Consider the following 57,671-nt stretch of genomic DNA (forward strand, 5'->3'; position numbering starts at 1 on the left):
CAGCACCGGACTTGCTTTAAGAAACAGCAGACCGCCTCCAGCTTTCACTTTCCCCTGCTGTTTAACAGAATTTTCTCCTGAGGTATAAGGAATCAGCCAAAACAGCCCAAATGCTCCCAGATAGGTCAAAGCATCAATCAGCAGCAGCCGCTCCAGAGGGACAGTGGATATGATGGCCGCTGCAAGCGCCCCCGCTGCCACGCTTGAAAGCTGGCCCTGAATCTCCATGGCGCCATTGAGCCTTCTATAGTGGGAAGGGTCGAAAATTTCCTGGTTGAATGCAAAGATGGCGGGATAAAACAATGTATAATAAAGGCTTCCAGCCCCGTACAGAATGATTAGATGAACTGTTTCATAATCGAGTCCAAAATAGCCGGCTGCGGAAAAAGCAGCGATTATGATAAAGCCTGCTCCTTCCCCGAACAAAAGTATCCTTTTGCGGGAAAAGCGGTCAATCAGCTGGCCAAAAAACGGTGTTACAGCAAAATTGATGATGGTCATGGCTATGGCCGCATAACCGAAAACCTTCCCGCCGTTTTCACCGGATGCAAGCAGCCAGGGAATCGCAATCATGGTAATCCCAGACCCGATGGAAGACAGAATATTGGCAGCAACAATAAAGCAGAAGCGACGATCGCGGTACAATCCATTCATGCTTTTTCCTTACTTGCCTTTCATCTGGACATAGCCATTTACATAAAGTTTCAGTTCATCCATCAGCTGATCGACGAGAGCTGCCGGCTCCTCGTTCAGCCCGTCATTATCGTAATCAAAGCAGTGAGGATCAAGCACAAGCTGTTTTGGGATCACATTTGCATAGACCCCTCTTCCAACAGTCCTCATATTATTCAGGGCATTAATGCCCCCTTTTCCTCCGCCGGATACAGCGAGCAGTGCAACCGGCTTATGTGCGAACTGATCACTGCTCAGAAAATCAAGGGCGTTTTTCAGCACGCCGCTCATGGCGCTGTGGTATTCAGGCGAAGCAAGAACGATCCCGTCTGCCTCTGCAGCCCTCTGGCGCAGCTCCTTTACAGCCGTCAGCTCGTACTGGTGCTGCTCCCCGCTGTAAAGGGGAATCTCACCCAGGCTTAAATCAATCAGGTCTGCTCCGTACTTTTTCGCAATATACCGGGCAGCGATTCCTGTTCTGCCCTTTTTTCGTGGACTTCCGCTAAATACTGCAATTTTCATGCTAGTTCTCTCTCCTTTTCTGTAGCTTCTCTATGTTCTTATTATAGGGAGAGACTGCACCGCGGAAATCGTCGCTTTGTTTTAATGTTACATACACATTTAGTCTAACTGAAAATTCAGGCACCTACAACTTTGGATGGAGCCGTATTAAACAAGCTTCTCCCTCACAGCCAGCAGTGCTGCCTGCGTCCGGTCCGAGATCTCGAGCTTTGACAGCAGATTGGATACATGTGTCTTGACCGTTTTCTCTGTGATAAAAAGGGAGGCAGCGATTTCTTTGTTGCTTTTCCCTTTCGCTATCTCCTTCAATACATCGAGTTCCCTTTTTGTCAGTTCATCTATGGGGCTTTTCTTCTTATCCTTATTGGACAGATGTGACAGCAGGTGGGAGGTTGCCTTTGGATGCAGCTGATTTTCCCCTTGCGTAACCTGGACGATCGCCCTGACAAGCTCATCCGGTTCAATATCCTTCAGCTGGTATCCGGAAGCCCCTGCCTCAAGTGCCGGAATGACATGGTCCTGATCGGAAAAGCTGGTTAGCATCAGAACCTTTGTTTCCGGGTATTTCTGTTTGATCATTCTTGTTGCCTCTATCCCATTCATATTCGGCATATCCAGGTCCATGAGGACTATATCCGGCTTTAGTCTCCCTGTCTGCTCGACTGCCTCCAGCCCGTCCTTTGCCTCCCCGGCAATTTCAATCTCCTTCTGCGTCTTAAGGAAAAAAATCAGACCCCTTCTGACAACATGGTGGTCATCAGCCACCAGCACGCGCACTTTCATCATAATCCCCCTTAAATTGGTATGCTAATCTGTATTTCTGTCCCTTTGCCTGGCGCAGTTTTGATAGAGAAACTGCCGCTAAGCATTTCTGTCCTTGCCTTCATACTGTTCAGTCCCATAGTAGGCAGGCCTTTTCCTTTATGATAGTAGAATCCGCAGCCTGCATCCTTTATGATCATTGTGACTCTGCTGCTGTCTTTCTCCACAAAAAGCCGCACCATATCCTTGCCTGAGTGCTTCTTGCAGTTTCCGAAGGCTTCCTGCCCCATTCTCCACAATGCTTCTTCAATTTTCCCCGGGAGGGCAATGATTCCTTTTACTTCTGCCTCTACCTGTAGGCCGAGCATCTGGCCATAATTCTTCAGGGCGCTGACAAGCCCGTTCTCAAGGCCGCGCGGGCGAAGCTGCCAGATCAGTGCCCTCATCTCGCTGAGCGCCTCCTGGGCAAGATCTTGTATGTAAGAAAATGTTTCCTTCACTTCAGCCCCTTCGGCCATTTCCATCCCGCCCCTTGCCGTTAAATTCACAGAAAACAGCAGCTGATTGACAGAGTCATGCAAGTCTCTTGCAAGCCTGTTCCTCTCAGCCGTAAGAGCCAATTCCTGCTCCCTCTGGGTCAGGGCAATCCGTTTAAGGGCCGTGCCTATTTGAAACGCAACTGATTCCAACAATGCCAGCTCCCCATCAGAGAATCTGGTTTTATGAGGGGAGCCGATATTAAGAATGCCGAACCTCTCTTCCCCTGCCCTCAAGGGGACACTGGCATGGTGGGTCAGCCCATTCGTATCTCCGCGCCCCTCTTCAATCGCTTCTTCAATCCGCTTGCAGCCGATAATATTGGTCGCCTTATTCAGCTTGCCATTATTGAATCTGTCAACGCACCAGCAGCCTCCCTGGCACATTGGCGCATAGTGATTTAAGGACAAGGCCTGCGGAAGCCGCTCTTTTGCGGCAAGATGATATCCTCCTTCCCCATCAATCAGAAAGATCCAGCCTGTTTCCAGATTTGTCACTTCAAGCAGCTTCTTCAGCACTTCCGGCAAAACTGACTTTATATCCGTCCCCTCATTGAGAAGCTCTGCGATTCCTTTTAATATTTTCACTTCAGAAAGCCGGTCTTCCATGGTCATAGTCGTGCCTCCCATTTTTACTCTCTTTATTATAAAGCTTTGTGAACAGTTCGGCCTTCGCATTTTGGATGAGGAGCGTCTGCGGCTAAAGTTGCAGCTTCTTTATTAAAAATGCGCAGAAGAAAAGGCGGATTCTGCTCTGCAGAACGGCCGCCTTTTCTTTGGTCAGGCCTTCTTGGCCTCTTCAAGCTTTTTCATTTTTTCATCAATCAGATTCATGAACTCGTTTTCAAGCTTTGCCAGCTTTTCCCTGCTCTCTTCCAGTCCTGTGCTGTTGACTCCGAAATAGAATTTGATCTTCGGCTCTGTTCCGGAAGGACGCAGGCAGATCCATGAACCGTCCTCAAAAAGATACTTGATGACATTGGACTTCGGCAGGCCGATTGGTTCTTCCTCGCCTGTGGCCGGCTTTGCAAGGCCTGTCAGATAATCCTCCATCCTCAGGACCTTCCATTCACCCAGGCTTTCAATCGGATCTCTTCGGAAGGAAGCCAGCGTTTCCTGGATCAGCTCGGCCCCCTGCTTCCCTTTAAGGGTGAGAGATCTGAGCCCTTCCAGATAATAGCCATATTCCTTGTAGATAGCCATCAGTGCATCGTACAGCGACATACCCTTTTTCTTGTAGAAAGCGCATGCTTCTGTCGCCAGAAGGGCAGCCTGGACGGCATCTTTATCACGGGCAAAATCGCCGATCAGATAGCCATAGCTCTCTTCGTAGCCGAACAGGAATTTGTAGCTGTTTTCTTTATAGAAAGCATTGATTTTCTCAGCGATGAATTTAAAGCCCGTAAGCACATCCATGACCTCTACATCATGGGACTCGGCAATTTTTGCACCCAGTTCCGATGTAACAATCGTTTTCAGCATCGCTCCATTGGAAGGAAGCGTTCCCTTTGCTTTCTTCTCGTTCAGAATATAGTGAAGCAGAATGGCGCCGGTCTGATTCCCGGTCAGAACGGTATATTCCCCTCTGTCATCCTTGACTGCGATTCCAAGCCTGTCTGCGTCAGGATCTGTTGCGATCAGAAGATCTGCCCCAACCTCATTGCCGAGCTTGATTGCGAGTTCAAATGCGGCATGCTCTTCCGGGTTCGGGCTTTTGACAGTTGAGAAGCCCGGGTCTGGAACAGCCTGCTCCTCAACCGTATAAACATGCCTGTAATCCATTGCTGCCAGTATGTCCTGCACTGGCTTACCGGCGGTGCCATGCAGCGGGGTAAATACTACTTTTATGTCTGTTTCACTGCCGAGGGCCGGATTTTCAGAAATGGTTTTGAGCTTTTCCTGATAAGCCTGGTCCACTTCCTCCCCGATCATCGTAATGAGCCCCTGCTCCAGCAGAGTTTCTTCTTCAGCCGCCTCTATCAGCAGCTCATTTTCAATTTCATTGACTTTTTCTATGACGATGTCTGCGCTTTCAGGAGGCAGCTGTGCGCCATCCTCGCCGTATACCTTATAGCCATTATATTCAGGCGGGTTATGGCTTGCGGTGATCACAACACCGGCAAATGCCTGCAGATAGCGGACCGCAAAGGATAACTCAGGCGTTGGCCTCAAACCATTGAATACATAAGCACGGATTCCGCGCGTTGCCAGCGTTTTAGCCGTCTCCATTGCAAATTCCTTTGACATATAGCGCGAATCGTACGCGATTGCCGCGCCTCTTTTTTTAGCTTCTGCCCCGTATGTTTCAATATAGGCAGCAAGTCCGGCTGCTGCCTTCCTGACCGTATAGATGTTCATTCTGTTCGTGCCGGGGCCGATTTCTCCCCTCATGCCGCCTGTGCCGAATTCCAGATCTTTATAGAAGGCATCCTCCATCCTGCTGTCATCCAAGCGAAGCTCTGCCAGCTCCTGCTGCAGGCTGCTGTCCATATTTGCATATCCAAGCCATTTTTCCGCTTTTTGTTTCCAGTCCATCTCTTTACCTCCCGGCTGCCTCTCAACAGGCTGATTGCAGTAAAGCATCTGGCGCTCGTTCTGCTTATGTGTTATGTACTTGTTCATCCCTTCACAGGGACTGTTTATTTTATACATTCTGCTGCGGCCCGCGAATTTCCTCCTGAAACCTTTCGAGCTTTCACGACAATTTTCCGCAATTATATTATATAGAAAAAGGCCTGCCAGTGAAAGGCAGGCTGCTGATGTTATTTTTTGTAATGAATCTTATAGATATCATGGCGCCGGTCCTTCAGCTGGCGGACTGTCCCGTCCTGGCGCTGGCGCCTGAGGATTTCAAGGTCCACATCCCCGATCAGCACCATTTCGATATTGGGATTGGTCTCTCCGACGATGCCATCCCTTGCAAACTCAAAGTCTGACGGCGCAAAAATGCCTGACTGCGCATATTGGATATCCATATTCTCCGTTTGCGGCAAGTTCCCGACCGTTCCCGAAATGACCGTATAGATTTGATTTTCGACCGCTCTTGCCTGTGCACAGTACTTGACACGCAGATAGCCTTGGCGGTCTTCTGTACAAAACGGGGTAAAAATAATCTTTGCGCCTTTATCTGCTGCGATCCTGGCAAGCTCAGGGAATTCAATATCATAGCAGATCTGGATCGCAATCCTTCCGCAGTCTGTATCGAATACCTTCACTTCATCCCCGCGGCTGATCCCCCACCATTTACGCTCATTCGGGGTGATATGGAGCTTATATTGCTTTTCAATCGTGCCATCTCTCCGGAAAAGATAGGCAATATTGTAGATTTCATCATCATCCTCTTTGACGAAATGGGAGCCGCCGATGATATTGACATTATATCTGACAGCCAGATCGGTAAACAGCTCGATATATTCTTCTGTGTACTCTGTAACCCTCCGCACTGCAAGGCTGGGTGACTTTTCATCAAGGAATGACATCAGCTGCGTGGTGAATATCTCAGGGAAAACCGCAAAATCGGCCCCTGCATCTGAGGCGACGTCTGTAAAATATTCCACCTGGTTTGCAAAATCATCAAATGAACTGATTTGCCTCATCATGTACTGAACCACACAAATCCTTACTGGATAGCTTGTTTTATAGAATCTTTTCGTTGTTGGCAGGTAGTCGACATTATTCCATTCCATCAGGGTCGCATATTTGTTGGACTGGACATCATCCGGCAGATAATTAGGATTGATCCGCATGAGAGTGAACTCATTCAGGAGCTGGAATGAGAGGACCGGATCATAAATTTTATGGCGGGATACCTCGCTTACATACTCGCGCGGGCTCATTTCCCCGGCATATTTATGATAGTTCGGGATCCTGCCGCCAATGATGATGCTTTTCAGGTTCATCTGCCGCACCAGTTCTTTCCGTGCCTCATACAGGCGGTAGCCGATTTTCATGCGCCGGAAATCCGGGTGCACCATTACTTCAATGCCGTATAAATTATACCCATCCTGATTATGGTTCGTAATATAGCCATTATCCGTCACATCGCTCCACGAATGCCTGTCATCATATTCATCGAAATTGATGATCAGGCTGGAACAGGACCCGATGATATCGCCATCATATTCTGCGACAAACTGGCCCTCCGGGAAGACTTCCAGATGGCTCTCCAGATGCTCCCGCTTCCACGGATCCATCCCGGGAAAGCATAGCTCCTGCAGGGCTATGATTTTATCAATATCTTCAGCCCTTGTATTGCGTATGATCATTTTCTTCTCAAATTTACTCAAATCCAATTTTGACATACTGTCTGCATCTCCTCTTATTCGCGCTGCATGTTAATGGCATTTACACTATGAGGGCCTTTTCTCCCAAGGCTCCGTCACGCCCGCTGTGAATAAGGAGGCTTTCAGGCTGATTGCCTTCAGCACCCCCTCAGAAATTTCCTCATGGGTAAGCCATCTGGCCTTTTCCCCTTCAAAACGGAATCCAAGAATAATCCTCATCCACTTGAGAGAGGAAGTTTCCAGGCCTTTGAAAGGCTCCCTCGAAGCATGGCTGCCTTTAATCTCATACAGCTCTGTAAACTTGTCATCTTTCGCTATGTACTGCAAAAGCCACTGGAAGCTGTCCGAAGCATCGCTTCTCATCCAAACGGCGGCCAAATCGAACGTCCCCCGGTCCAGAACAGCTTGGATCAAGCCTTCCTGGAACTGGACGGGACTGTAATAGTCTGCTTGTATAAAAGATACGTCTCCAGGTACAGAAATTTCTTCCATCATTTTTAAAAAATGGTCATGGCTTCTGCCCATTGCACTGACATGGAATCCTTCTTTGCAGAGCGATTCAATCACTCTTTTTAACATACCCGTTCCGCCAATGACTAACGCATGTTTTTTCATATTAATACTCCTTTTACAGATAGGATAATATTAGGACTGATGCTCGCCCCTGTATCAATGGTAGAATGAAAGAAGGAATTTCCGGCTGCCGTTAACAGCTTATGCCTGCACATCTTCACTCATGCTGTCCTGAACACTGCAAAAATGTGAAGATTAGGTGTCTTTAATTCAAGGGAATTTACAAGTCCGGAGAATCTCTTTATAATTTCACCATAAACCAATTAAAGGAGAAGCATATGGATAAGCCAAAACAAGATCCGAGGGAAAACCTTTTATTCCTTTCCTGGGCAGCCTCCATCCTGGCGATGTTCGGAAGCCTCTATTTTTCTGAAGTCCGCCATTATGAGCCCTGCGCACTCTGCTGGTACCAGCGCATCGCCATGTACCCCCTCGCCGTCATACTCGGGATCGCTGTGATTAAAAAAGACTTTAAAATCAGCTTTTATACAATGATCCTCTCCGCTGCCGGTGCATGCATATCTATTTATCATTATTCTATACAGAAGGTCTCATTCCTTGGCGAAAATGCCCTTTCCTGCGGCAGGGTCCCATGCACAGGGCAATATATCAACTGGCTGGGATTCATTACGATTCCCCTGCTTGCGCTTACAGCTTTTATCATTATCTTTATAACAAGCTTGATCATCTGGAAAAAAACAAAGGAGGCAGTGTGATTTGAAGAAAGTCATTATATTTTTAGTTATAATCATAGCACTATTTGCAGGTGTGGCAGTGCTCACCAGTATGCAGAATAAAGAAAAGGTATCCGGCAATAACCCATACGGAACAGAGAATCTGAAGTCTGAAACAATCGACCAGCTCGATGATCCGAACTACCAGAACATTATTCTCCCGGATGAACTGGAGAAAAAGCTTGAAGCAGGAGAAGACGCAACCGTCTACTTCTTCAGCCCTACATGCCCGCACTGCCAAAGGACAACCCCTGTTGTCGCCCCGCTGGCAGATGAAATGGGAGTCGACCTTGTACAATTCAACCTGTGGGAATTCGAAAACGGCTGGGACAACTACAACATAAACGAAACACCAACAATCGTCCAATACAAAGACGGCAAAGAAACAAACAGAATCACAGGCTCACAAGACAAAGAAGTATTCGAAGAATGGTTTAACGAGAATTCTAAATAAGAAAAAACGGGAAGGATCGCTCCTTCCCGTTTTTACGTTGTATATCAAAAAGACCTTAAAATTTTTTGTTAATAAACAAGCCCCTACTCGTAACATCGCAGGTTAATCCGGCCGGAATGTCTGCAGTTACAGACATTCCCGAATCAGAGCTGCATTACGGAAGGAGCTGGTTGTTATGCAGGATGTCCAACAATTAGCGGGTTTATACCTCTTAAGACTTTATTTATCTAGTGCTCCTGAAAAAGAGATTGAAACGAATCTTTAGTCCCGATTATTGGTTTTGCAGAAATGTACCAAAGTTTAAAAAGACCTGGTGGTTGGAGTGGAGGGCACGCAGACTCCTGCGGGAAATAGCGGCAAAGCTGAGACCCCGCAGGAGCTTGCTCTGAGGAGGCTGAGCGCCGCCCCACGGAAAGCGAAGTGCCCGGAACGGAAACCAACAGCTCCATATTAAATAAAACACTATAAAAAAACAGGAAGAAGCACCCCCGCTCCTTCCCGTTCTTCAACTCACTACTTCTGCCCCATTTTAAACCAAAAGCTCATTCGCCGCTTTCGTATACACACTAAACATATCACCCTTCAGCTCTTTTGCATCAATAAAAGAGCTGAAGCCGAAAGGAAAGAATAATCCGAAATCTTTCAGGATATGTACATTCTTCTGAAAGATGCCCTCATATCGGTTTTCCGGATCAGAAGATTCCAGGATAGAAATCAGCGTCTGCAGGCTGGCGATCACCTGAAATGCTTCCTTCAAAGTCCCGAAATATTCAAAATGCCTGGTAGAAGTATGCAGCACCTTCAGCTTTTCAAACTCTTTAATATCCTCATCTGAAAAATAAGCAGGAAAAATAGATGTATAAAAATAATCTACCAGTTCCCTGATCCTCTCTTCCTGGTTAGGAGTCGATGCAAAAACTACTTTCACTGAAAACCCACCTTTGTAATCCTTGTAATCATTTCGTAACATATAATCCTAGAATAACATATCAGCCGAATCTCTAAGGGTGGTAATTATACCCATAGAGACGGCATTTTTTTACATAGCCTAGGAAATCGCGAATAAAGAAACCGCTTTTTTTACATAAAAATATGTCTTTTGGCTTACCCGCTTACAATTATACAATATTGGAGCATACTGGGGAGATATGAATCGGCTGCCGGCATCCATTGCATGGAAACATTTTTCATGTATGATTTATATGTGAATTAACGGCTTACTATTATAGGAAAATACTGGCTGAAGGAGGGCTTTGTATCATTATGAAGAAAAAAGGTGAATGGTTTGAAATTATAATCCCCAGCCACTGGGAGGGCATGACGCTTGAGGAGCTTCTCCGCAGCCGCTGGAAGGCCCCTAAAAAGCAAATCCATTTGATGAGAATGGAAAAAAGCATATTAGTGGACGGCTCAGCTCCTGCCTGGACATCACCGCTTATTGAAGGCAGCAGGCTGGGGCTAAAGCTTTTTGCTGAAGAAGATTTCGGCGTAAAGCCTGCATACCATGAAATTGACGTGCTGTATGAGGATGATCATATGCTGATTCTCAACAAGCCTGCCGGCATGGATACTCACCCCAATGAGCCGATGCAGGAAGACACGCTTGCCAACGCAGCTGCCTTTCATCTCCTGGCCAAAGGGGAGTACCGCCAGGTCAAGCACATCCACCGCCTTGATAAAGATACAACCGGTGCTGTATTGTTCGCCAAGCATGCACTTGCAGGAGGCATGCTTGATCAGCTTCTTAAGGAAAGAAAAATCAAGCGGACCTATATCGCCATGGCGGACGGGGTCATTAAACAAAAAAAAGGGGTGATCCGCAAGCCTATTGGGCGGGACAGGCATCACCCTACAAGAAGGCGGGTTTCCCCAGGCGGTCAGGATGCGGTCACTCATTATGAAGTTGCTGCAATATTTCCAAGAGAGCAGCAGACCCTTGTATCCTGCCGGCTGGAAACAGGAAGGACCCATCAGATCAGGGTCCACTTCAGTGATATGGGCCACCCATTGACCGGGGACAGATTGTATGGCGGCAGCCCGGCCTTTCCGCGGCAGGCCCTTCATGCTGCCAAGCTGGAGGTTCCGCATCCCTTTACAGAGGAAGCAGTGGTCTGTTACGCACCTGTAACTGACTGCCCGGAAATGTTCAGAGGCTTTCAGCCGGAGGAGCTTTAAATCTTTCTGCAGAAGCAAATGAAGGATTCATGCTGAGCCACCTGAGACCCTCTTTACTGCAAAAAGCCTTACAGAGGGTTCTAGTCCAGCTGACTAAGACCCTCTTTACTGCAAAAAGCCTTACAGAGGGTTCTAGTCCAGCTGACTAAGACCCTCTGGACTTTTAAAAGCCACACAGAGGGCTCTAGTCCAGCTGACTAAGACCCTCTGGACTCTTAATAGCCACACAGAGGGCTCTAGTCCAGCTGACTAAGGCCCTCTAGACTCTTAATTGCCTTACAGAGGGTTCTAGTCCAGCTGACTAAGGCCCTCTAGACTCTTAATTGCCTTACAGAGGGCTCTAGTCCAGCTGACTAAGACCCTCTGAACTCTTAATATCCCTGCAGAGGGTTCCTGTCATGCCGACTATCACCCTCCATCCCCTAAAACTCAAACAGATGACTCCAGCTGAATAAACTCAGACCCTCTATCCACCTAAAAAACCAAACAAAAGATTCCACTACACCCTAGTGAAACAAATAGATAATCAAACACAAAAAAGCCCCTAAAAAGGGGCTTTCTTGTATTAGTCTGCTTTACGCATACCTTTCATGATCAAGCTTAGTACAAATACCAGAACAACAGCACCGATAATGGCAGGGATAATAGCAAAGTCAGCTACGACAGGACCCCAGTCGCCAAGAATCAATGTACCTAACCAAGCTCCAACGAAACCTGCGATAATATTACCGATTACGCCGCCCGGAATGTCTCTTCCTACGATCATGCCGGCAATCCACCCGATGATTCCACCAATAATTAATGCCCAAAGAAAACTTAACATAATTTCTCACTCCTAATTAGTTTTTTGTTTTGCAGAATTAAGTTTATAAAAGCATCAGCTGTTGCCAGCTGGCTCTAACAGATTGACTGGCGCAAAGCCTTCTTCATCTCCGGCCTTTACCGCCACTTTTACACGGACCGGATCACGGTCCAGCACTTCAAGTTCGGTTCCTTTTTCTACAAGCAGCGCATCCTTTTCTTCTTCCAGCTGTTTGATTCCATCATAATCATTGATCTGGATGAAATCGTAGAGACTGTCATAGGCTTCTGGGGTCGCAGCGAGGTAAAAATCCTCCTCCGCTTTAACAGTATCCCCTTTTTCGACCATTTCTTGCTTAACAGTTTCTTTGCCTTCCTCTAATGCACCTTTAATCTTATCAATCGTATCAGGCGCATTTTCTTTAACATCATCAGCAGCCTCTTCGGTCTTCTCTTTGGCAGATTGAGCAACTTCCTCAGCTGACTGTTCCAGTTCATCAGCCGCCTGATTCAGTTCCTGCTCAGCTTCCTGCCCGTTGCTGCAGCCTATAAGAAATATTAAGATGGCAATAATCGGTACCGAATAGAGTTTTTTCAATCATCACCCTCCTTTTCGGTTTGTTGTTTGCTGCTTGTACAAATAAATTACCCCAGCTTCAAAATCTAAAACATGCGTCTTCTTTCCTTTATTTGCTAGGGTGAATTTTTACACAGCGGGAAAACAAGAAAGTTGGTCTTGTCTCTGCGCCAAAATGTTCTAGAAAAACCGAAAGCGGCTGCTCCCGCTGCAGCCGCCCATTTTATATAAACGGCTTCCGCCGATATTGTAATTATCTTCTTCCCCTGGAAAAATTGTCCAAAACTGATTTTCTGCAAAGATTTTTTCTAAAACAAGCCCAATTTTCCATCAGCAGAATTTGTGCCTAACAAAAAAGAATCCTGTTCAACAGGATTCTTCTGCACGCTTTATTCTTCAAGCAGGAAATCGGCCTTCTCCCCTCCGTAAAAGTACAGCCGGTGGAGCGGCCTGGTCATTCCCACATATAGAAGCTTAATATCGATTTCTGAAGATGCATCATATTTTTCATGTATCGAAACAATGAATACTGCATCAAATTCCAGTCCTTTGGATAGATAGGAAGGGACAATTACGATTTCATCCTTCGGAATGCTTTCCCGTTCTGCAAGCAGACGGACTTTTTCATCAGTCTCTTCCTTGAAATAATCGAATAAAGTCTGGCAGTCCTTCATTGTTTTACCGATGACAGCAAAGTTCTTTAGCTGTTCTTCCCGCAGCTCCTTTACCTTTTCTGCAATTTGCCGCGCGAGCACGGCTCCTTCTTCTCTTTCTATAAAAGACGGGCTCTCACCATGCCTGACAACAGGTTCCACCTGCGGAAAGGAGTAGGGCAGGAGCTTCAGCAGGCGGTTTGCTTTTTCCATGATTTCTATTGTCGTCCGATAGCTTTTCTGCAGCTCAGTATAGGTAGCACGCGGGAATATCTCGGTGACGACCGGTTCCCAAGCCTTTAGCCCCCGATAAGAGTGGATTCCCTGAGCGAGATCTCCCACCAGCGTAAACATATCTGTATCACAGGCCTTTTTTAAAGCATATATCTCCATATAGCTGTAATCCTGGGCTTCATCTATGACAATATTTTTTGCCTTTAAATCTTTATCAACCCCGTAAAGCTCTGTCTGCAGATACAGAAGGGCAGCCAGATCTTCCCGTTCAACCTTCTTCTTGGAGAGAATGGAAAGTGAGTAGCTGCATAATTCTTCTGCTTCGCCTTTTGTCAGTTCATTCCCTGAAAAACGGACGATCCTTGACGGATCCTCGAAAAGCTCACGATAGTAATCCAGCGCCTTCTTTTTCGGAAACTGCTTCATATAGTCGGGCACAGCCCTTCTGATGCTCTTTTGGACCTCCTCCAGCCGCCCGGCTTTTTGATCAAGGGCATGCGAGACATATTCCCTTCTTTTATCCTGATCCTTGCCGCGGTATATGGCCCTGTCAATCCGGTCATCATAGTAGGCTTCAATTTTGGCGAGGATATTCTTTTTCTTCCTTTTCAAATCGCCTTGAAGGATGCTCTTAAGCTTTTCAAGCCTCCGGAAATAGGGAAGATAATGATAATCTTCATGAAAAAGCCTGATGAATTTCTTTCTGCTGAACAGGCGGAACTTATCCGCCATAAAGTCGTCAGAAGGATAAAAGGTATAAGAGATACTCTTTAAGTACTGATCTAAAACGGTCTTGAACACCCGGGATCCCTTGATTTCTGAAACTCTGAGCCCGAATCCTTCTTCTTTTTCTTCAAGAAGCTGGATGAGCTTCCTGTCCTCTGCAATGGAGAAATTTCCGGATAGGCACTGCAGGACATACTCGGGAAACGTTGTCTGCCTGACTCTTTCCACACCTAGCTCAGGCAATGCTTCTGATATGTAGTCTATGAACAGCTGGCTCGGAGCCAGGATCATCAGCTGCTCCGGCAGGAAATTCTCTTTGTACTGATAGATGAAATAACTGATTCGGTGGAGGGCGATGGTTGTCTTTCCGCTTCCCGCTGCTCCCTGGACGATGATGGGCTTGTTCAGATCAGCCCTGATGATGCGGTTTTGCTCTTCCTGGATCGTTGAAATAATTTCAGTCAGCCGGCTGCTGGAGCTTTTGGCGAGGGAATCCTGAAGCAGTTCGTCGGTAGTGGTTAGATCGATGTCCCGGATTTCCTCCAGAATGCCATCCTCAATCATTAGCTGTCTTTTTAATGTCAGCTGGCCATCATAATTTTCACCGTAGGCCTCATATTCGACCCTTCCAAGCCTGCCTTCATAATAGAGATTGGCAATCGGGGACCTCCAGTCCACGATAATCTGCTCCTGGTTTTCCCTGGAATAGAGCGAGGTTTTTCCAATATACAGACTCTCCTTCTCTTCCTGGCCTTTATGCTGGTAATCAAGCCGGGCAAAATAAGGCTTTGGATGGGCATTTCGAAGGCTTGACAGCTCATCTTTGGACATTTCAAAAAAACGGGCGTTTGTCAAAATGGAGGAATAGCTTAAGCTTGATTCGAGCCAGTCCGTGTCCTGAAAGGCTTCTTTCATATTTTCCTTGAACTGGTCTTTGCTGGATTCAGCTGTTTTAATGACAGCCTCCATATATTTTCTGGTAAAATCGAGCCGTTCACTTTCCTTCTGATAATCGGGATGCTGGTCTGATGTCATATGTTTCTCCTTTCATTCCAATTCAGCCGCTTGAGAAAGAAGTTTATATGGGCTTGTAAGGAGCAGAAAGTTATATTATCAGAAAAGTCAACCACTTACAACACCTTTCTGTTTCAGCTGGAAAAAATGTAAATTCTCAGGATACTACCATATAAATTCTCAGCCAGTATAGTATTTATATTAAGTTTTTGTAAATTTTGAGCGAAATGCTACCTTATTCGACAAATTTCATATAAAATATTTTCGTTTGGGGGATTTTTTGCTGGAGCTGAGGCAGGGAATCGCCACAAATTTTGGATGAAAGAGCTTCTTTAGCGGGATAGCGGGTATACTATGTAACTAACCGGAACAGCAATTTGCCATCCGCTTAAGCAGCTTTTGGTTCTAGGCATTTAACAAATGGGGGTTTAAATATGGTTTTCAAGAAGAAGGACAAGTTTGCAATTTTGTTGAGCAGCATCTCTTCCAACGTAAAAGAGGGAGCTCACTATTTTGCCGATTACAAATTGAAAAACGTCAGTGATCTGAAGATTTTTTCCGAAACGATGAAAGAGTATGAAACAAAAGGCGACACATTTGTCCACGAGGTCATCAAAGAACTTAATAATGCTTTTATCACTCCGATCGAGCGTGAAGATATCCTCCACCTTGCGATGAGCATGGATGATGTCCTTGATGGGATTGAACATTGTGCTGCCTTGTTTGAGATGTACTCGATTACACAGGCAGACGATTATATGCTTAAATTTGTTGATGCCATCCGCAGCTGTTCATTGGAAATCGAAAAGGCCGTAGAGCTGCTTTCAACCAAAAAGCTTCTTGATATCAGAGAGCATGCCATCAAAATCAAGGATTACGAATCAAAATGTGACGGGGTCCTGCGCCAGTCCATCAAGCACTTATTTTCAGTTGAAAAAGATCCGATCCGCATCATTCAATATAAAGAAATTTATGAAAACCTGGAAGACATCGCTGACAGCTGCCAGAATGTCGCCAACACTCTAGAAACCATCATCATGAAGAATGCGTAAGGAGCTTTCATAAATGGATTCCATATTCATCATAACCATACTGATTGTCATAGGGGCATTGGCCTTCGACTTTATTAACGGCTTCCATGATACAGCCAACGCCATTGCTACAGCCGTCTCAACGAAAGCACTGAAGCCAAGGCATGCCATTATTCTTGCCGCCACGATGAACTTTGTCGGGGCTATGACCTTTACAGGAGTAGCCAAGACCATTACAAAAGATATTGTTGATCCCTTCACTCTGCAGAACGGATCAATTGTCATCCTGGCAGCATTAATTGCTGCGATCTTTTGGAATTTGCTCACTTGGTATTACGGAATTCCGAGCAGTTCATCTCATGCGATTATCGGCTCCATTGCAGGCGCTGCGATAGCAGCAGCAGGATTCCAGGCCCTTAATTACGGGGGCTTCATGAAAATCATCCAGGCGCTGATTTTCTCTCCGCTCATCGCATTTGTTGTTGGATTCATCGTATATAGCATTTTTAAAATTGTTTTTAAACACAATAACCTGACAAAAACAAACAGGAATTTCCGCCTGTTCCAGATTTTCACTGCTGCCCTGCAGTCATACACACATGGTACGAACGATGCCCAGAAAGCAATGGGGATCATTACAATGGCGCTCATTGCCAATAACTATGTCACAACTGATGATATCCCGTTCTGGGTCCAGTTCTCCTGTGCCTTGGCAATGGGGCTTGGTACTTCTGTCGGCGGCTGGAAAATCATCAAGACTGTCGGCGGCAAGATCATGAAAATTCGCCCTATCAACGGTGTTGCAGCTGATTTGACCGGCGCAGCCATCATCTTCGGTGCAACGGCAATACACCTGCCGGTCAGTACAACCCATGTCATTTCTTCTTCCATTCTTGGAGTGGGATCAGCCCACCGCCTAAAAGGCGTTAAATGGGGCACGGCACAGCGGATGCTGATCACCTGGGTCATCACCCTGCCGATTTCCGCTACGATTGCAGGTCTTGTGTACTTATTGCTGAATGCAATTTTCTAAACAAACAGCAAAAAAGCTATTGGAGCCAATCTCCAATAGCTTTTTTTTCATCCCAGATGCTTTTTCTGGAAGCGGGCTATGTTCTCATATTCGCCTTCAAGTGCTCTGGATAGGCGGATGAAGACCGGCAGCAGCTCCTGGTAAACAGCTGCATTCTCTGGATTCGGCTTATGGCTGAAGGTATCCCCCACCATGCCTGACACAATGCTCAGATCCTCGATTTCACCGACGGCATACAAGCCCAGGATGGCAGCGCCCAGGCAGGAGCTTTCATAGCTCTCAGGCACGACGACCTCCTGATTGAAAATATCAGCCATCATCTGCCTCCACAGCTCAGATCTTGCAAATCCGCCTGTCGCCTGGATTTTCTTCGGCTCCCCGATCAGTTCCTCCAGGGCCAGCAGGACGGTGAACAGATTATAAATAACCCCCTCAAGAACAGAGCGGATCATATGCTCTTTTTTATGGTGAAGACTGAGTCCGAAAAACGAACCTCTTGCATTGCTGTTCCATAACGGTGCTCTTTCGCCTGTCATATATGGATGGAAGATAAGGCCGTCCGCGCCGGGGCGGACCGCAGCCGCAATCTTTGTCAGCACATCATAGGCATCCATTCCCAGCCTCTTGGCAGTCTCCACCTCGGAGGCAGCAAGTTCGTCCCGGACCCAGCGGAAAATCATACCGCCATTATTGACCGGTCCTCCTATCACCCAATGCTTTTCAGTGAGCGCATAGCAGAAAATCCTTCCTTTCGGATCTGTTACAGGCCTATCGGTCACAGCCCGGATGGCCCCGCTTGTTCCGATTGTAACAGCTACGACGCCTGGATCGATCGCGTTGACTCCAAGATTTGATAGTACCCCGTCGCTCGCTCCCGCTACAAAAGGCACCGAGGCATCAAGTCCTGTCAGCTTCTGATATTCCTCTTTCAGGCCTTTCAGAGTATAGGTTGTCGGGACCGGCTCTGAAAGCTTATCCCCCTGAATTCCGGCTACCTCCAGCGCTTCAGCATCCCACGACAGATCTTTTAGATTGAACATGCCTGTTGCAGACGCAATGGAATAATCGACAATATACTCGCCAAAGAATTTGAAGAATACATATTCCTTGATTGAGATAAATTTCGCCGCCTGATTATAGATTTCTTTCTCCTCATTTTTCATCCAGAGCAGTTTGGATAATGGTGACATAGGATGGATAGGTGTACCTGTCCTCAAGTAGATTTCATGGCCGTTCAGGTCGCGTTTGATTTTCTCGGCCCATCCGGCGCTCCTGTTATCCGCCCATGTGATGCTTTTGGTCAGGGGTATCCCATCCCCATCCACAGCAATGAGGCTGTGCATGGCAGAACTGAAGCTCACGCACAGCAGGTCGGCTGAACTGATGCCCCCTTCTTCCATGCAGGCTTTTAGGGTGCCGGCCACAGCTGCCAGGATGATATCCGGATCCTGCTCTGCAGCCGAGGGGCTTGGCGTATGTAAAGGATAGCCGATGGAATGCTTGGCAGCCACCTTGCCTTCTTTATTAAAAAGGACAGACTTTGTGCTCGTCGTCCCGATGTCCACTCCTAGCATATATTTTTCAGCTGTCATATGAACCTCTCCAATCTTTTAAAGCTCTCTTTTTAAGTTTACAACGAATCAAAAATAACATACACCGATATGGATTCCCTCCCGGGGCAGCAGGTCCGGAAAGCAGAAGAAGGAAGCGCTCCCGCTCCCTTTTTCCTTTATATTTATCTGCCTCTGTTTAAGAAATGAAGAATCCGATTATAAATACAACCAGGAATCCGACAATGGCAATCAAGCTTTCCATGACAGTCCAGGACTTCAGCGTGTCCTTAACATCAAGGCCGAAGTAGCGGTTAACAAGCCAGAACCCTGAGTCGTTGACATGCGAGAAAATGGTTGCGCCTGCCGCGATAGAGATTACAATCAATCCAAGGACCGGCCCTTCCAGTCCCATGATTTCAATAAGCGGGGCAATAAGGCCTGCCGCTGTTACCATCGCTACCGTTGCCGAACCCTGGGCCACACGCACAAATGTAGCAATCAGGAATGCGAGCAGGATCGGCGGCAGTGATGAAGAAGCCATCATATCCCCAAGAACCTGTCCAACGCCTGAATCAATCAGAACCTGTTTGAAGACACCGCCGGCACCGGTTACAAGGATGATGATCCCGGCTGGCTCAAGAGATTTTGTCGCAATATCCTGTACCTCCTGACGGGAGTAGCCGCGCTTCGTCCCAAGGAAATAGAATGCCAGCAGTGTAGCCAGCGTCAGAGCAACAAATGGATGTCCCATGAAAGTGAATACGGCACGCAAGCCGTTCCCTTCATCAAGTACAACACCGGACACTGTATTAATTAAAATCAGTACAAGCGGGATGAAGATGATGCTTGCAATCATTCCAAAGCTTGGAAGTTCCCTATCATATTCTTTTTCTTCAATATTCATATATTCCGGAATGGTGACATGAATCCTTTTGGCAATAAATTTACCGAACAGCGGACCAGCGATGATCATGGAAGGTATACCTGCTAAAATACCAAACAGGATCACCCAGCCCAAGTCTGCACCAATCAGGTCAGCTACCGCGATTGGGCCCGGAGTAGGCGGAATGAAGCTGTGTGTGACAGCCAATCCGGCCAGCAGCGGTATCCCGTAGTATAGAAGGGATTTACCAGTTTTCTTGGCAAGCCCGTAGACAATCGGCACAAGGATAATGAAGCCGACATCAAAGAATACTGGTATGGCTACAATGAAGCCCGTGATGCCCAGGGCCCACTGTGCTTTATCTTCCCCGAATTTCTTGATCATCGTCTGTGCCAGGCGCTCAGCACCGCCGGAAACCTCGAGCATCCGGCCGAACATAGCCCCGAGCCCGACTACGACAGCCACAAACCCGAGGGTTCCCCCCATGCCATTCTGGACAGATTCGATGACGCCTCCAAGCGGCATTCCTGCAGCAATCCCTACAAGCAGGCTGACAAGGAGCAATGCGACGAAAGCATGGAGCTTGGTTTTCATTACAAGAAACAGAAGCAGGAAGATTCCTGCCATTGCTACTAAAATAAGCATTGAACCAGACATTTTTGTTCCTCCCCTATTAAACGCTTACATTTTGATTTCAAATAATTTGGCAGAATACGAAATAATTTTCTTCTTTATCTATTAACCAACGAAAAAAAATTCTTTCGCCTTATGTTTTTATTATATAAAATATTTTTCTAATTGCAACCGTTTTCAAAGAAATTTTTTTCTTTTATAATAGTACTATAGAAAAATTTGATAGGGAGTGCATCAATGGAAACTCTTTATTGCTTTGCCCGCATTAAAACCCATTATTCCAAATTCAGTGATAAAGAAAAAAGAATTGCTGACTATATTTTGGACAACCCCGAAAAAATAGTCCACAGCTCCATCAATCAGCTGGCAGATGATTTAGGGATTGCAGATTCAACGGTTTTCCGCTTCTGCAAAAGGATTGGCTTCAAAGGCTATCAGGCGCTGAAAATAGCCCTTGCCTCTGAGATTGTCGCACCGATAAAGGATATCCATGAGACGATCCAGGAGGAGGATGACATTCTTACGGTCTCGGAAAAAGTGTTCCGCTCAAACATCAATACATTGGAGGATACCCTGAAGCTGATAAGAGGAGGCGCTTTTGAAATGGCTGTGGAAGCAATCCTGCAGGCGGAAAAGGTTGAGTTTTTCGGAAGCGGGGGCTCAGGAATCATTGCCCAGGATGCCTACCACAAATTCATCCGGACCGGACTTACCGTTCATGCCAACAGTGATTCCCATTTGCAGCTCATGTCAGCTTCCCAGCTTTCCGATAAGGATACGGCCGTGTTCATTTCCCATTCAGGGGCAACGAAGGATATGATCGGAGTGCTGAAGGTGGCCAAGGAAAACGGCGCCAGGACGATCAGCATCACCAACTTTGCCAAAACCCCGCTGACCCAGCAGGCCGACATCGCCCTTTACACGGTTGCTGAAGAAACAGACTACCGCTCAGAGGCCCTGTCATCCCGCATTGCCCAGCTGAGCATCATTGACGCCTTATATGTAAACGTCATGATCGCCCGCAAAGATGAAGGAAAGCAGGCACTTCGGAAAATGAGAAATGCCATCTCTTCAAAACGGATTTAACCCCGAAAATGAAAACGCTTTATATGCTGCGTATTTCAGGTACGGCTGTGAACAGCAAAATTCACAGCATAACCAGCAAAAAAAAGACTGCAGACATTCAATTTTCATTGAATTTATCTGCAGTCTTCAGATCCTGCTTAGGCAGGATCATTTTTTATTATTCGCCGCTTTTTACGACCGCATGGCCGCCGAATTCATTCCTGAGTGCTGCCACTACCTTACCGTGGAATGTATCATCCTCAAGTGAGCGATAGCGCATGAACTGGGACATCGCAATAACCGGGGCAGACGCCTGGAAGTCAAGTGCTGCCTCTACTGTCCATTTGCCTTCGCCTGAAGAATTCATGACACCTCTGATGCCTTCAAGCTTAGGATCTTTGCTGAACGCATTCTCCAGAAGCTCAGACAGCCATGAACGGATGACAGAACCATTATTCCATACACGCGATACTTCTTTGTAGTCATAGTCGAAATTGCTTTTTTCAAGAATTTCAAAGCCTTCGGCAAAAGCTTGCATCATTCCGTACTCAATGCCATTGTGGACCATTTTCAGGAAGTGGCCGCTGCCGCGCTTTCCAGAGTAAAGATAGCCGTTTGGAACAGAAATATCAGCAAACAGCTGCTCAACCTGGCTGAAAGCTTCTTTGTCGCCGCCAATCATCGTGCAGACGCCATGGCGTGCACCTTCCTGGCCGCCGCTTGTTCCGCAGTCGATATAATGGATGCCCTTCTCTGCCAGCTCATCTCCGCGGCGCAGAGTTTCCTTGTAGTTGGAGTTTCCGCCGTCAATGATGATATCTCCTTCTGTCAGCACGGCTGCTGCACTGCTCAGAACCTTTTCTGTGATGTCGCCAGCAGGCACCATCATCCAGATGACCTTAGGAGAAGGGAGCTTTGCTGCAAGCTCTTCTATCGAAGCTGCCGTCGCGACGCCTTCTGCCGAAATCTTTTCCATTGCTTCTGTATTTACATCATTAGCCACCACTTCATGGCCTTTGTCTCTCATATTAAGGGCAAGATTATATCCCATTTTGCCCAGTCCGATTATACCTAGCTTCACGTTTCTTCCTCCTATGTACAGCATAAGCCTTTGATTAAAATCCTTTTCAACTATAACATTTTATCTCCAAAAATCAATCACTACAACCTCTGCCCAATTACCTTATTCATGCCCTATTTCTGCTGGATTATTTTATAGCCCTTTTAAATCTGCTGAATGCACAGCCCGCTCCAGCTGAGATGCCATTTTTTCTTTATTATCCTCTGGCGGTATATTTCCCTTTTCTCTTCATTCTCCAGGAAAAAACTGGTCGGCCTGACCACTCCGCTGACGGCATCTTCCACTCCCCAGGGGGCACCCAATTTAAGGCGGCCCTGATCCAGGGTAACAGCAAGCGCAGTTGCTGTTTCAGGAAATTTGGAAACAGCATCAATAGAAGAAGCGTAAGGAGGCATCCCGTTCCGGACAGCCATCCTTGCCTGATTTTTCACGGACCATGGAACACCGGGCAGCAGCCTCCCCAGCAGCTGTTCAGCCTCCTTTTCAGAAGCTTCACCAGTATTTTCTTTATCGAAATATATGACATCGATATCCGGGAGAGGCGTTCTCTCCCGGATATCATGCAAAACATCCCATATCTTAGAGCGGACAAACCCGGCACAAATCCACCAGTCCGGCAGCCCGGCAGCTTCAGCCGCTTTCAGGATGTCCATCATCCAGCCGTCCTCCTGAATGGCCTTTACTATATCTTCTTCACTGTTTAATTCCATACACTCACTCCCCGGCAGCATGTCCCTTCAGACAGTTTTCCTTTCAATCAGGGCTGCTTCTGCCTCCATCTGTTTTACCTGTCCGCTCGTGAGCTTTTCGAGGAACAGCCTGAAAGCTGTTTTGCCCATTTCGTTTACAGGCAGATCCATCGTTGTAATCTGCAAAGCCCTGGAAATCGGATGATTATCAAAGCTTAAAACAGCAAGATCACCTGGTATCCTGAGTCCCAGCTTGCTCCATTCCGCAATGATGCCGGCTGCCACCTGATCGCTGCTGACGAGCAGCGCGTCCGGCCGCTCTGCCATCCCATAAAGCTGCCTGGCCACCCTTTCGCCATCCTCAATGCCCAGGCATCTGTCAAAAATCCAATCTTCTGTAACGGCGATACTCTGTTCTGCCAATCCTTCAGAGAATGCCTGATAACGGAGCATGCTGTTTGTTCCGGTTCTCCTGGCAATGCAATAGCCGATTCTCCTATATCCTTTAGACAGCAGATGATCGAGCCCCTGCCGAAACGCCTTATAATGGTCGATATACACAGCACTGACAGCAGGATGGTCCAGCTTTTCACATATAACTGCAGGCATGCTGAGGCAGTACTCCTCCATTTTGCTCCAGCTGCTTTTCCGGGAAAGAATGATCATCCCATCAACCATCCTCATTTTCATCTTTGCGAGTGCCTCTATTTCTTTATCAGGATCATAGGCAGTCTGAAAAAGGTGAAGCCCATAATCCTGCTTTAAAGCTTCCTCTCCAATCCCTTCCAGCAGGGAAGAAAAATAAGGGTGATTCACATATGGCAGCATAACTCCTACCGTCCTGGTCTTCCCTCTTGACAGATGGACTGCATTGATATTCTGGATATAATCGAGTTTTTCAATGGCCTGCATGACGGCCAGCCGCTTTTCTTCAGCCACATAAGGATGCTTATTAAGCACCCTGGAAACTGTTGACACAGACACGTTTGCCAGTTTGGCAATTTCTCTGATATTCGCCATCCCCTGACCTCCTTGCTTATCAGCATTATAGCATGCTGCATTTTCACTTGCGCTGGAACGCATTTCATACTTTATGCTCCTCTTATGGTTTGAGAAATTCAGGAAGGAGGACGCCGGATGCTAGGGATTTTATGCCTGCTGTTCCTATGCGCTTCAGTAGTGTCAGCTGCTGCCTATAGCTTAAGCCTGAGAAAAGGCAGCAGCAAGGATCATGAAAAATAACATGAGCAGCATAACAGAAATGAACCATCCCTGGCTGCAGGGGATGGTTTATACACTAAAAGCTTCCCGGCATAGAAGAAATTTTCCAGCCCGCCTTTGTTTTTTCAAATTCAATATGAAAGGTTTCGTATAAAAGTGTATCACCGAGCGGGGCCTTTAAATCAAACTCTTTCACGTCACCGGCATCCTTCATCTGAAGGATTTCTGCATGCTGATAGCCCATGATGGACCCCCCGTCTGCATTAGGCTGCACGAGTCTTCCATTGTGGACCTTGATGCCTGAATGAGTGATATAAGCTGAAATGGCTTCGTTTGTAAAGGAAGATGAAAAATACTGGATCAGCTTTGATTCTGAATCGAGATCACTGCCCATAAAGCGATAGTCCAATTCATTGATCGTTATGGATTCCATTTCTTCTATATTGCCGCCGCTTTGAACATGCCAGCGCTTTTGTGCCGCTTCATTGATGGCAGCAGCCAGCATTTCTTCCTCCAGATTTTCGAGCTTCTGTACAGGAGAGCCCCTCTTCAGGCTGGAGATTATTTCATCCTTTTTGGATACTGCCAAGCTGTAAAGATCAAAAGCAGGACTGCCCGGGGGATAGGGGTTTTTCCAACCTTTCCTGACCATATATATAAAACGGTCATCCTCAAAAAGCTTCAGCATATCTTTTTCATCAATGGGTTCTCCCGCATCTTTAGGATAAATCACAATATCAAACAGCTGCCCTTTTTCCTCCCCCTCGGGCTTGATGCTAGCAGATAAACGGTATTCATTGCTTGGTCCGGGAGATCCCTCGACAGCCAAATAAGGAAACAATTCAAGCGGGATAGCGAGCGTCAGGTCGGGTTCGGGAATATATAAAGCAGTATCCTGTCCCTCCCTGTCTTCAAGCATGGCTATAATTTCGTCTTTCAGCTCTGAAAACTTGCTGTAACCCGGCATAATCATGTTTAGGTTCATGCCCTTTTCAATTGATTGGATTGCTTCTTCGGGCTTTCCTTCCTTCACCTGTGCTTCAGCCAGGAAATACCAGTACATTGCTGCATCAGGGACTTCAGCTGTCCTTGCTTTATAATATTGTGATACTTCAGGGAAGTAAGCTGGATACAGCTCTTTATCAGAAGCAAAGCGGCTGCCGTTCCATGACAGCATATCAACCTGATACACATCAGCAAGATCGCGTGCCCAGACGGCCAATGAATAGAAAGATCCTTCTTCAGGGCGGACCATTTCCAGCTCGTGATAGTTTTCCTGGCCAATCTTTTTCAGGGAGCCTTCAGCAAAGGAAAAAATATTGAGCGTGCTTCCTGCTGAAGCGCCGATGCTCCAGCCCAGCAATAGTTCATCCGCTCCATCCCCTGTCACGTCGGCGGCCGCACCCCAGCCAACATCAAATCCAATCCCTTTTATATCTTCCTGCAAAGTCCATTCTTTTTGCACTTTTTTGAGAACAAGAGTCCCTGGTTTGCCGGGGTCTCCTTTGAGCTTGTAGAAAACTGCCGCTTCCGGTGACCCATCTCCATCAAAATCCGCTTCCAGTATGCTGCTTCCTCCAACCGGCCTGTCAGGAACCGCTAAAATTGCATCTGCAGGGAGGAACCGCTTGGCGACAGGCTCAAGATTTTCTTTTTCCTGAATCTTTTCTGCCGGGGGCCTTGGCGCCTGTATAAGGCTGACCGGCTCAGGAAGAAACGTGCACCCTCCAAGCAGCAAAAAGCCCAGCAGTATGGTTATAAGTTTGAGTTTTCTCATTTTCCCCTCCACTCTCCCTCAAGGGCTAGAAGGAAATACATTCTTCCATCCTTACAAAGGCAGCCTGATATATGCGGCAGTTCCCTTTCCTCTCTCACTGGCCAGCTCAAACTGCCCTTGATGTGCCGCTATGATTTCCTGGCAGATTGCAAGTCCAAGTCCGGTTCCAGCTCCATGAATTTTTCCTTTATAAAACTTTTCCTTAACTGCTTCCAGCTCATCGTCAGGTATCCCCGCCCCTGTATCACTGACGATAATGACTGCTTCCTTTTCCCTCCGCTTCAGGGCGACTGATATGGCGCCCTCTGCAGGTGTGAACTTCAAGCTGTTATCAAGAACATTCAGGAGCACCTGCTTCAGCCGATCTCTGTCTGCATTTAAAAAAAGGGGTTCTTCCGTTATTTCACTGGATAAAAGGATATACTGGCGATTCGCCCGCGGTCTAAGCTGATTGACTGTCTGCTGGACCATTTTCTGCAGCAGGATACGCTCAAAAACAAAGCCCGCCTTCCCTGATGAAAGGCTTGATAGATCAAGCAGTTCACCGAGCAGATGGCTAAGCCTTTCACTTTCGTCTGTAATGATATCCAATCCTTCGGTGAACACCTTATCATCCGTCATGCTCCGGAGTGTAAGGGCCCATCCTTTGACAGAGGTCAAAGGTGTCCTCAGCTCATGGGAAACAGAGGCAATAAATTCATTCTTCAGCTTCTCATGCTTTTCGGCTTCCTCGGCCATATAATTCAATGTATCGGCAAGCAGGCCAACTTCATCATCCCGCTCCTTCTTGATCCTCACTGAAAACTTTCCGGATGCCATCAGTTCTGCAGCCTCTGTTATACGGCTTACAGGCTTAATAATCGTATTCGCCAGAAAATAGCTTATAATCCCGGCAATCAGGATGACGGCGAGTCCGATCATAATTAATGCTGATGCATTTTGCAGGAAAACTTCATTAAGCTGTTCGAGTGAAGTTGTCAGCCTGATGGCACCTACCGGCTCTCCGGAAACGAGGATCGGCCTTGCTACAGAGAGAAGCTTTTCTCCAGCTTCGGTCCCCGTCCAATAGCCTGTAGTACCGGAAAGGGCAGATTCTATATCCTGAAAACCCTTCAGGCTTTCTCCTTCCGACAGGCTGCTCCCTGACAGCAGTGCTCCATCCTTGCCGACGATCTGCACCTTAGCATCAAGGAGGAAATTGTACTGCTGCAGGAGCTGATCTGCAGAATCCTTGAGCGGCCTAGTCTGGAAATATTGCTCATAATAAACGGAGAACATGCTCCCCTGATCCCTGAGCGCCTGCTTGACACCCCCCATATAATAAAGCCGCAGGGCTGACAGGATGACGGCCTCGAAAAGGGCCACTGTGATGATGATCATCACAAGGTAGCTTCCTGCAAGACGTTTTCCGATCCCATTTTTCATGACTTATGCCCGCTTTCCTGAAAGCAATAGCCATACCCCCAAACCGTTTTAAGAAACAAAGGGCTTGATGGTTCATCTTCTATTTTTTCCCGCAGCCTCCTGATATGGACATCCACTGTTTTCGGATCACCGAAATAATTCAATCCCCACACTTCGTCAAGAAGCTCATCCCTAGTGACTGGCTCATTCCGCTTTTGCAGGAAAAACTTCATCAGCTGGAATTCTCTTGCCGTCAATTTTACAAGCCTGCCCGACTTATACAGGCGCTGGGTTTTGACTTCAAGCAGGTAAGGGCCCAGCTCTAAGGCTGCAGGACGGACCGGGGAAGTATTCCTTGATGTCCGCCTCAGAACAGAGCGGATCCTTGCGGCAAGCTCAAGCGGGTTGAAGGGCTTGACAATATAGTCATCTGCCCCGATTTCAAGACCCATGATTTTGTCCATATCCTGCCCTCTTGCAGATAGGATAATGATGGGCAGATCCGGGTGCCGCTCCCTGAGCCTTGCACATATTTCAAAACCATCCATATCAGGAAGCATCACATCCAGCACCACGAGTGAAGGGTTTTTATCCTCCGCAAGCTGCAACGCCGTTTTCCCATCTCCCGCTTCAAGCACCTCGAAGTTGGATCTTTCAAGATTAAATAGAATAAGCTTCCGGATCGGCAATTCATCCTCGACAACCAAGATTTTTCCTTCTATCATTCTAGTGACCTCGCACATTCAAATTGATTTCATAATTTTATTTTACAACGGGTACTGATTTTGGAAAATATTTTCATTTATATTTCCAGAAAAAAATGCCGTCCTGCCCCCTCGCTGCCTTCTGGTTAGAATGGAAGTTTTCCAGTACACTAGGATTAGAAAATCATCAGGGAGGTGCACACGATGCCTGACTGGTCATATCATCCGATATTCAAACCGATTCTGAAAAGGCTCCCGGGCGGAGCGGGACGGGAATTTATCCATAAAGGGATGAACACTCTTTCATCGCTGCCGGGCGGCAGGCACATCATTGAATTTCTTGGCCATATGTCTCCGGCACCTGAACTTCAAAAGACGATGCTTGGATACAGCTTTCAATCGCCTGTCGGCTTAAGCGGGAAAGTGGACCCCCTTCTTTCCGGTACAAAGGCTTTTACCGGGCTCGGCTTCGGTTTTCTGGAAGCCGGCCCTGTTTCTATGGAAGTGCAGCTTTCCAGCGGGACCGCTGTCAAGCATCAAGATGGATCGATTTCCTATCCTGTCCCGCTGGAGTCCATTGGAGTGGATAGGACGATCTCCCAGCTTGAAAAAATGAAAGCTGCCCATCAGCCGCTGTTCATCAGAATAGATTCACCTGCTTCCAGCATGGATTTGGCAGCAGCTGAAATTATCGAGCTGGCTGGACGCCTTTGCCCATATGCTTCGGCAATGATCATTGAAAGCGGTTGGAGGTTTAAGCAGGATCACTATAGAAAGATTGCCGGTATTCTTAAAGGCAAACCTGTCCTCCTGGGCACTTCCCCCGCTGCCTTCCGGAAGCAGCAAACCGTTATTGCCGCTTTGGCAGATGAAGACCTGATTCAGGGGATTGTATTAGATGAAGAGGCGTCTTTTTCAGGCGGCAGGCAGACCTTCCCATTGAGCGCTCCAGAAGCTTTCACGGATTGTTTATCGACTATAAGAAACGCATATCCAGCTGGCTTTCCTGCAATTATCTCCGGGGGAGTCCTTGAGCCGGAGGATGCCATTTCATTATATACAGCAGGAGCAGACTTGATTATGCTGTCGGGAGGATATGTTTCCTCAGGGCCCGGGCTTCCAAAGAGGATCAATGAAGCGGCTGCAGACCTCGAGGTTCATGCAGGAAGGGGGGATTTTGGAGGCTGGATGCTGTATTGGCTGTTTGGTCTTTTCATCCTGATTGGCGGGCTGATCGCCCTTTTTTTCAGCCTGACATCTGTCATTCTTCCCTATGATGAACATTTCCTTGGCATCAGCCGGGAAGACCTTATACTGATGAACCCGCTGCTCATCAAATTTATGCTGCACGACCGGATGACACTCGCCGGGACCATGATCTCCGGCGGAATCCTCTATATGGAGCTTGCCCGCCACGGTGCCAGGAACGGTCTCCACTGGGCACGGAAGGCCATCAATGCTGGCGCGGTGACTGGTTTTCTCGGAATCCTGCTGTTTATCGGATACGGCTACTTTGATTGGCTTCACGGACTTTTTTGGCTTATTCTGCTTCCCTTCTTTTTATTGGGGCTCCGGAACTCAAAGGAAGCCAATCAAAGGCCTCGTTCTATTAATAAAAAAAACACAGTAGCCTGGCGCAAAAGCCTCTGGGGGCAGCTGTGTTTTGTCATCCTTGGTTTTTCTTTTGTTATTGGGGGGATATCCATTTCCGCCATAGGTGCAACCGGTGTTTTCGTTCAGACTGATATCGGATATATCTGCATGACCCCTGAACAGATGAACAATCTCAATGAAAAGCTCATCCCGCTGATTGCCCATGACCGTGCCGGTTTTGGCAGCGCTTTGTTCAGTGTTGGCCTGCTGGTGCTGATGACCGCCCTATGGGGCTTCCGGCAAGGTGAGAAGTGGGTGTGGAGGATGCTCCTCATCGGAGGGATTCCTGCCTTTGCGGCAGGCATTCTTACCCATTTTTATATCGGCTATACCACCTTTTATCATCTCCTCCCTGCCTATTTTGCTTTTGGGCTTTATATAGCAGGGCTTGTGCTTACACGCAGATTTTTCCTGGATCAGGCTGCTGACTGAGGCAGCCTTTTAAAGAACGGGACTTATGATCAGCCGCTTTGAAGCAGCCTGACAGTCAGCTTTCTGATCAGGTCAGGCAGAATGCCAAAGGTATATGGCTTGTAGACTCTTTCTGTCCATTTATGTCCTCCCTTTCCATAGACTCCGATATTCAGGGAAGGAATATTCAGTGTTTTCATTTCTCCCAGCGGGACGGGAAAGAGCTTGTCCATTGCCGGGAAATTCTGCTTTAACAAGCCAATTTCATTATCTGACCCGCTGTATGAAAGAAAGCTGGCATCAGACAGGTAAGGGAAATACTTTCTCAGTTTAAATTCCTCGCCTGTCAGCATCTCCTCCTCTCTAAGCACTTCTTCTAGACAGCTCAGGATGATTCCACCCTCAATGTGATTCGCAGGAAGGAATGGAGGTGCAAAGAACAGGATTGCTCTCGGCTTTTTCTCGGGATCAAGCCGGTGAAGTGCCTCGACAGCTGCGAATGCAAGCATCCGCTCATCATTTTCATATTCTCCCGCTTCTTTAATGCTATCCCTCACAGCTTTCACAGGATCGAGCCCTAGTCCATCAAGATAATGGACCATTTCCGAAAAGGTGATGACCTCCATTCCCCAGTCATGACCTCCCCTGGGAAGGCTATTGGTGCGCCGATAAAGCTCATAGCTCTCCGACAGCCTCCTCTCAGCGTCAGTGCACGCTTCCATTGCAATCATCTTCAATTCCTTCATCAGCTCTACAGGCGATTTATTATAGATAAAATAATTGAAATACAGCTTGCAGCTTACGGCTGTCTGGACATCATAGCTTTTTTTGTCATCTTTCATATATAAGCAGCTCGGCGGCAGGATTAATTCATCTTCTACCTTTTCCGCAAGATTGAAGTTCTGGCTGATCCTTAGATTGAGCTCTGATGCTACAATCGTCGGGTCAAGCCCTGCAAGGCTTTCGCCTGCATGCGCTTCTCTCCCTGCAATATAAAAACACGGCAGCAGCTTGCCGGCAGTTCCTGCATAGATATACTTTCTGCTGTCTCCGTCGAACAGAGGGGAGATGAAGTCATTATTGATGCTGGCCCGGTATTGAAGCCCGTGCTCTGCTTTGAGCCGGAGCAGTTCCCCCAGTGCAGCCCGAATGCCTGTGTGCTGGCCTTCTTCATCCGCATTGAAGAGGACCACCAGATTCCCGTCAAGCTCCTCTGGATGCTCTGAAAAATAAAGGAGATTTGCCAGGTGGACAGCAATTCCGCTTTGCATATCAAGCGCCCCTCGGCCAAAAAGCCATTCACCTGATCTTGAATCACTACAAAGCTCCATATCTGCTTCATATTGCGCAAAGAAAGCCTGCAGCCCGTCCGGATCATGGGCAATAGGCTTTAATGTGCCATAGTCTTCAATCCCTACCGTATCTAAATGGGCATGATAGAGGATTGTCTGCTTTCCCTTTCCTTTAATAAAAGCAAATACATTTTTCCTGGAAAAAGGGTCCGCTTCAATCTTCTGCTCCCAGCAAAAACTTGGGCGGGTTTTGAAATATGGAAAGGTGCCGATGATCTCCTTAATAAATTCTGCCTTCTTTCTTTCACCGTCTGTATTGGTATAGCTATCCCGCTTGATGAGCTCTGCTGTCAGCTTTTCCGCCTGTTCAAAGATTGTCAGTCCCTGCAATTCTGCATACATGCAAAATTCCCCCATTCAGTAATTGAAATAAGTGTAAAGTCTGCAGGTTACAATAATCAACCCATTTTCAAATTATTTAATTTTTTTCCCGGTACCAGTTTTAAGCTGAAGTTTATGTGAAACCGAATGCATTCAGGCATTTTACAGAATAATAATGATTAGCACTTGAATTTCATTATAAAAACGAATATTATATTATTTGTGCTTTTTAAATGTTCGTATTTCCGGAGGTTTTTTATGTTTAAACTTAAAGATTATCAAACCAATGTGAAAACAGAGGTTCTAGCAGGCATCACAACGTTTTTGACGATGGTTTATATTGTAGTCGTCAATCCTGTCATCCTTTCAGATGCAGGTGTTCCTTTTGAGCAAGTATTCACAGCGACCATCATTGCTGCTGTTGCCGGGACATTGTGGATGGCCCTGTTCGCCAATTACCCGATAGCCATCGCCCCTGGAATGGGCTTGAATGCGTATTTCGCCTATTCAGTTGTGGGCACTCATGGAAATATTGATTATATGACGGCATTTGCAGCCGTTTTCGTTGCCGGGATCATCTTTATCATCCTGTCATTGACACCTTTCCGGAAGAAGCTGATTGAAGCGATTCCTGAAAATCTGAAGCATGGCATCACGGCCGGGATCGGCTTGTTCATTGCCTTCATCGGACTGCGGCTTACAGGCATCATTACAAGCCATCCGACCAATCTTGTAGCACTTGGGGACCTTCATCAGCCATCTGCCGTGCTTGCGCTTATCGGCCTGGCCGTCACACTCGTCCTTATGGTATTGAATGTAAATGGCGCAATGTTTTTCGGAATGATCGCTACCGGACTGATTGCCTTTTTCACCGGCCAGCTCAGCTTTGAGCAAGGATTTGTTTCACTGCCTTCACTTCCTGATGGCCTGATCATTGCCAATCCGCTGTCAGCATTTGCGGAAGTCTTCCAGCATAGTCTGTATGCAGTCGTCTTCTCTTTCCTGCTTGTTACGATCTTCGATACAACAGGAACAATGATCGGCGTGGCCCAGCAGGCCGGGCTCATGAAAGGCAATACCATGCCGCGGGCGAGGGAGGCGCTTCTTTCTGACAGCATCGCTACCACGATCGGTGCAATGTTCGGTACAAGCCCGACCTCCGCATATATTGAATCTTCTTCAGGAGTAGCCGCAGGCGGCCGGACCGGCCTGACCTCCCTGACTGTAGCTGGTCTGTTTGTCCTTGCAGCCTTTTTCGGTCCGCTCGTAAGCGCGGTATCCGGACTTTCGGCCATCACTGCACCAGCACTGATCATTGTCGGCAGCCTGATGATGGGGAGCATTTCGCATATTAAATGGAATGAGCTGGATGAAGCATTCCCTGCCTTCCTGATCATCCTGAGCATGCCGCTGACATCAAGCATCGCAACAGGCATCGCACTTGGCTTCATCTCCTACCCGCTGATGAAAATCGTAAAAGGAAAATGGCGCGACGTCCACCCGCTTGTTTACCTTTTTGCCGTATTGTTCTTTTATCAGCTGGCGTTTTTGCCGCATTGATAGAAATGCGGAGGCGACTGTTCAGGTGCGACAAGCATAAGACGCTTTGGAATTGAAGGCGTTCTTTGCCTTCGGTTCCAAAGTGGCTTATGACTCGAGCACCTAGGAGCCGGAGCTGGACCAATCGAAATGCGGAAAAGCCTTGCTCAGCCCCGACAAGCATAAGACGCGCCAGAATAAAAGGCGTTCTTTGCCTTTAATTCTGGCGTGGCTTATGACTCGAGGGGCTAGGCTTTGGAGCTGGACCAATCGAAATGACAAAAAGAGCAGCTGCAATATGCAGCTGCTCTTTCTTTTATATCAGTACTTCAACCTTGGCATCTTTTTTCAGATCTTCAACCTGTTTGACCAGTACTTCCTGTTTCTTTTGGTCGTTAAGCTGTTCCTGGATTTTTGTTTTTATTTCTTCGTATTCCGGAACTGATTGCCCTTCAGGTGTTGATGCTTTCACTTGATCATAATATGCTTTTACTTCTTCTTCTGTAGCGGCATCTGCTTTAATTTCTTTATCGATATACTTATTTGATACGATAGAATCGCTGATTTGCCCCTTCAGCTCTTCTTCAGTCAATCCCGCATCCTTTAGGGCAGCGGCAAATTTCTTGTCATCGCCTTCGTATTGTTTCTTTATTTCATCCAGCTGGCCCTGCACCTCTTCTTCTGAGGCCTTGTAGCCTTTTTCAGCGGCTTCCTGCATGATTAAGCTTTGTCCGACCAGACTGTCTATTGTCTGCTGCTTAATTTGTTCTGAGGCTTCCTTGGTAGTTGGATCCTGTCCGCTCATCTGGTAGCTCATTTGAGCATTCTGGAGCATACCGTTAAAATCCTTGCCCAGAATTTTATCATCATTGACAACAGCAACGGTTTCTTTTTCATCGACTTTTTGCTTGTCCAGTTTTTCCTGCATTTCCTTCATGCTGGCCTCCTGGCTCTTCTCTTCCTGCTTGCTTGCATTCTTATCTTCTGATTGAGCATTGTCCTCGTTCCCGCCGCAAGCAGTTAAAACGGCAGCGGTCAAGACTGCCAGCATCGTCCATTTAATCTTCTTCATGATCCGTCCCCTTTCGCCCTCCTGATAAGGGCTATTTCTATAATTTTCTTATATAGTGGGCATTATAGCTGATATTTTCGCGAAAAGATACCAATCACCCATTACCAACTTTTGGAACATAGGCAGCAGCGCCCGACAAATATAGGAGTACGGGCTGTATCTTCCTGTTATTTTCCTCCCTCTTCTACTGAAAATTACTGCCTTGTCAGCAGCTGCAGGAGCAGGATTGAACAGAAGCCTTCCAGTCTCAGCTTTCAATTTATGACCCTTAAGGTGACGTTCTAAATGTACAATTCGCACATACTTTTCTTTATAGGACAGGACAAGATAAGGTGATGTGAGAGATGGTACATAAAATGACTGCTATCATAATGGGAAGCTTTCTAATGGGGATTGGCATCAATGGCTTCATCATTCCTCATCATCTGCTGGATGGCGGTTTTATCGGGCTTGGCCTGATTCTGCACTATTATTATGATTTCCCCCCGGGCCTGTCTTTGGTATGCCTCAGCATCCCTGTTTATACAGCGGCCTGGTTTTATCACCGCAAGTATTTCTTTTACAGTTTGTCCGGTCTGCTGGCTTCCTCTATTTTTATTGACCTCTTTGAACCTATCAAAGGAACCATGCCGCTGGGGATACTGCCAAGCGCTGTTATTGGAGGAATACTGGTCGGCTGCGGAATCGGACTCATGCTCCGGTATGACACAAGCACATGCGGCTCTGATCTGCTTGCACAGCTTCTCTCAAAAGCATTTTCTGTCAATGTGGGTCTGATCATCTTTATGATGGATGCGCTGATTATTTCATCAGGAATAAAAGCAGTCGGATGGACGCATTTTTTCTATTCGTTCCTGACCATCATCAGTGTGGCAATCCTGACGATCATGATGAATCGGGGCCGGCATTCAGCAGCAGGGGCATAGCCCCGGCAAACTGGCTGAAGGAGCCTGTATCAGGCTTCTTCAGCCAGTTTGCATACATAGACCAAGGATTCAGACCGGGCAGTCAGCGCCCTTTTGTCCCAGCCTCCATAGACCTGGATTATCTCCAGGCGGCAGCTTTCAAGCAGACGTTCCATTTCCTGCGGATATGTATATCTCAGAAAAATATTCTTTACTGTCTCTTCCAGATCGCTCCTTCGGATTGTCTGGTAATGCTGGATCTGTGTTAACTTGTCGTATTTGCTTATCGTAGAAACCTTTATTTGCTCCCCGCTTTTTCCAGTGATGGTTTTCCAATATTCCTCTCCTTCAGGCTGAAGCAATTTTTCTGCAGAAGGAAAACGGGTATCGAAGATAAACAGCCCGCTTTTGTCCAGATGGTTTACAACGGCTTCCAGCAGTCTGTTCTGGTCTTGATTGGTCAAAAAATGCTGAAAGGAATTGCCGGACATGTAAACTAGCCCAGACTTCAAATCCAGATCCACCGATCTTACATCCCCGCAGATCCATTTGATGGGAAGCCCTTTCGCTTTTTCAGCCGCCCTGCCGAGCATGCCTTTATGTATATCGACGCCTGTCACTTCAAAACCCTTTTCAGCCAGCGGGATAGCGAGCCTCCCTGTCCCGCATGCCAGGTCGATGACCGGCCCCCTTTTACCTTCCAAAAGCTCCAGCAGCAGATGCAGCTCCCCTGTCCAGCTGTTCTCAATATCATATAAAACAGGATCTTCATATTCTTCAAAGTTATCCATTTTCACGTCCGAACTCCTTTTTTTCCTTAATTGTAATGGGGCATGCGTTCTTCTGCCACTCATTTCGTTTTTATACAGAAAAAGCCGAGGGAGCCCCCCGGCCTTTCCAATCAAGCTTCTGCTTCAATTTTATTAGCAGCATCATTATAAGCTGCAGTATCAATGTCCCCAGTCAAACGGCTTGTGAGAATGCCGGATGTCATGCTTCCGGATACATTGACCGCTGTCCGCCCCATATCAATGAGGGGCTCGATGGAAATGAGCAGGCCTGCAAGCCCTACCGGCAGATTGAGTGCTGAAAGGACAAGCAGTGCCGCAAAGGTAGCTCCGCCGCCTACGCCTGCTACGCCAAAAGAACTGATGGCGACGATGGCGATGACAGACAGCAGGAATGACGGTGATAGAGGGTCGATCCCTACTGTAGGCGCAATCATGACTGCCAGCATCGCCGGATAAATTCCGGCACATCCGTTTTGGCCGATAGTAAGGCCGAATGAACCTGAGAAGTTGGCTATCCCTTCAGATACCCCGAGTGACCGCTGAGTTTTAATATTCAGCGGCAGTGCTCCAGCACTCGTCCTGGATGTGAAGGCAAAAGCCAGGACAGGGAAAGCTTTTTTCATGTAAGTGACAGGATTCAGGCCTGCCAATATCAGCAGCAGCAGGTGAATCAGGAACATAACAATGAGAGCTGCATAGGAAGCAACGACAAATTTGCCAAGATTCAGGATGCTATCAAGATCGCTGGTCGCCGCGGTCTTTGCCATGATGGCCAGAACCCCGTATGGCGTAAGGCGGAGAATCAATGTAACGACCCTCATGATAATGCTGTAAAAAGAATCTACTATTCTCGCAAAAAGCTCCGCATGCTCAGGTGATTTCCGTTTTACGCCAAGATAGGCAATCCCCAGGAAGGCGGCAAATATAACAACAGAAATGGTGGACGTAGGCCGCGCACCTGTGAAATCCAGAAATGGATTGGCAGGCAGAAGATCCAGTATTTGCTGCGGGAAAGTGCGGTCCTGAATTTCCCCGTACCGCTGCTCAAGCTGTTCAGCCCGTGCAGATTCCGCTTCTCCCTGTGTAATCTGCACTGCCTCCAGATCAAAGCCAAGCGCGGCAGTGATGCCGACAGCAGCCGCAATTGCCGTGGTCCCAACCAGGATCCCAAGGATCAGGGTGCTGATTTTTCCAATATTATTGGTCAGCTTCAGTTTCGTAAAAGCAGCCAGGATTGAAATAAAGACGAGCGGCATGACAATCATTTGCAGAAATCTGACATATCCTCCCCCGGCAAGATTGAACCACTCAGCCGACTCGGCGATTACTTCCGAACCGGATCCGTAAATGAACTGCAGGGCAAAGCCGAATATAATCCCCGCTCCAAGTGCAGTGAATACACGCTTGGAGAACGATATATGTTTTTTCTGCATCACATATAGCCCATAAATCAATAAAAGCATAATGGCAATATTCACTATAATATATACCGCAGACATACTATCCCTCCTAATATTTTCTATAAACACACTTTATTTCATATATTCCCATCTGTCAAATCGGGATTGCCTGGATATCCTCCTTTCTTGCAATATATTTTAAAGCACTTCTTATATATGAGCTCTTGCGCAAATATATGCGCACTGCAGCTTGGTTAAGATTGCTTCTATCTAAGAGGACTACTATATAATAATGAGGCTGGGACAGCAAACAAGCACCCTCAATCTGCAGGCAGAACCTGCAGCCGGGGTGCTTGTTTGTCTGTTCTTATTTTTCAGGAATGAGAATCTGCCCAACCTTGCCGATTTTGAGGAGAGTCTGCATGATTGCCCTGGACAGCTGGCTCGGCTTGTAAGGCTTGACCAAATAATCATTCGCACCAAGCGAAAAGCCTTTTTCTTTTTCATCAAGAGCCGTGGAAACAATGATAGGTATGTTCTTAAGCCTGTCATTTTCCTTTATCTGCTCCATGATCCTCCAGCCATCCACCTGTTCTTCCTCCAGCATGATATCAAGCACGATCGCATCAGGTGTATGGAGGGCAAGAAAATCCAGGGCTTCCTGTCCCCTTTTATAATGAACTACCTGGAAACCGCTGTCAGACAGCTCCTGGATAATCAGCTCCGCCAGGCTTTGGTCATCTTCCACTACCATAACGCGGTAGCCTTCTGCAGAGGCTTTCGGCACTGATATAGCCCCTGGTTCCTCAGCAGTTTCAATCAGAGGAAATGAGAGTGTGAAGATGCTTCCTTTTCCATAACTTGAGGCAACGGAAATGCTGCCGCTGTGCGCCTTCATGATTTCCTGGACAATCGAGAGCCCGAGCCCTGTACCGCCGATCCTTCTCCTGTCGGAATTATCCACACGGTAGAATTTGGTGAACAGTTTATCCAGCGCATCCTCCGGTATACCGAGGCCCTTATCTTCCACTTCTGCCAGAACAGACTTATCTTCCTGATAGAGCCTGATGATTATATCCCCGCCGCCTGGAGAATATTTGACAGCATTGGAGATCAGATTGGTGAATACCTGCTCCACCTTGCTCTTATCTCCCAGGATCACATCATTTCCTATAGAACGGTCATCAATTTTTATCTTGTGGATATCTGTATTGATCTGCTGTTTTTCTATAACCTGCTCAATGATTGGCAGGAGCCTGAGATATTTCTTCTCATATGTCTGTTTTCCGGCTTCCATCCGCTGGACATCAAGGAAATCATTGATGAGGGAAGTCAGCCTCCTGGCTTCATTATAAATGGTCGTCAAATATTTTTTCTGCTTATCAGGCTTCAGCTCTCTGTTCAGCATCAGTTCGGTGAAGCCGAGGATGCTCGCGAGCGGTGTGCGCAGCTCATGGCTGACAGTGCTCACAAACTCAGACTTCATTTGATCGACTTCAAATTCTTTTGTTATGTCGCGATGCACCAGCACGGTGCCGATCCTTTCATCTTCCTGCCCGAGGCCTTCGCAGTACATTTTGATGACCTGCCCCGTTTGCTTCATTTGATAGATGATGCTCTCCATCTCACAGCTGTCACTATGAACCGCATTTTGAAGGAAAGCCAAAAATTCATCAGGCTGCTCAACCTTATTTGCCATTTCGGCCGACCAAATTTCCCATGGGAGATTTTCCAGCCTTCCGGCAGCACCCGGGCAGGTGAACATCTCTTCCAGCTGGCGGTTCGCCTGCAGGATGGCCCCTGAGCGGCTCACCATCTGGATGCCCTCCTGGACTGTATTCAGGATATCTTTGTTAAGCTTCCGTTCTTCCTCTGACTGGCTGTATAAGCTGATATTGTCCAGACTGATTCCTACCTGCCTGGATAATGCTTCATATTCATCCATCTGCTTCTCCGAGAATGGAGATCCGAAGCGGCTGAACAGCATCACTGCTATAACCTCGTCCTTGGAGGAAATGACTGGCAGATATAAATCATAGCTGTAGGACACTTCCTCATGATAACCCTTTTCTCCAGCCAGCAGCTCCCTTTTTATGGCAAAGGATTTTTTTGACTGGATCAGCCTTTCGTGAAGCCCGTTTTCAATGTGGTCCATAAACTGCTCCACACCTGATGCTGAAATGGCGTAAGCCGCTGCTGCCTTTGTGTTCAGGAGTCCGATCATCCCTCTATCGGCACTGATGATTCCGCACATATTGACCACAATGCTGTCAAGGATGCTCTGAAGGTCCAGGGAGCTGGAAATTCCATTCGTCAAGTCATTCCTCCGCTTCAGCTTCAGCTCGTTCTCGCGCAAAGCTTCGAGCATCTCCTCCAGCTCAGTCTGCTGGGCCTGGAGCTCATCCTGCTGGGCGAGCAGCTCTTCATTCTGGGCAGTCAGGTCCTGTTCTTTGTCCTGCACACTCCAGACCATTTTCTGGAATGCGACCGATAATGCGCCGAGTTCATCCTCTCTGCTGGATTCGACGGTTATCACTGCTTCGCGCCCTGCCGCAATCTCATTGGCAGCAGCTGCAAAGTCAGCAAGCGGCTGTCCGACTCTACGGAACATTACCCGGGTAATCCGTGCCAAAAGGACAAGGATGACAAAGCTGAATAAGACAAAGCCCATCTGGATATAAGATTGCTTCTCCATCAGGCCTTCCGCTTCTTCATTAAGCTGGTCATTTATTCCCTGCAGATATTTAAGCGAATCATCCTGGAAAGTATTTACCCTCGCAGTCGCTCCGGTGCTTGCCAATCTCTTGACCTCTTCTATTCTCCCGGTTTCAAAATAGTTTACCGTAGCAGGCAGTTTTTCAATAAAATAGTAATCAATAAACTCCCTTACTTCTCTCGCATATGCCTTATCATCCTGGGAGGCAGCAAGTTCATCCAGCTGCTTCCCCATCTTTCTCAGCTCCGGCTGCTTTGACTGTGCGCTGATCCTCATATCATCGTTGTCAAATGCCAAATAGCCTCTTACATCGAAGAATACACGATTGAAGGTACTATCGATTTCCTGGACGAGCGCTTCCTTTTTAACGAGTTCAGCCCGCTTTTCATTATAAGAATCGCTGAGGTTCTGCTGCAGGATGACCAGCACAATCGTTCCGGCAATGAAAAAGAAAATAAAGACACCCATTAACCCGGCAAACTGCCTCGATAGGCTCTTTTTAAAATAATCATTGATTTTCATTCAGTATTTCCTCTACCTTTTCAAGGAGCTCCAGCGGGCTGAACGGCTTGGCCATAAAATAATCGGCCCCTGCTTCCAGCACCCTGTCCTGCTCAAACTGCTGGCTTTTTGCTGACAGCATGAGAATCTTGACATGATTTTTTTCACTATTGGCCCTTATCTTTTCGATGACCTCAAGCCCCGTGTATACAGGCATCATATAATCAATGATCAGGAGGCTGTAATCTCCTGACTGAAATAAATCCAGCGCCTCCTGTCCATCTGCTGCCTCATCCACTTCGAAATCGCCGTCTTCCAGCGTATCCACAATCAGCATTCTCAATATATCTTCATCTTCTGCCAGTAAAATTCTGTTCATTTCGCTCCTCCTCCAGCAGCTGCTTTACTGAATGCATCTTTCATGATCCAGTAGGACTGCTTTAGCCTTTCATGGTATTGCGGCTCCTCCCAGCTTTTCCAGGAATATTTGAAAGAATCTTCTTCCTTTATTACTCCATCAGTCATTGCCGGAGCGGTGCCTGCCAATTTTCCATTTTCTGTGACGGCTGCACCTATTGTGATAGACTCGATGATGCTGCTTCCGGATAGGCCGGATTGCCAAAGGTCTCCCTGTATTTCCCGGCTGCTTGGATCCTTTACATTCAGGAGCAGCCACGGAATCCTCAGCTCCAGCGTTTTCCTGTCATCACTTATACTTATATCGGTCAGGGAGTTGAAATCTTCACTTTCCGGATTGGCATTGCCGAACATAAGTTTCCCTGTTTCATAAGAAGAAAACGGAAGGGTTTTTCCGGTAGATGGAATCGTCAGTTCTTTATTCAAAGCCAATCTGATCGGATGGAAAATCCCATTATCCTTTTGAGCTGCATATGGTCTTTCCGGGAGCATATTCAGCAGCTCTCCGTACTGATAATAGAAAGTGTCATAATAGCTGTCTACCATCATATTCGATGTATCTTCCCCTGTAAGATTAATAGAATAATCGACCCCGAAATCGGCAGCAGCTTCAGCTTCGTTTCCAAGCGGGACAGTTCTCTGCCCCTGATCCTTGATAGTATCAAGCAGCAGATGCGTGCTGTCCCTTCCCCAATCCAGAGGCCTGCTGTAGTCGAGGCGGAGATAAAGGTATTCTTCATTTGATGCCGCATATAAAGCCTTTATTGCATCTTCTTTTTGGCTGCTTTTAAAGAGGGGCTCTGCACCAAGCTTATCCCAATCGCCTGTAAGACCATCCGGATAGATGCCAGCTTCATATTTGCCGGGCTCAAACGCCAGCAGCCCAAAGTGCTGCTCGTTCGTCTGCATATTGGACCAGAACGGCCGCCTGTCAGGATTGTCATAATCCATCGTATTCCAAGTACGCTTGAACCACTCATCCTGCCAAGTAAATACAAGGCCGCCGGCGTAGCCTTCATCCATAATAGATTCGAAGAGGCGTTTGTTTATTTCCCCCTGCTCTTCTTCCGAATGATGCCCCTGGTCCATCCCGTCTACATTTTCATGAGTCATTCCCCTTGAAGCAGGAACGCCGAACTCAGCCACCAGAACTGGCATAGAGTGGACCTTTTTTAAATCATTCAGATATCCGGCATAGTTATTTTTTTCTCCCTGTGAATCTATATAATTCACATACTTCTTTTCATAATTCAGGAAATCGGGATAGTAAGGATAGATATGGTAGGAAGCAAACATCCCGGCTATAAATCCTTCCGCCGGCAGGATATGATTCGGATCCACCACTGCTTTGTCTTCATCCTCCGAAGGCTCGGCCGGATGGTCCAGAAGATCAGTGGTCACCCAGTTTGTAAAGCTCATTGTATGCTGCCATCCATATTGCCCTGATTCGTACTCTGCCGTATAATCCATCATCCGGGCGATCCAGCCTTCGAACGGGGAGGCATTTTCAGTCTGAAAATATTTCCCGGAAAAAGAGCCCTTCCCTTCATTGCCTGCATTTGTCTGTAAGACTGCTTCAGGATCCCACTCGATCCCGATCATGAATCCCAGCACATACTCCGATATATCATACTTATATTCCCCTGAAGCATGGCCCGGCCGTTCCGGCAGGCTTGCGTTTCCGTGGACAATATCCACCATATGCTTCAATTCAGTTTTAAAATCATCTGTTACAAGTCTGCTGTAGGCATTTTGTTCACTGACAAGATTCTCTTCGTTCACCCACGCTCCATGGAATAAATACAGCGGGTGTTCAGCAGTTTGATTATATTCATAAAAAGCTTCATAGAAACCTGGCGGATGGAGGGTATAAACACGTACGGCATTACTGTTCATGGCTCCTATTGCCTTGAACCAGCGGAGATATTCATCTTTCGTAATGGCCGTTTCCCCTGGAAAAGAGCCTGGCTTTGCTATGCCCATGTTAACGCCTTTAATCAGGAGATTTTCCCACTTGCCGCCTTTACGGACTTGAATATACTCGCTTCCGGTCCTGCTGTTCGTTATGATCCCGTTCTGCCCGGCAATTTCCGGCTTTTCCTGCTCATGATGCAGGCCGGTGCCTCTTTCCAGGATTGTTTTCATCAACGGGACATACGTATTCCAATAGAAAGAATCCCGTGAGCTGAAATTCCCTTTCCAGACATCGAGACCCTTTGTCTGATAAATACCGGGAACCTCCGCTTCATCCGCAAAGTCACCTGCAAAATAATAGGAAGAATATTTTGCATTCACATGCTGGATGACAGCCGGGATGACGGATGGGATCCCGTATCCCTCCAGTTCTTTTTCTGCTTCCTTTTTAAGGGGAAGCTGATAGGTTGCCAGTACTTCCTCCTGGTTATTCGCTTCAACTATATCAAACCAGTATGAATAGCGGGACTCCCCCTCTGCACCCAGCTTCTTTTCCCCTGCTTCGGTGTAGCTGAAAAGGGCACCTTCTCCCTCGAGGTCCTCTTCGCCGAATACCACAATATGATTGTCTTTGTTGACCAGTACAAGGCCAGGGCCTTCATAATCCCAGCTCTTTTCCTGTTCCTTCACCCAGACAGGGACTTCATCAGATGACAGGTCAGGAAAATATCTGCCTATCCAGCCGCTCCAGCTGATATTCAGGAGCGAGGTGATTTTCTCCCGGGCAGCATCATCTGTCGGGTCTGCAAATGTATTGAATTCAGCAATCAGCGTCTTTCCTTCTGAATGAATAAGGGCATCCCTTAGCCTGTCAGCCTCTTCAGCCTGAAGGCCACCATAGATGCTGTCCGATCTTTCGCCCAGACTGTTGCTGCCGAAAAATTCCTCTTCATACACACCGTATTGGTCAGCGAGATAAAAGACATCATATTTTTCAAGATTTTCCGGAAGCGGCTTTACTTTATATTCATCTTCCCCAAGCGGCTTAAACCCGCTGTAGTCGCTCTTTACCTCATAATGTTCGCCATTTCTTCTCTGCCATTTGCCATTGTTCAGAATCCAGACAAGGCCTTTATGCTCTCGGTAAGTTTCATCAGGCACGGTTTTATCAATGATCAATGCCTCTAGCGTCTTGTCCGGTGCGAGCTGCCACAGCCAGAAAGGACTTGTCAGGAGCAAAAGAATGCCGACGACCACACCGAATACGGCAGCCTGTGATTTCGTAAACATTTTTTTCATTCAGACACACCTTTTCGTTTCATTTCTCCCCAGCTCTTATCTCCCCTGATCAGCTTCCAGATGCCCTCGCACCTCCAAAATACTGTTAGAGGGCGATACCATAAGGTTTCTGTCAGAGAGTAGAAGAACAGCTTCAGCAAATCAGACACCTTCGGATACTTGCGCAGGCTCCATTCTTCAAGCAAAACCGCTGCCATTGAAAAAATAGAACCGTAGAGGCAGGAAAGCAGGAAGATCAGAATGGCAAACTCCAGATAAATCCCCCCAAGGAACAGTGACAGCACCACATAGGCATAGCCAAGCAGCTCGACAATCGGCCCGAAAAATTCGACAACCCAGAAATACGGGAAGGAGATGAACCCGATTGCCCCATATTTCGGATTAAAGGTCAGCTTCCGGTGAGTCCACAAACTTTCGAACAGTCCCCTGTGCCACCTGCCCCTCTGCTTCCTCAGGAAAGTCGCGCTTTCCGGCACTTCCGTCCAGCAGACCGGGTCGGGGACATAGACGATCCGCTTCTTCAGCCCTTTTTCTTTAATAAGCCGGTGCATCCTGACCACAAGCTCCATATCCTCGCCGACAGTATCGGTTCTGTACCCGCCTGCCTCCAGCACCCAACGTTTTGAAAAAACGCCAAATGCACCCGAAATGATGAGCAGCAGATTATGACGGCTCAGCCCGATGCGGCCCATCAGAAAAGCCCGCAGGTATTCAATGATCTGCATGATGACGAGCGGTTCCCTGGCAAGCCCTACCTTCAGCAGGTTTCCATCCTTGATTTCACAGCCATTCGCAATCCTGATGCTTCCTCCGGATGCAATCACCTCTTCATTCGAATCAATGATCGGCTTCATCACCTTAAGGAACGCATCATGCTCCAGGACAGAATCCCCGTCCAGGGAACAGATATAAGGATAATGGGAGATATTCAAGCCGGCGTTGAGCGCATCGGCTTTTCCTCCATTCTCCTTATCGATCAAGTATAAATTAGGCAGCAGGCGGGACTGGTAAATACTTTTAATCTCCTTTGTCTCCACCTGCTTTCTGACAGCCTTATCCACTTTTATCATTTCATAGTGCCCTATCATCTTTGCCAGTGTTCCATCCTTCGATCCGTCATTCACAACCAGAATCTCATACTCAGGATAGCTGATGCTCAAAAGGGACCTGACACTCTGGATGATCCCAGCTTCTTCATTATAGGCAGGGACAATGATGGAAACAGGCTTTGTATAAATCTCACTCATATATTCCTCATAGATCCGGTCGCGCTTAAGACGGTATTCCCTTCGCAGCTGAACCATCGAAATAACAAGAACAACTGTGTAAAAAAAGATGACAATCACCATATAAACAGCGATGAACCAGCCAAAAAACAAAGCGGCATTCTCCCATAAAACTGCCAGCATCAGCGCTGCTCCCCTTTTTGCATCCATTCCCAAGCCATATCCCTGGCATAAGGATCATGAGAACTATCAATTACTTTCTGCAATATTTCTTTCCCCTTTGAAAAAGCCAAGATAGACTGGCCTGCCTGTGATCTTACATACCAGGATGAATCGTGCAGCATTTCTGCCAGCCTTGGGAGCAGCCCTTCGTCTTTTAAGCTGCCGAAAAGCTTGGCGGCAAGCATCCGTTCCTGCCAGCTGGAAGATTCAGCGAGTTCCTCATAAGGGGCTATATCCTCTGTATATCCTATTGAAGCTAATGCCTTCAATGCCCGGAGCCTCATTTCCCCCGCCTCGGACATGAACACCTCTTCCACAAAACGAAGATAACCAAGCTGCTTGTTGACAGCAATCACATCCAATACAGCAAACTGCAGTCTTTCCGGAGAAGTTCTAAAGCCTTCAACAAATCGGCCAAAACCTTTGTCATCAAGCCGGATTAGAATATTCCTGAGATCGAATTCCGAGAACGGCAAACTCCGGGAATCCAGCAGCATGAACAGATTCTCACTCTGGAAATCTGCCAGGATCTTGAAGGCCTGGACTTTTTCAGAAGTTGAGCTTCCCCCGCTTTCGGCAATCCGCAGTACTTCTCCCTCCAGACTTTTCAAATGGAAATCCTCTATATGATAAAGCGAATTTATCCGCGTACTCCACTTTCTGCTTTGAAGTCCTTTGGCATAATGGCCCCTAAGATAGGACTCTGCAAAAAAAGAAAGATTTTCTTTTTCCTGCTCCCCTTCAAGGATATCCGCATAATGACCGAGGAGCTCCTCAGCAGCCAGCAGGCTTGCCCGGTCAGCCAGGGCAGCTTCCTCCAGCTGCTTCCCTTCATATAAAAAAGAAAACAGCGGAAGGTTCAGTTTTTGCTTCCAATCTTCAACCTTCCGCCTTGCTGTTATTTCAAAAGCTTTTCTAATCACGAGATACACCAGTATGACTGTCAATATTCCTGTAATGGAAAGGGCCGCTGCAGCGAGAACAAACAGTTCCTGATCTAGTCTCATTATGACATCCTCTGGATCAGGCGATGAATTCTTGCCTGCAGCTCAGTGATGCTGAACGGCTTTGTCACATAATCATCTGCCCCCAGCTTCAGTGCCCTGGCAATATCGTATTCCGTTTTTCTGCCTGTCAGCATTAAAACATGGATGCGGCTTGCATTCCGATTTTCCTTCACCTTCTGGAGAACTTCCGTCCCATCCATTACAGGCATGATTCCGTCCAGAATAAGGAAATGCTCCCCTTTCTGCTCCATACGGCCGGATTGAAGGAACTTCTGTCCATCCTCATACACCTGGATATCCAGGCTGGTATGCTCGAATTCCATGGATTGCAGGATTTTCATCAGCATGGTCCTGATGATTGCATCATCATCAATGACAGATACATTCAGAACCTTCCTTGAATGGCCGCCGATCAATTTATTGGCACTTTCCACCCTGGCCCGGCCGTTCCGTTTTGCTTCATATAAAGCCTGATCAGCCGTCTTGATTGCTTCTGCCACAGTAGCAGAAGGATCATGGACCATATATACACCGGCCGAGAAGGTCATTTTCAATTCCGCCCCGCCCTCTATGAACGTTCGGCTTGAGAAGCCGGAAAGAAGCCTTGAGACGACCTCCTTGCTGTCATGGTCATTGGTGCGCGGAAGCAGCAGGATGAACTCCTCTCCTCCATAGCGGAACACTATATCTCCAATCCTGACATGATCCTTCAGATACTGGGCAAACTCCGACAGGATACGGTCTCCGGCCGGATGGCCGTACATATCATTCACCTGCTTGAAATGATCCAGATCAAGGACGGCAATAGAAAAATACTGATTGCTCCGTTCTAGTTCTTTTAAATACCGTTTAAGAGAATCCTTCAGGAACCTGCGGTTGTATACCTGCGTCAATTCATCGATCAGGACAGACTGGTCAAATATTTGTTTCCTGTCCAAATGCCGCTCTACCTTTATAAGGAATTCTTCCAGGTCAATAGGTTTGGAAATAAAATCATCCGCCCCCAGTCTGTAAGCCTTTATTCTCGTTTCTCTGTCATTCATTATGCTGATCATCAGCTTTGGTATAAACTTTTTATTCGTATGCTTCTGAATATCCTCAAGCACATGGAACCCGCTTTTGCCCGGTAGATTAACATCGATGATAAGACAGTCGGGATTCATATCAAAGAATTGGTCGACAGCTTTTTCAGGCTCGGTATTTGCCATAACCATCCAGCCCTTGCTTTCCAGTGCATCTTTAAGGAGGATCAGCATGGATACATCATCATCAATCACCTGGATCAATGGCATATTTTCATCCCTTGGAAGACTCTGTTTCTCCTCTTCTCTTTGGAAATGTTCATATTCATAGCTCAGGCCCATCAGTTCATATAAAAAATCCCGCAGCTCCCGGTTTCCCCAGATTTTTTCGCTGCTCTTTTCCACCTGGTCCATCAGTTTGCCTGCCACCTGATGGAGTCCGACAAGCTGCAGAGTTCCTGCTGTCCCCTTGATGGAGTGAAGGAAACGGTAAACATCTTCGTTGTTCACAGGAGTTTCCGCTTCCTGTTCAAACCAAAGAGTCATTTGATTCTTAATCTTTTGAAACAATAAAGTTTTGTATTTATCAAGCTTCATTATATGCACCTCTTTCATCCTAAGCATCAGCCAGGAAGCAGAGGCCCCGGCCAAAATAAAAACCAGCCATCATAGATCATTGGCCGGCTGCACTAGTCACTCCAAGCGGTTTAAAGTGCAAATAAAAACCGCTCATCACAGTGTTCTATATTCTTAAAACACCCTTGCATTTTCTGTCGAAACAGACAATTGCAAGCCAATTAAAATATATGATTCCTGTCATATTAAGTCAATATATATTTTATTCATTTGCCTTGAGTATACCGAAAAAACCAACAAGATGCAGACGCCAATATGCCGCCTGGAAAAAATGGTATATTATTACCATTTTCCCTTGTCTGAATATGTCGCTTAAAGCTGTTTTTTGTCAATAAGATGATATTGTCGATTTGGACATGCATTTGTAAAATTAGGAATATATATCTAAATATAGGAGGACTAAGCAATGGAGCATATTAAAGACCTGCTGTTCAACCTGCTGATCATTCTTATCGTCATGCTTTCTTTCCAGCTCCTTTTTGCCAGCCGCCTTCAATCGCTTTTTCTGCGCCACCGCGAGTATATTATTGCCGGCATCAGCATCATAACTGCTTCCCTTTGCCTGATCAGTTCAATCAAGATGAACAGCAGCTTTATTTTTGATCTGCGATGGATTCCATTCCTGCTGGGAGGATTATACGGAGGTCCCAGAGTCATCCTCGCCCTGCTCATTTTTGTCATCTTTATCCGCATTCCCCTCGGAGGGATCGGGGCGGCCTATAATATTCTCACCGGTTTGTTTGCCGGCTTTATTGTATATAAGCTTCACCCATCCTTCATTATCATGGACACCCGGCGGAAGCTGCTTACAGTATCACTCTTGTCTTTTCTTGTATCCATCGCAGCGTTCATGCTATTGTTTTCAAAAGCCGAACTGAAGGAATGCCTCGGTTTCATGGCCATTTATACGATCACCCAGACACTGGGGGCGTTTTTGACTGCCTACACCATTGAGCTGATCGTACAGAACCAGCAGCTGAACCGGGCGGTAATGAAGACAGAAAAAATGGAGGTCATTTCCCATTTAGCTGCCAGCATCAGCCATGAAGTGAGAAATCCCCTGACCGTAACGAAAGGATTTCTCCAGTTATTAAAAGAAGAAGAACCAGGCGGAGGAAAGCGTTCCTATTATTTAGACACAGCTCTCGAAGAGCTGAACAGAGCGGAAGTGATCATCAGTGATTATCTTACATTTGCCAAGCCGCACTGTGAAACAAATTCATGTTTTTCATTAGAAGGGGAAATCAGAAAAGCGGTTGAACTGATCACACCCTACGGGAATGCCCATTCTGTTGAAATCCATTGCGACACAGAGGAAGAATTATATATCAAAGGAGAAGATGCAAAGGTTCAGCAATGCCTGCTAAACCTTCTTAAAAATGCCATTGAAGCAATGCCTGGCGGAGGAGTCCTCTCTATATCGGCAAAGCTGCAGGACGACAAAGCGGAGCTCCTGATATCTGATACAGGCAAGGGGATGACCTCCGGGCAGCTCAGCAGGCTGGGGGAACCGTATTTTTCAACAAAAGAAGGGAAAGGGACGGGGCTTGGAATGATGGTGGTCTTTCGGATCATTGAGGGAATGGGCGGAAAAATAAAAGCAGAAAGCATGCTGAATAAAGGCACCTCCTTTACCATTCTGCTTCCTGCTGAAAAATGTCCTGATTAGCAGTTGTTCTTACACATGATCAAATGATGGCGGGTACTTTACCGTCCCGCTGATTCCAGTTAATGATCCCTCCTTAAATTCCATAACCATAAATACCTCTTCCGGTACAGGAAAAGGTGAAAAAATCCCAAAAACTGTGGAAGGCCGGAACCCAAACCTCGGATAATAATCGGGATGTCCCAATACAACGGCATGAGCAAAGCCCTGGAGTTCCGCCTGTTTCAAACCTTCTCTTATAAGAAGGGATCCTATCCCTTCATTTTGCCGCTGGGGCATGACAGCAACCGGGGCAAGCGCCAAGGTAGGCACTTCCCCTTCCCCTGTATCAATCACTGCCTTGCTGAACATGATATGGCCCACGATATTCTTTCCATCTTCCGCTGTTAGCGATAGTTCGGGAATATACTCCCCCGAGCTTCGGATGGCTCTGACAAGGGCGGCTTCGTTTTCACGGCTGAAAGCAAGCCTGTGGACATGTTCTGATCTGCTATAATCAGCTTCCTGCTCTGTCCTGATGATCATGACTATTCCGCCTGGTTTTTTGCCAGCTGCCTTGATTTGTCGGTGCAGCTATGCATGGCCGAAATGACCGAAGACCGAAAGCCCTGTTTTTCCAGCTCAGCTACCGCTTCAATAGTGGCTCCCCCAGGCGTGCATACCTGATCTTTCAATTCACCCGGATGCTTGCCTGTCTTAAGCACCATTTTGGCTGCGCCAAGCACTGCCTGGGCTGCCAGCCGGTACGAGGTTTCCCTTGGAAGCCCCTGAAGGACGCCGCCATCAGCAAGAGCCTCAATGAACATATAGACATAAGCAGGTGAAGATCCGCTGATGGCAGGGATGCTGTCCATCAGTTTTTCTTCAATAAACTCAGCTTTCCCAAAGCTTTCGAATAATTCTGCAGCCTCCAACCGTTCCTTTTCAGTCACCTGCCTGCTGGCAGCCAGGGCGCTCATCCCCTCCCCGACAAGCGATGGGGTATTGGGCATAGAACGGATCGCTTTTATTTCCCTGCCGAAAGCAGACTGTAGAAAGGCAAGGCTGATCCCTGCCGCTATGGTGATGATGATAGCATCTTCAGGAACGCTCCCGCTGATTTCCTCAATCACTTCCATATGAACATCAGGCTTTACTGCCAGAAATAAAAAATCAGCCTGTTCAGCTGCTCTCTTATTATCAAGGGTCACTTCAATATCATATGTATTTTTCACATAGGCAAGAGTACTCTCCGTCCTTGCACTTGCAACTATATCATCCGGCCGGGCGATCCCTGATTTCAGCATTCCCCCGATGATTGCCTGGGCCATCTTTCCGCACCCTATAAAACCGATTTTCTTATCCATTTTTCCACTTCCCTACATAAATTGCTCCCTATATTATACTTCCTCGCCTGCTTCAATTCCAACTTCCGGTTATATCAGGGTGTTAGAGGGTAAAATGGGAATGCTCCGCGCTTAACTGTGCGGAAAATTCTTTCTGCAGCAAAAACCGAAGGAGCGTTGAATCATGATGGATAGGACACCACTGCCGGCCGAATTTTACACACAGCCGACCCTTGAACTTGCCAAGGCTCTTCTTGGCTGTCTTTTGATAAAGGAAACACCTGATGGTACAGCCGCTGGATATATTGTAGAAACAGAAGCCTATAAAGGCCCCGAAGACATGGCAGCACATAGCTATAATAACCGCCGGACCAAGCGGACAGAAGTCATGTACGCCGGTCCGGGGTTCGCCTACACATACCTTATGCATACCCACTGTTTGTTAAATGTCGTCAGCGCTGAAAAGGACAAACCGGAGGCTGTTCTCATCAGGGCCATAGAACCTGCTGAAGGAATTTCCCTGATGAAAGAGCGGAGAAAGATGGATAATCTGAAGAATTTGACCAACGGGCCAGGGAAGCTTACGAAAGCCCTTGGCGTCACCATGGAGGATTATGGACGCCTCTTTTCGGAGCCTCCCCTCATTCTTGCTGAAGGCTATACCCCTGCTGAGATAGCTAAAGGAAAAAGGATTGGAATTGATAATTCCGGCGAAGCAAAAGACTATCCGTGGCGCTTCTGGGTAAAAGGCAGCCCATATGTTTCCCGCCATCAGATAGAATCCTCATGATGGATGTTTATTCCTCTTTTAGCTGCAACTGCCCCGCATGATTGCCCTACGGAATAACCACAATAGTTATGTATGGTCTTCACCATCACAGCCCTTCATGAGGGAAAAAATTACAAACTGGGGGTAGTCAGATGCAGCAGTTTAACCAGCAAGGACAGTCAGGAATGAACACAAATGAGCAGATCCCGGCACATATGAATCATGGCGGACACGAGATGCTGGACATGAAAGAGGTCCTTTCAAGCACCGTAGCGGCAATCGATCAATACCTTATGTTCAGCGGGCAAATCCAGGATCCGCAGCTTAAGGAAATTGCAAACCGCCAGAGGCAGTTTATGATCACCCAATACAACACCATGGTTGACTGCTTCACTACCGGCCAAAAGCCGGCTGTATCGACTACAACCTATATGATGGGCGAAACACATGACGTCATCTACGGACTACAGCCATCCCAGCCTGCTGCACCAAAACAGTCAGCTTCCGAGATTGGCGACCAATGCTATTCAGGCTACCTGCTTGCTTTAATGAAAGGTGCAGCCTCCCAGCTGTCAATGGCCGCATTGGAGTGCACAAACCCAGTCGTAAGGCGTGTGCTTGCTGATAGTGTTCCCAATTATGCAGAAATGGCTTACGAGCTGTTCCTCTACCAGAACCAGAAGCATTATTACCAGGTTCCCCAGCTTGCGCCGCAGGATACAGAACAGCTGCTTGGAAGCTATACCCAGGCAGGCGGACAGCAAATGATGAACCAGCCTAATATGAATACCCTTCAATAACCGCTGCAGGCGCCCCAATGGGGTGCCTGCTTTTTTTATCCGCCACCGCAATTAATTGGAAAATGTTTTTTTCCACAGGCTGTTACTGCAACTGTAAAACTGGGTAAAAAAGCAGAAATAAAAAACAAAAAAATTGTTAATAAAGGCGGCGCTTCATGTGAAAGAAATTAAAGAATCCATCAAAGAAACATTGCTTGCCATCCTTCCCGTCTCTGCTGCAGTCATCCTTCTGCAGCTTGTCCTGATCCAATTGCCTTTCAAGGACTTTCTTCCATTCCTCTTTGGCCTATTCTTTGTCATCCTGGGACTGATGTTCTTCCTCATCGGCGTCAATATCGGCCTTCTTCCAATAGGCGAAATGATTGGGAAAATCCTGCCGAAGTCGAATAAAGCGTGGGTCATCATCCTCACAGGATTCATCCTTGGAATTGCCGTAACGCTGGCAGAGCCTGACGTCAGGGTACTGTCCACACAGGTTGACCAGGTATCCGGAGGAAAGATATCGTCCATTTCCCTCATATTATCCGTGGCTGCCGGAGTCGGTCTTTTTGTCGGCCTTGCTATGATCAGGACCATTTACAAAATCCCTGTCACCGCCATTTTGATAGCCGGCTATGCCATCGTCTTTATTGTCAGCATCTTCTCCCCATCGTCATTTGTGCCAATTTCATTTGATGCGGGAGGCGTAACGACAGGGCCCCTCGCCGTACCCTTCATCTTGGCACTCGGAGTAGGTGTGGCCCAGGTTTTCCGGAACCAACAATCCTCGGGCGATTCATTTGGCCTTGTCGGCCTTGCCAGCATCGGACCGATCCTGGCCGTTCTGCTGCTGGGAGGGATCTTTAAATGATGGACAAGCTATTTCATGGTTTCGGCAGCACTCTGACAGAGGTTGCTTTGGCCCTTGCTCCCCTTCTTCTTTGCTTCATCATATTTCAGAAATTTTTTCTAAAATTAAAGAAACAGAAGGTCATCCAGATCCTTGCCGGTTTTCTGTCTGCTTTTGCCGGACTGGCATTCTTCCTTCACGGGGTCCATCTCGGCTTTATGCCAATCGGGGAGGAAATGGGAAAGAAGCTGGGTAATCTTCCATATTCTTGGATCATCATTCCAATTGGATTTGTACTCGGATTTGTCACTACATTGGCAGAACCAGCTGTAAAAATATTAAACAAACAGGTTGAAAAAGTAACATCGGGATACATCTCAGAAAAAATCATGCTCATCACCCTTTCAGGGGGAGTAGGTCTGTCCATTGCCCTTGCCATGCTCCGCATCCATCACGGCTTTTCTCTCTGGTACTATCTTGCGCCGGGATATGCACTCGTGCTGATCCTGATTTATTTTTCCAACACCAGCTTTATAAGCATCGCCTTCGATTCGGGCGGTGTAGCAACAGGGCCGATGACCGTTACTTTTATCCTGTCAATGGCTGTCGGCGCTGCCGCAGTAACTGAGGGGCGGGATCCCCTGACAGATGGCTTTGGCCTGATCGCCCTGGTCGCCCTTATACCGATACTGGCTGTCCTGATCCTGGGGCTCCTGTTCAAGAGGAAGGAAGGTGCTTCTTAAATGATCTACAAGCTTTTCATCGCCATCGTAAAAAAAGGCACTGCAAAAAAAGCTGTCCGGCTTGCCCGGGGATCCGGGCTTGCTGCTGCGGCAACTGTATATGCAAGGGGAATTGGAAAAAATGAGAAAACCTCATTTCTCGGATTGGAGATCAACCACGAGAAAGAAGTCATCCTTATGCTGATCAAGGAAGAATCCGCTGAAGAAGTCATTACGGAAGTCAGCAGCCATCTCCATTTTGAAAGGCCCGGTACAGGACTTGGATTGCTTATCAATATTAACGGATTCATCGGCGTCCAGTCCCCGGAAGTCCCCGCTGATGCAGAAGCAGAGGAAGGAGCGGCTAATATGAAGCCAGCCGATAAAGAATACGATTTGATTGTGACCATTGTAAAAAGCTCGGAAGCCGAAAAGATTATAAAGGCCTCAAAAGATGCCGGGGCTGACGGGGCAACCATCATTTCCGGCAGAGGGATCGGCATCAACGAAAAAGCCACTTTATTCAATATGCTGATCGAGCCTGAAAAAGAGATTGTGCTGACCATCATCCACAGCGGACGGACACAGGAAGTATTCCAGGCAATCTGCGATGCTGTCGAGCTTAATGTTCCTGGCAATGGGATTTCCTTTATCCTTGATGTCGATCAGGTAGCAGGCATCAATCATTAAATTTCTGAGCATATCAATATAGTAAATATCCCCATTTGTGAGAAAATAAAAAGGCAATTAAATTTCCGGGAGGTAACAATATGCCAAAAAGCTTGCAGGACACAACAAAGCTGCATAATGGAGTGGAAATGCCCTGGTTCGGACTCGGCGTTTTCAAGGTCCAGGAAGGATCCGAAGTCATTGATTCAGTCAAAGCAGCCATCAAGAACGGCTACAAGAGCATTGACACAGCAGCCATCTATGGCAACGAAGAAGGCGTGGGACAGGCTATAAAAGAATCAGGTGCCCCGCGCGAAGAGCTATTCATCACGACAAAGGTCTGGAACTCTGAGCAGGGCTATGACTCTACACTGGCTGCATTCGACGAAAGCCTTTCAAAGCTTGGCTTGGAGTATGTCGATCTGTACCTGATCCACTGGCCTGTCAAAGGCAAGTATAAAGACACTTGGAGAGCCTTAGAAAAGCTGTATAAGGATGGCAGAGTCCGTGCAATCGGGGTCAGCAACTTCCATGTACACCATCTGGAGGATCTGCTTGAAACAGCGGAAATCGTGCCGATGGTCAACCAGGTTGAATACCACCCGCATCTGGCCCAGCTTGAGCTCCGCGAATTCTGCAAACAAAAAGGGATCCAGCTTGAAGCCTGGTCTCCTCTTAAGCAGGGACAGCTCCTGGATGAGCCTGTTATTACAGAGATTGCCGAAAAGCACAAAAAGTCCCCTGCCCAGATCATCCTGCGCTGGGACCTTCAAAATGAGGTCATCACCATTCCGAAATCAGTCAAAGAACACCGCATCATTGAAAATGCAGACATCTTTGACTTCGAACTTTCCTCAGAAGACATGGAAAAAATCGATGCCCTCAACAAAAACGAACGCGTCGGTGCCGATCCTGATAACTTCAATTTCTAATAATATGCAAAAGGGGTATGGAATGGGTTCATTCTGTATCCCTTTTTGTCTTAATAGCCTCTGAATGTTGGCTGTTGATTTCCGTTCCAGGCACTTCGCTTTCCGCGGGGCGGCGCTGAGCCTCCTCTCGCTTACGCGCTGCGGGGTCTCAGCTCTGCCGCTGCAATCCCACAGGAGTCTACGTGCCTTCCACTCCAATCAACAGGCTTATCAAACTTTTTTTCATTCTAACCCAGTTAATACAAATCCCTTTTCGATATAATCGCAACTTTAACTTCGCTCACCCAGTTAGCAAAATATAACTGTTTATCTCCCCCTGCAAAGGGAAAGGAATAATATAAAACCTAAGGAGGACTAATCCATGAGCAAAAGAAATTCCCTGACTGGGGTAGTGGCACTGGGTGCGCTTGCGTATATGTTCAGGAACAAGGAATCTCGGGATAAGGTTATGAATAAGGTAAAGTCTACATTCGGTGAAGACAATATCAGCAAAGTCAAATCAAAGCTTCCTTTTTTGAATTCTGACCAAGGAAACACCCGCCAGGACCATTCAGGCCCGGCTTATGTCGACAGATAATAAATAGCCCAATCATGAGGCAGCTCCCCCAATCAGGGAAGCTGCTTTTTTCATTGAACGAACCTCCTCCCCCTGAAACTTTTCCTTCCTTGACCCGTATGATAAAAAGAGGCATGTCCGCACAGCCAAAGCTGTAAACCGCTTTAAGAACTGTGTTATATTGGGAATATATGATTCTATCAAGAGACGGCTTACGCCGGTCCTGGAAAAGAAGGAGTGAAATTATGGGAGTGACGCTCAGCAAAGGGCAGAAGGTCGATCTGACCAAGAACCGCCCCGGGCTTCAAAATGTTGTTGTTGGATTAGGCTGGGATATCAGCCTTCAGGGATCCAACTATGATCTGGACGCATCTGCTTTCTTATTAGGCGCATCAGGAAAAGTACATAGTGACCTCGATTTCGTATTCTACAATAACCCTAACGGCGGGAATGGCTCTATCCTGTACAGCGGCGATAACCGCACAGGTGCGGGCAATCAAGATGATGAACAAATCAGAATTGACCTGCGGAGGGTGCCGGACTCGATCCACCGGATTGCCTTTACAATTACCATCCACGATGCTCAGGCAAAACAGCAGAACTTCGGCCATATTGAAAATGCTTATGTACGGATTTTTAATGAACAAAATAATGAAGAGCTTATCCGCTTTAACCTTGGCAGGGATTTTACCGTTGAAACGGCCATCGTCGCAGCAGAGCTATACAGGCATAATGGCGAATGGAAATTTAATGCCATCGCCAGCGGCTTTCAGGGCGGCCTGGCTGCCCTCTGCCGTAATTTCGGCGTGACGGTGGATGATGAACCGGCTCCCCAGCCTTCACATGGCAATCAGCCTTTCGGGCAGAACCAGACTTACCAGCAGAGCTTTTCACAGCAGGCTCCTGCAGGGCAAAATTACCAGCAGGGCTATAACACAGGCAGCTCCCAGCAGAACTATAGCTCAGGAAGCTATCAGCAGACACAGCCGCAAGCTTCCTATTCGTCCCCTTCCTATGGACAGCCTTCCTACTCTTCCTCACAGGGATATGGGGGAGAAGAAATTGCATGCCCACGCTGCCATTCCACAAATGTACGCACCGGCGAAAAGGGCTTCGGCCTCGGTAAAGCGGCAATTGGCGGCCTGATCCTCGGGCCTGTCGGATTATTGGGCGGCTTCATTGGAAAAAAACAGCTGAAGTTTACCTGCA

49 protein-coding genes and 1 riboswitch (2 of these 50 only partly in view) are annotated in these 57,671 nt (G+C 47.2%); of the genes, 18 read left to right on the forward strand and 31 right to left on the reverse strand.

The genetic code is table 11. From position 1 onward, the window contains the following. From CYJ37_RS18915 to CYJ37_RS18945, 7 genes are all read right to left on the reverse strand, one after another. Positions 1-654 carry the 5' portion of an MFS transporter gene (locus tag CYJ37_RS18915; protein ID WP_101551058.1) on the reverse strand. The gene continues 585 nt to the left of window position 1, outside the view, so the window shows 654 of its 1,239 coding nt (coding positions 1-654); its start codon is at positions 652-654; its stop codon lies off the left edge, out of view. Between the two features lie 9 nt (positions 655-663). After that, entirely contained in the window at positions 664-1,194 is a 531-nt protein-coding gene (locus tag CYJ37_RS18920; protein ID WP_009795066.1) for an NADPH-dependent FMN reductase, read from the reverse strand. A gap of 147 nt (positions 1,195-1,341) precedes the next feature. After that, entirely contained in the window at positions 1,342-1,977 is a 636-nt protein-coding gene (locus CYJ37_RS18925) for a response regulator (protein ID WP_101551060.1), read from the reverse strand. An 11-nt stretch (positions 1,978-1,988) separates the two neighbouring features. Then, positions 1,989-3,107 (reverse strand): GAF domain-containing sensor histidine kinase, encoded by a 1,119-nt coding sequence (locus CYJ37_RS18930; RefSeq protein WP_022543533.1) that lies wholly within the window; start codon positions 3,105-3,107, stop codon positions 1,989-1,991. A 165-nt stretch (positions 3,108-3,272) separates the two neighbouring features. Then, on the reverse strand, positions 3,273-5,027 hold the full coding sequence (locus tag CYJ37_RS18935) for a phospho-sugar mutase (RefSeq protein WP_101551156.1): 1,755 nt from the start codon (positions 5,025-5,027) through the stop codon (positions 3,273-3,275). 227 nt (positions 5,028-5,254) lie between these two features. Then, on the reverse strand, positions 5,255-6,793 hold the full coding sequence (locus tag CYJ37_RS18940; protein ID WP_009795062.1) for a carbon-nitrogen hydrolase family protein: 1,539 nt from the start codon (positions 6,791-6,793) through the stop codon (positions 5,255-5,257). A 48-nt stretch (positions 6,794-6,841) separates the two neighbouring features. Next, on the reverse strand, positions 6,842-7,390 hold the full coding sequence (locus tag CYJ37_RS18945; protein ID WP_101551062.1) for a hypothetical protein: 549 nt from the start codon (positions 7,388-7,390) through the stop codon (positions 6,842-6,844). A 236-nt stretch (positions 7,391-7,626) separates the two neighbouring features. On the opposite strand from CYJ37_RS18945, the gene CYJ37_RS18950 reads away from it, so the two are divergent. Both CYJ37_RS18950 and CYJ37_RS18955 read left to right on the forward strand, forming a co-directional pair. Then, positions 7,627-8,064, forward strand: coding sequence for a disulfide oxidoreductase (locus tag CYJ37_RS18950; RefSeq protein WP_009795060.1), 438 nt, complete (start codon positions 7,627-7,629; stop codon positions 8,062-8,064). Position 8,065: 1 nt separating this feature from the next. Then, complete coding sequence (locus CYJ37_RS18955; RefSeq protein WP_009795059.1) at positions 8,066-8,536, forward strand: thioredoxin family protein; 471 nt, start codon at positions 8,066-8,068, stop codon at positions 8,534-8,536. A gap of 529 nt (positions 8,537-9,065) precedes the next feature. Here CYJ37_RS18955 and CYJ37_RS18960 read toward each other — a convergent pair. Further along, positions 9,066-9,464 carry a YhcU family protein gene (locus CYJ37_RS18960; protein ID WP_022543532.1) on the reverse strand — a complete coding sequence of 133 codons (399 nt, stop codon included), beginning with the start codon at positions 9,462-9,464 and terminating at the stop codon, positions 9,066-9,068. Positions 9,465-9,799: 335 nt separating this feature from the next. On the opposite strand from CYJ37_RS18960, the gene CYJ37_RS18965 reads away from it, so the two are divergent. Continuing rightward, the gene (locus tag CYJ37_RS18965) at positions 9,800-10,711 is read left to right on the forward strand and encodes an RluA family pseudouridine synthase (protein ID WP_101551064.1); all 912 of its coding nucleotides are present in this window, start codon (positions 9,800-9,802) and stop codon (positions 10,709-10,711) included. Positions 10,712-11,276: 565 nt separating this feature from the next. On the opposite strand, the gene CYJ37_RS18970 is transcribed toward CYJ37_RS18965, so the two are convergent. The 3 genes from CYJ37_RS18970 to helD form a co-directional block, all read right to left on the reverse strand. Beyond that, positions 11,277-11,534, reverse strand: coding sequence for a GlsB/YeaQ/YmgE family stress response membrane protein (locus CYJ37_RS18970; RefSeq protein ID WP_009795056.1), 258 nt, complete (start codon positions 11,532-11,534; stop codon positions 11,277-11,279). A 54-nt stretch (positions 11,535-11,588) separates the two neighbouring features. Further along, positions 11,589-12,110, reverse strand: coding sequence for a YtxH domain-containing protein (locus tag CYJ37_RS18975; protein WP_009795055.1), 522 nt, complete (start codon positions 12,108-12,110; stop codon positions 11,589-11,591). 368 nt (positions 12,111-12,478) lie between these two features. Next, on the reverse strand, positions 12,479-14,737 hold the full coding sequence (gene helD / locus CYJ37_RS18980; protein ID WP_009795053.1) for an RNA polymerase recycling motor HelD: 2,259 nt from the start codon (positions 14,735-14,737) through the stop codon (positions 12,479-12,481). 413 nt (positions 14,738-15,150) lie between these two features. Between helD and CYJ37_RS18985 the strand changes: the two genes are divergently transcribed. Both CYJ37_RS18985 and CYJ37_RS18990 read left to right on the forward strand, forming a co-directional pair. Next, positions 15,151-15,768: a DUF47 domain-containing protein gene (locus tag CYJ37_RS18985; RefSeq protein WP_009795051.1), complete on the forward strand. Its 618-nt coding sequence runs from the start codon at positions 15,151-15,153 to the stop codon at positions 15,766-15,768. Positions 15,769-15,781: 13 nt separating this feature from the next. Beyond that, the gene (locus CYJ37_RS18990) at positions 15,782-16,780 is read left to right on the forward strand and encodes an inorganic phosphate transporter (protein ID WP_009795050.1); all 999 of its coding nucleotides are present in this window, start codon (positions 15,782-15,784) and stop codon (positions 16,778-16,780) included. 47 nt (positions 16,781-16,827) lie between these two features. Here the strand turns inward: CYJ37_RS18990 and gntK are convergent, their stop codons facing one another. Together gntK and CYJ37_RS19000 are read right to left on the reverse strand one after the other, a co-directional pair. Next, entirely contained in the window at positions 16,828-18,372 is a 1,545-nt protein-coding gene (gene gntK / locus CYJ37_RS18995; RefSeq protein WP_101551066.1) for a gluconokinase, read from the reverse strand. A 157-nt stretch (positions 18,373-18,529) separates the two neighbouring features. Continuing rightward, a complete protein-coding gene (locus CYJ37_RS19000; protein WP_022543531.1) occupies positions 18,530-19,873 on the reverse strand; it encodes a GntP family permease in 1,344 nt (447 codons plus the stop codon). 213 nt (positions 19,874-20,086) lie between these two features. On the opposite strand from CYJ37_RS19000, the gene CYJ37_RS19005 reads away from it, so the two are divergent. Next, the gene (locus CYJ37_RS19005; protein WP_009795046.1) at positions 20,087-20,935 is read left to right on the forward strand and encodes a MurR/RpiR family transcriptional regulator; all 849 of its coding nucleotides are present in this window, start codon (positions 20,087-20,089) and stop codon (positions 20,933-20,935) included. A gap of 157 nt (positions 20,936-21,092) precedes the next feature. Here the strand turns inward: CYJ37_RS19005 and gnd are convergent, their stop codons facing one another. The 6 genes from gnd to CYJ37_RS19035 all read right to left on the reverse strand — a co-directional run bounded on the left by gnd (position 21,093) and on the right by CYJ37_RS19035 (position 27,811). After that, positions 21,093-22,019: a phosphogluconate dehydrogenase (NAD(+)-dependent, decarboxylating) gene (gnd, locus tag CYJ37_RS19010; protein ID WP_263625375.1), complete on the reverse strand. Its 927-nt coding sequence runs from the start codon at positions 22,017-22,019 to the stop codon at positions 21,093-21,095. Between the two features lie 119 nt (positions 22,020-22,138). Then, positions 22,139-22,705 (reverse strand): nucleotidyltransferase family protein, encoded by a 567-nt coding sequence (locus CYJ37_RS19015; protein WP_101551068.1) that lies wholly within the window; start codon positions 22,703-22,705, stop codon positions 22,139-22,141. 27 nt (positions 22,706-22,732) lie between these two features. Continuing rightward, complete coding sequence (locus CYJ37_RS19020) at positions 22,733-23,704, reverse strand: LacI family DNA-binding transcriptional regulator (RefSeq protein WP_180827376.1); 972 nt, start codon at positions 23,702-23,704, stop codon at positions 22,733-22,735. Between the two features lie 277 nt (positions 23,705-23,981). Further along, complete coding sequence (locus tag CYJ37_RS19025; protein WP_101551072.1) at positions 23,982-25,682, reverse strand: IseA DL-endopeptidase inhibitor family protein; 1,701 nt, start codon at positions 25,680-25,682, stop codon at positions 23,982-23,984. Positions 25,683-25,733: 51 nt separating this feature from the next. After that, positions 25,734-27,107 (reverse strand): sensor histidine kinase, encoded by a 1,374-nt coding sequence (locus CYJ37_RS19030; protein WP_101551074.1) that lies wholly within the window; start codon positions 27,105-27,107, stop codon positions 25,734-25,736. Next, entirely contained in the window at positions 27,104-27,811 is a 708-nt protein-coding gene (locus CYJ37_RS19035; RefSeq protein ID WP_009795038.1) for a response regulator transcription factor, read from the reverse strand. Before CYJ37_RS19035 ends, CYJ37_RS19030 begins: the two co-directional genes overlap by 4 nt. A 183-nt stretch (positions 27,812-27,994) precedes the next feature. Between CYJ37_RS19035 and CYJ37_RS19040 the strand changes: the two genes are divergently transcribed. Beyond that, positions 27,995-29,875: a dihydroorotate dehydrogenase gene (locus tag CYJ37_RS19040; protein ID WP_101551076.1), complete on the forward strand. Its 1,881-nt coding sequence runs from the start codon at positions 27,995-27,997 to the stop codon at positions 29,873-29,875. 29 nt (positions 29,876-29,904) lie between these two features. On the opposite strand, the gene CYJ37_RS19045 is transcribed toward CYJ37_RS19040, so the two are convergent. Next, positions 29,905-31,548: a M20/M25/M40 family metallo-hydrolase gene (locus tag CYJ37_RS19045; RefSeq protein WP_101551078.1), complete on the reverse strand. Its 1,644-nt coding sequence runs from the start codon at positions 31,546-31,548 to the stop codon at positions 29,905-29,907. Positions 31,549-31,785: 237 nt separating this feature from the next. Between CYJ37_RS19045 and CYJ37_RS19050 the strand changes: the two genes are divergently transcribed. Further along, complete coding sequence (locus CYJ37_RS19050; protein WP_009795035.1) at positions 31,786-33,087, forward strand: NCS2 family permease; 1,302 nt, start codon at positions 31,786-31,788, stop codon at positions 33,085-33,087. Between the two features lie 295 nt (positions 33,088-33,382). Here CYJ37_RS19050 and CYJ37_RS19055 read toward each other — a convergent pair whose 3' ends face one another. Next, positions 33,383-34,138, reverse strand: a complete 756-nt coding sequence (locus CYJ37_RS19055; RefSeq protein WP_009795034.1) for a SurA N-terminal domain-containing protein — start codon at positions 34,136-34,138, stop codon at positions 33,383-33,385. Positions 34,139-34,494: 356 nt separating this feature from the next. Here CYJ37_RS19055 and CYJ37_RS19065 point away from each other — a divergent pair, with 356 nt between their 5' ends. Continuing rightward, positions 34,495-35,064, forward strand: a complete 570-nt coding sequence (locus tag CYJ37_RS19065; protein ID WP_224949857.1) for a YitT family protein — start codon at positions 34,495-34,497, stop codon at positions 35,062-35,064. A 29-nt stretch (positions 35,065-35,093) separates the two neighbouring features. Here CYJ37_RS19065 and CYJ37_RS19070 read toward each other — a convergent pair whose 3' ends face one another. The 8 genes from CYJ37_RS19070 to CYJ37_RS19105 all read right to left on the reverse strand — a co-directional run bounded on the left by CYJ37_RS19070 (position 35,094) and on the right by CYJ37_RS19105 (position 48,155). Next, a complete protein-coding gene (locus CYJ37_RS19070) occupies positions 35,094-35,834 on the reverse strand; it encodes a class I SAM-dependent methyltransferase (protein ID WP_257964252.1) in 741 nt (246 codons plus the stop codon). 110 nt (positions 35,835-35,944) lie between these two features. Beyond that, a complete protein-coding gene (locus CYJ37_RS19075; RefSeq protein ID WP_101551085.1) occupies positions 35,945-37,333 on the reverse strand; it encodes an L-cystine transporter in 1,389 nt (462 codons plus the stop codon). A gap of 268 nt (positions 37,334-37,601) precedes the next feature. Then, positions 37,602-40,472, reverse strand: a complete 2,871-nt coding sequence (locus CYJ37_RS19080; RefSeq protein ID WP_009795030.1) for a hybrid sensor histidine kinase/response regulator — start codon at positions 40,470-40,472, stop codon at positions 37,602-37,604. Next, positions 40,459-40,830 (reverse strand): response regulator transcription factor, encoded by a 372-nt coding sequence (locus tag CYJ37_RS19085; RefSeq protein ID WP_009795029.1) that lies wholly within the window; start codon positions 40,828-40,830, stop codon positions 40,459-40,461. Before CYJ37_RS19085 ends, CYJ37_RS19080 begins: the two co-directional genes overlap by 14 nt. Continuing rightward, complete coding sequence (locus CYJ37_RS19090; protein WP_101551088.1) at positions 40,827-44,081, reverse strand: hypothetical protein; 3,255 nt, start codon at positions 44,079-44,081, stop codon at positions 40,827-40,829. Before CYJ37_RS19090 ends, CYJ37_RS19085 begins: the two co-directional genes overlap by 4 nt. Beyond that, positions 44,078-45,490, reverse strand: a complete 1,413-nt coding sequence (locus CYJ37_RS19095; protein ID WP_101551090.1) for a glycosyltransferase family 2 protein — start codon at positions 45,488-45,490, stop codon at positions 44,078-44,080. Before CYJ37_RS19095 ends, CYJ37_RS19090 begins: the two co-directional genes overlap by 4 nt. Next, positions 45,490-46,536, reverse strand: a complete 1,047-nt coding sequence (locus CYJ37_RS19100; protein ID WP_094768369.1) for a HEAT repeat domain-containing protein — start codon at positions 46,534-46,536, stop codon at positions 45,490-45,492. Before CYJ37_RS19100 ends, CYJ37_RS19095 begins: the two co-directional genes overlap by 1 nt. Further along, positions 46,536-48,155, reverse strand: a complete 1,620-nt coding sequence (locus CYJ37_RS19105; RefSeq protein ID WP_257964251.1) for a diguanylate cyclase — start codon at positions 48,153-48,155, stop codon at positions 46,536-46,538. Before CYJ37_RS19105 ends, CYJ37_RS19100 begins: the two co-directional genes overlap by 1 nt. 72 nt (positions 48,156-48,227) lie before the next feature. Further along, positions 48,228-48,310: riboswitch (cyclic di-GMP riboswitch) on the reverse strand. 290 nt (positions 48,311-48,600) lie between these two features. Between CYJ37_RS19105 and CYJ37_RS19110 the strand changes: the two genes are divergently transcribed. Beyond that, complete coding sequence (locus CYJ37_RS19110; protein WP_009795024.1) at positions 48,601-49,863, forward strand: ATP-binding protein; 1,263 nt, start codon at positions 48,601-48,603, stop codon at positions 49,861-49,863. Positions 49,864-49,872: 9 nt separating this feature from the next. On the opposite strand, the gene CYJ37_RS19115 is transcribed toward CYJ37_RS19110, so the two are convergent. Both CYJ37_RS19115 and proC read right to left on the reverse strand, forming a co-directional pair. After that, positions 49,873-50,385 carry a GNAT family N-acetyltransferase gene (locus tag CYJ37_RS19115; protein WP_101551094.1) on the reverse strand — a complete coding sequence of 171 codons (513 nt, stop codon included), beginning with the start codon at positions 50,383-50,385 and terminating at the stop codon, positions 49,873-49,875. A 2-nt stretch (positions 50,386-50,387) separates the two neighbouring features. Further along, complete coding sequence (proC, locus tag CYJ37_RS19120; RefSeq protein ID WP_101551095.1) at positions 50,388-51,206, reverse strand: pyrroline-5-carboxylate reductase; 819 nt, start codon at positions 51,204-51,206, stop codon at positions 50,388-50,390. 163 nt (positions 51,207-51,369) lie between these two features. On the opposite strand from proC, the gene CYJ37_RS19125 reads away from it, so the two are divergent. From CYJ37_RS19125 to CYJ37_RS27925, 8 genes are all read left to right on the forward strand, one after another. After that, positions 51,370-51,975: a DNA-3-methyladenine glycosylase gene (locus CYJ37_RS19125; RefSeq protein ID WP_009795021.1), complete on the forward strand. Its 606-nt coding sequence runs from the start codon at positions 51,370-51,372 to the stop codon at positions 51,973-51,975. A gap of 131 nt (positions 51,976-52,106) precedes the next feature. After that, a complete protein-coding gene (locus tag CYJ37_RS19130) occupies positions 52,107-52,754 on the forward strand; it encodes a spore coat protein (RefSeq protein WP_009795020.1) in 648 nt (215 codons plus the stop codon). Positions 52,755-52,911: 157 nt separating this feature from the next. Continuing rightward, positions 52,912-53,604 (forward strand): DUF1538 domain-containing protein, encoded by a 693-nt coding sequence (locus CYJ37_RS19135; protein WP_022543524.1) that lies wholly within the window; start codon positions 52,912-52,914, stop codon positions 53,602-53,604. Further along, positions 53,601-54,326 (forward strand): DUF1538 domain-containing protein, encoded by a 726-nt coding sequence (locus CYJ37_RS19140; protein WP_101551097.1) that lies wholly within the window; start codon positions 53,601-53,603, stop codon positions 54,324-54,326. The genes CYJ37_RS19135 and CYJ37_RS19140 overlap by 4 nt, the downstream gene beginning before the upstream one ends. Further along, positions 54,327-54,995 (forward strand): P-II family nitrogen regulator, encoded by a 669-nt coding sequence (locus tag CYJ37_RS19145; protein WP_101551099.1) that lies wholly within the window; start codon positions 54,327-54,329, stop codon positions 54,993-54,995. A gap of 80 nt (positions 54,996-55,075) precedes the next feature. Beyond that, complete coding sequence (locus CYJ37_RS19150) at positions 55,076-55,906, forward strand: aldo/keto reductase (protein WP_101551101.1); 831 nt, start codon at positions 55,076-55,078, stop codon at positions 55,904-55,906. Positions 55,907-56,267: 361 nt separating this feature from the next. Then, the gene (locus tag CYJ37_RS19155; protein ID WP_094768379.1) at positions 56,268-56,483 is read left to right on the forward strand and encodes a hypothetical protein; all 216 of its coding nucleotides are present in this window, start codon (positions 56,268-56,270) and stop codon (positions 56,481-56,483) included. Between the two features lie 224 nt (positions 56,484-56,707). Continuing rightward, a protein-coding gene (locus CYJ37_RS27925) for a TerD family protein (protein ID WP_101551104.1) crosses the window boundary here: on the forward strand, positions 56,708-57,671 show its 5' portion. 476 nt of this gene lie beyond the right edge of the window; 964 of the gene's 1,440 nt are visible here — the first part of the coding sequence; it begins with the start codon at positions 56,708-56,710; its stop codon lies beyond the right edge, outside the window.

The organism is Bacillus sp. UMB0728 (assembly GCF_002858875.1).
GTDB classification, from domain to species: Bacteria; Bacillota; Bacilli; order Bacillales; family Cytobacillaceae; genus Bacillus_AB; species Bacillus_AB infantis.

What these genes read in the sequence shown, in the direction of transcription:
- CYJ37_RS18920 (WP_009795066.1), bottom strand. Translation starts at nt 1,194, where the DNA reads ATGAAAATTGCAGTATTTAGCGGAAGTCCACGAAAAAAGGGCAGAACA.
- CYJ37_RS18925 (WP_101551060.1), bottom strand. Translation starts at nt 1,977, where the DNA reads ATGAAAGTGCGCGTGCTGGTGGCTGATGACCACCATGTTGTCAGAAGG.
- CYJ37_RS18930 (WP_022543533.1), bottom strand. Translation starts at nt 3,107, where the DNA reads ATGACCATGGAAGACCGGCTTTCTGAAGTGAAAATATTAAAAGGAATC.
- CYJ37_RS18935 (WP_101551156.1), bottom strand. Translation starts at nt 5,027, where the DNA reads ATGGACTGGAAACAAAAAGCGGAAAAATGGCTTGGATATGCAAATATG.
- CYJ37_RS18940 (WP_009795062.1), bottom strand. Translation starts at nt 6,793, where the DNA reads ATGTCAAAATTGGATTTGAGTAAATTTGAGAAGAAAATGATCATACGC.
- CYJ37_RS18945 (WP_101551062.1), bottom strand. Translation starts at nt 7,390, where the DNA reads ATGAAAAAACATGCGTTAGTCATTGGCGGAACGGGTATGTTAAAAAGA.
- CYJ37_RS18950 (WP_009795060.1), top strand. Translation starts at nt 7,627, where the DNA reads ATGGATAAGCCAAAACAAGATCCGAGGGAAAACCTTTTATTCCTTTCC.
- CYJ37_RS18965 (WP_101551064.1), top strand. Translation starts at nt 9,800, where the DNA reads ATGAAGAAAAAAGGTGAATGGTTTGAAATTATAATCCCCAGCCACTGG.
- CYJ37_RS18970 (WP_009795056.1), bottom strand. Translation starts at nt 11,534, where the DNA reads ATGTTAAGTTTTCTTTGGGCATTAATTATTGGTGGAATCATCGGGTGG.
- helD (WP_009795053.1), bottom strand. Translation starts at nt 14,737, where the DNA reads ATGACATCAGACCAGCATCCCGATTATCAGAAGGAAAGTGAACGGCTC.
- CYJ37_RS18985 (WP_009795051.1), top strand. Translation starts at nt 15,151, where the DNA reads ATGGTTTTCAAGAAGAAGGACAAGTTTGCAATTTTGTTGAGCAGCATC.
- CYJ37_RS18990 (WP_009795050.1), top strand. Translation starts at nt 15,782, where the DNA reads ATGGATTCCATATTCATCATAACCATACTGATTGTCATAGGGGCATTG.
- gntK (WP_101551066.1), bottom strand. Translation starts at nt 18,372, where the DNA reads ATGACAGCTGAAAAATATATGCTAGGAGTGGACATCGGGACGACGAGC.
- CYJ37_RS19000 (WP_022543531.1), bottom strand. Translation starts at nt 19,873, where the DNA reads ATGTCTGGTTCAATGCTTATTTTAGTAGCAATGGCAGGAATCTTCCTG.
- CYJ37_RS19005 (WP_009795046.1), top strand. Translation starts at nt 20,087, where the DNA reads ATGGAAACTCTTTATTGCTTTGCCCGCATTAAAACCCATTATTCCAAA.
- gnd (WP_263625375.1), bottom strand. Translation starts at nt 22,019, where the DNA reads ATGCTGTACATAGGAGGAAGAAACGTGAAGCTAGGTATAATCGGACTG.
- CYJ37_RS19015 (WP_101551068.1), bottom strand. Translation starts at nt 22,705, where the DNA reads ATGGAATTAAACAGTGAAGAAGATATAGTAAAGGCCATTCAGGAGGAC.
- CYJ37_RS19020 (WP_180827376.1), bottom strand. Translation starts at nt 23,704, where the DNA reads ATGGCGAATATCAGAGAAATTGCCAAACTGGCAAACGTGTCTGTGTCA.
- CYJ37_RS19025 (WP_101551072.1), bottom strand. Translation starts at nt 25,682, where the DNA reads ATGAGAAAACTCAAACTTATAACCATACTGCTGGGCTTTTTGCTGCTT.
- CYJ37_RS19030 (WP_101551074.1), bottom strand. Translation starts at nt 27,107, where the DNA reads ATGAAAAATGGGATCGGAAAACGTCTTGCAGGAAGCTACCTTGTGATG.
- CYJ37_RS19035 (WP_009795038.1), bottom strand. Translation starts at nt 27,811, where the DNA reads ATGATAGAAGGAAAAATCTTGGTTGTCGAGGATGAATTGCCGATCCGG.
- CYJ37_RS19040 (WP_101551076.1), top strand. Translation starts at nt 27,995, where the DNA reads ATGCCTGACTGGTCATATCATCCGATATTCAAACCGATTCTGAAAAGG.
- CYJ37_RS19045 (WP_101551078.1), bottom strand. Translation starts at nt 31,548, where the DNA reads ATGTATGCAGAATTGCAGGGACTGACAATCTTTGAACAGGCGGAAAAG.
- CYJ37_RS19050 (WP_009795035.1), top strand. Translation starts at nt 31,786, where the DNA reads ATGTTTAAACTTAAAGATTATCAAACCAATGTGAAAACAGAGGTTCTA.
- CYJ37_RS19055 (WP_009795034.1), bottom strand. Translation starts at nt 34,138, where the DNA reads ATGAAGAAGATTAAATGGACGATGCTGGCAGTCTTGACCGCTGCCGTT.
- CYJ37_RS19065 (WP_224949857.1), top strand. Translation starts at nt 34,495, where the DNA reads ATGACTGCTATCATAATGGGAAGCTTTCTAATGGGGATTGGCATCAAT.
- CYJ37_RS19070 (WP_257964252.1), bottom strand. Translation starts at nt 35,834, where the DNA reads ATGGATAACTTTGAAGAATATGAAGATCCTGTTTTATATGATATTGAG.
- CYJ37_RS19075 (WP_101551085.1), bottom strand. Translation starts at nt 37,333, where the DNA reads ATGTCTGCGGTATATATTATAGTGAATATTGCCATTATGCTTTTATTG.
- CYJ37_RS19080 (WP_009795030.1), bottom strand. Translation starts at nt 40,472, where the DNA reads ATGAAAATCAATGATTATTTTAAAAAGAGCCTATCGAGGCAGTTTGCC.
- CYJ37_RS19085 (WP_009795029.1), bottom strand. Translation starts at nt 40,830, where the DNA reads ATGAACAGAATTTTACTGGCAGAAGATGAAGATATATTGAGAATGCTG.
- CYJ37_RS19090 (WP_101551088.1), bottom strand. Translation starts at nt 44,081, where the DNA reads ATGAAAAAAATGTTTACGAAATCACAGGCTGCCGTATTCGGTGTGGTC.
- CYJ37_RS19095 (WP_101551090.1), bottom strand. Translation starts at nt 45,490, where the DNA reads ATGCTGGCAGTTTTATGGGAGAATGCCGCTTTGTTTTTTGGCTGGTTC.
- CYJ37_RS19100 (WP_094768369.1), bottom strand. Translation starts at nt 46,536, where the DNA reads ATGAGACTAGATCAGGAACTGTTTGTTCTCGCTGCAGCGGCCCTTTCC.
- CYJ37_RS19105 (WP_257964251.1), bottom strand. Translation starts at nt 48,155, where the DNA reads ATGAAGCTTGATAAATACAAAACTTTATTGTTTCAAAAGATTAAGAAT.
- CYJ37_RS19110 (WP_009795024.1), top strand. Translation starts at nt 48,601, where the DNA reads ATGGAGCATATTAAAGACCTGCTGTTCAACCTGCTGATCATTCTTATC.
- CYJ37_RS19115 (WP_101551094.1), bottom strand. Translation starts at nt 50,385, where the DNA reads ATGATCATCAGGACAGAGCAGGAAGCTGATTATAGCAGATCAGAACAT.
- proC (WP_101551095.1), bottom strand. Translation starts at nt 51,206, where the DNA reads ATGGATAAGAAAATCGGTTTTATAGGGTGCGGAAAGATGGCCCAGGCA.
- CYJ37_RS19125 (WP_009795021.1), top strand. Translation starts at nt 51,370, where the DNA reads ATGATGGATAGGACACCACTGCCGGCCGAATTTTACACACAGCCGACC.
- CYJ37_RS19130 (WP_009795020.1), top strand. Translation starts at nt 52,107, where the DNA reads ATGCAGCAGTTTAACCAGCAAGGACAGTCAGGAATGAACACAAATGAG.
- CYJ37_RS19140 (WP_101551097.1), top strand. Translation starts at nt 53,601, where the DNA reads ATGATGGACAAGCTATTTCATGGTTTCGGCAGCACTCTGACAGAGGTT.
- CYJ37_RS19145 (WP_101551099.1), top strand. Translation starts at nt 54,327, where the DNA reads ATGATCTACAAGCTTTTCATCGCCATCGTAAAAAAAGGCACTGCAAAA.
- CYJ37_RS19150 (WP_101551101.1), top strand. Translation starts at nt 55,076, where the DNA reads ATGCCAAAAAGCTTGCAGGACACAACAAAGCTGCATAATGGAGTGGAA.
- CYJ37_RS19155 (WP_094768379.1), top strand. Translation starts at nt 56,268, where the DNA reads ATGAGCAAAAGAAATTCCCTGACTGGGGTAGTGGCACTGGGTGCGCTT.